This is a genomic window from Streptomyces sp. NBC_00028 (genome assembly GCF_045041065.1).
Taxonomy (GTDB): Bacteria; Actinomycetota; Actinomycetes; order Streptomycetales; family Streptomycetaceae; genus Streptomyces.
Map to the genome: position 1 here is coordinate 8007406 of NZ_CP108293.1, position 56651 is coordinate 8064056.

The 56651-nt window shown below is 71.2% G+C and carries 54 protein-coding genes (2 of these 54 only partly in view); 36 read left to right on the top strand and 18 right to left on the bottom strand.

Annotated elements, in window-relative coordinates; all coding sequences use genetic code 11:
* A protein-coding gene (locus tag OG885_RS36090) for an ATP-binding cassette domain-containing protein (RefSeq protein ID WP_405738914.1) crosses the window boundary here: on the top strand, window positions 1-190 show its end. Its footprint begins 827 nt before the window's first position; the window shows 190 of its 1017 coding nt (coding positions 828-1017); the start codon falls outside the window, past its left edge; it ends in the stop codon at window positions 188-190.
* Window positions 187-963 (top strand): ABC transporter permease, encoded by a 777-nt coding sequence (locus OG885_RS36095; protein ID WP_405738917.1) that lies wholly within the window; start codon window positions 187-189, stop codon window positions 961-963. The genes OG885_RS36090 and OG885_RS36095 overlap by 4 nt, the downstream gene beginning before the upstream one ends.
* Before the next feature lie 58 nt (window positions 964-1021).
* Here OG885_RS36095 and OG885_RS36100 read toward each other — a convergent pair whose 3' ends face one another.
* The 3 genes from OG885_RS36100 to OG885_RS36110 form a co-directional block, all read right to left on the bottom strand.
* A complete protein-coding gene (locus OG885_RS36100) occupies window positions 1022-1864 on the bottom strand; it encodes a siderophore-interacting protein (protein ID WP_405738920.1) in 843 nt (280 codons plus the stop codon).
* 147 nt (window positions 1865-2011) lie between these two features.
* Window positions 2012-2941: a 5'-3' exonuclease H3TH domain-containing protein gene (locus OG885_RS36105; protein WP_405743026.1), complete on the bottom strand. Its 930-nt coding sequence runs from the start codon at window positions 2939-2941 to the stop codon at window positions 2012-2014.
* A gap of 21 nt (window positions 2942-2962) precedes the next feature.
* Window positions 2963-3328: a hypothetical protein gene (locus OG885_RS36110; protein ID WP_405738923.1), complete on the bottom strand. Its 366-nt coding sequence runs from the start codon at window positions 3326-3328 to the stop codon at window positions 2963-2965.
* Between the two features lie 160 nt (window positions 3329-3488).
* Here OG885_RS36110 and OG885_RS36115 point away from each other — a divergent pair, with 160 nt between their 5' ends.
* The 4 genes from OG885_RS36115 to OG885_RS36130 all read left to right on the top strand — a co-directional run bounded on the left by OG885_RS36115 (window position 3489) and on the right by OG885_RS36130 (window position 8753).
* On the top strand, window positions 3489-4580 hold the full coding sequence (locus OG885_RS36115) for a glycine betaine/L-proline ABC transporter ATP-binding protein (RefSeq protein ID WP_405738926.1): 1092 nt from the start codon (window positions 3489-3491) through the stop codon (window positions 4578-4580).
* Entirely contained in the window at window positions 4573-7188 is a 2616-nt protein-coding gene (locus OG885_RS36120) for an ABC transporter permease/substrate binding protein (protein WP_405738929.1), read from the top strand. Before OG885_RS36115 ends, OG885_RS36120 begins: the two co-directional genes overlap by 8 nt.
* Before the next feature lie 282 nt (window positions 7189-7470).
* Complete coding sequence (locus tag OG885_RS36125) at window positions 7471-8040, top strand: helix-turn-helix domain-containing protein (RefSeq protein ID WP_405738932.1); 570 nt, start codon at window positions 7471-7473, stop codon at window positions 8038-8040.
* Complete coding sequence (locus tag OG885_RS36130) at window positions 8037-8753, top strand: helical backbone metal receptor (protein ID WP_405738935.1); 717 nt, start codon at window positions 8037-8039, stop codon at window positions 8751-8753. Before OG885_RS36125 ends, OG885_RS36130 begins: the two co-directional genes overlap by 4 nt.
* Here the strand turns inward: OG885_RS36130 and OG885_RS36135 are convergent.
* The gene (locus OG885_RS36135) at window positions 8680-9843 is read right to left on the bottom strand and encodes a TDT family transporter (protein WP_405738938.1); all 1164 of its coding nucleotides are present in this window, start codon (window positions 9841-9843) and stop codon (window positions 8680-8682) included. The genes OG885_RS36130 and OG885_RS36135 overlap by 74 nt on opposite strands.
* Before the next feature lie 70 nt (window positions 9844-9913).
* On the opposite strand from OG885_RS36135, the gene OG885_RS36140 reads away from it, so the two are divergent.
* The gene (locus OG885_RS36140; RefSeq protein WP_405738941.1) at window positions 9914-10828 is read left to right on the top strand and encodes a LysR family transcriptional regulator; all 915 of its coding nucleotides are present in this window, start codon (window positions 9914-9916) and stop codon (window positions 10826-10828) included.
* Between the two features lie 269 nt (window positions 10829-11097).
* The gene (locus tag OG885_RS36145) at window positions 11098-12045 is read left to right on the top strand and encodes a phosphotransferase family protein (RefSeq protein ID WP_405738944.1); all 948 of its coding nucleotides are present in this window, start codon (window positions 11098-11100) and stop codon (window positions 12043-12045) included.
* Here OG885_RS36145 and OG885_RS36150 read toward each other — a convergent pair.
* Together OG885_RS36150 and OG885_RS36155 are read right to left on the bottom strand one after the other, a co-directional pair.
* On the bottom strand, window positions 12029-12715 hold the full coding sequence (locus tag OG885_RS36150) for a gamma-glutamyl-gamma-aminobutyrate hydrolase family protein (protein WP_405738947.1): 687 nt from the start codon (window positions 12713-12715) through the stop codon (window positions 12029-12031). The genes OG885_RS36145 and OG885_RS36150 overlap by 17 nt on opposite strands.
* Before the next feature lie 87 nt (window positions 12716-12802).
* The gene (locus OG885_RS36155; RefSeq protein WP_405738950.1) at window positions 12803-13555 is read right to left on the bottom strand and encodes a FadR/GntR family transcriptional regulator; all 753 of its coding nucleotides are present in this window, start codon (window positions 13553-13555) and stop codon (window positions 12803-12805) included.
* 95 nt (window positions 13556-13650) lie between these two features.
* Between OG885_RS36155 and OG885_RS36160 the strand changes: the two genes are divergently transcribed.
* From OG885_RS36160 to OG885_RS36175, 4 genes are read left to right on the top strand one after another with little or no spacing between them, the layout of a single operon-like run.
* On the top strand, window positions 13651-15009 hold the full coding sequence (locus tag OG885_RS36160; RefSeq protein WP_405738953.1) for a glutamine synthetase family protein: 1359 nt from the start codon (window positions 13651-13653) through the stop codon (window positions 15007-15009).
* A gap of 17 nt (window positions 15010-15026) precedes the next feature.
* Window positions 15027-16391 (top strand): aldehyde dehydrogenase family protein, encoded by a 1365-nt coding sequence (locus OG885_RS36165; RefSeq protein ID WP_405743028.1) that lies wholly within the window; start codon window positions 15027-15029, stop codon window positions 16389-16391.
* Window positions 16388-17179 (top strand): 3-oxoacyl-ACP reductase, encoded by a 792-nt coding sequence (locus OG885_RS36170; RefSeq protein ID WP_405738956.1) that lies wholly within the window; start codon window positions 16388-16390, stop codon window positions 17177-17179. The genes OG885_RS36165 and OG885_RS36170 overlap by 4 nt, the downstream gene beginning before the upstream one ends.
* 27 nt (window positions 17180-17206) lie before the next feature.
* Window positions 17207-18112 (top strand): DUF2510 domain-containing protein, encoded by a 906-nt coding sequence (locus OG885_RS36175; protein ID WP_405743030.1) that lies wholly within the window; start codon window positions 17207-17209, stop codon window positions 18110-18112.
* A 1-nt stretch (window position 18113) separates the two neighbouring features.
* Here OG885_RS36175 and OG885_RS36180 read toward each other — a convergent pair whose 3' ends face one another.
* Window positions 18114-19316 carry an amino acid deaminase/aldolase gene (locus tag OG885_RS36180; protein WP_405738959.1) on the bottom strand — a complete coding sequence of 401 codons (1203 nt, stop codon included), beginning with the start codon at window positions 19314-19316 and terminating at the stop codon, window positions 18114-18116.
* Window positions 19317-19579: 263 nt separating this feature from the next.
* Between OG885_RS36180 and OG885_RS36185 the strand changes: the two genes are divergently transcribed.
* On the top strand, window positions 19580-21139 hold the full coding sequence (locus OG885_RS36185) for a hypothetical protein (RefSeq protein WP_405738962.1): 1560 nt from the start codon (window positions 19580-19582) through the stop codon (window positions 21137-21139).
* Window positions 21136-22317, top strand: coding sequence for a type VII secretion-associated serine protease mycosin (gene mycP, locus OG885_RS36190; RefSeq protein ID WP_405738965.1), 1182 nt, complete (start codon window positions 21136-21138; stop codon window positions 22315-22317). Before OG885_RS36185 ends, mycP begins: the two co-directional genes overlap by 4 nt.
* Window positions 22318-22404: 87 nt before the next feature.
* Here mycP and OG885_RS36195 read toward each other — a convergent pair whose 3' ends face one another.
* Window positions 22405-23358 (bottom strand): serine hydrolase, encoded by a 954-nt coding sequence (locus OG885_RS36195; RefSeq protein WP_405738968.1) that lies wholly within the window; start codon window positions 23356-23358, stop codon window positions 22405-22407.
* Window positions 23359-23508: 150 nt separating this feature from the next.
* Between OG885_RS36195 and OG885_RS36200 the strand changes: the two genes are divergently transcribed.
* A complete protein-coding gene (locus tag OG885_RS36200) occupies window positions 23509-24240 on the top strand; it encodes an SseB family protein (protein WP_405738971.1) in 732 nt (243 codons plus the stop codon).
* A 1-nt stretch (window position 24241) separates the two neighbouring features.
* On the opposite strand, the gene OG885_RS36205 is transcribed toward OG885_RS36200, so the two are convergent.
* Window positions 24242-24601 carry a DUF1844 domain-containing protein gene (locus tag OG885_RS36205; protein ID WP_059196484.1) on the bottom strand — a complete coding sequence of 120 codons (360 nt, stop codon included), beginning with the start codon at window positions 24599-24601 and terminating at the stop codon, window positions 24242-24244.
* 361 nt (window positions 24602-24962) lie between these two features.
* On the opposite strand from OG885_RS36205, the gene infC reads away from it, so the two are divergent.
* The 10 genes from infC (at window position 24963) to OG885_RS36255 (ending at window position 35746) form a co-directional block, all read left to right on the top strand.
* On the top strand, window positions 24963-25643 hold the full coding sequence (infC, locus tag OG885_RS36210; protein ID WP_405743031.1) for a translation initiation factor IF-3: 681 nt from the start codon (window positions 24963-24965) through the stop codon (window positions 25641-25643).
* 108 nt (window positions 25644-25751) lie between these two features.
* Entirely contained in the window at window positions 25752-25946 is a 195-nt protein-coding gene (gene rpmI, locus OG885_RS36215; protein WP_329341167.1) for a 50S ribosomal protein L35, read from the top strand.
* A gap of 98 nt (window positions 25947-26044) precedes the next feature.
* On the top strand, window positions 26045-26428 hold the full coding sequence (rplT, locus tag OG885_RS36220; RefSeq protein ID WP_007380809.1) for a 50S ribosomal protein L20: 384 nt from the start codon (window positions 26045-26047) through the stop codon (window positions 26426-26428).
* Window positions 26429-26521: 93 nt separating this feature from the next.
* Window positions 26522-27367 carry a TrmH family RNA methyltransferase gene (locus OG885_RS36225; RefSeq protein WP_405738976.1) on the top strand — a complete coding sequence of 282 codons (846 nt, stop codon included), beginning with the start codon at window positions 26522-26524 and terminating at the stop codon, window positions 27365-27367.
* A 51-nt stretch (window positions 27368-27418) separates the two neighbouring features.
* Complete coding sequence (locus tag OG885_RS36230; RefSeq protein ID WP_405738979.1) at window positions 27419-28555, top strand: ATP-binding protein; 1137 nt, start codon at window positions 27419-27421, stop codon at window positions 28553-28555.
* A gap of 128 nt (window positions 28556-28683) precedes the next feature.
* Window positions 28684-29805 carry a phenylalanine--tRNA ligase subunit alpha gene (gene pheS, locus OG885_RS36235; RefSeq protein WP_399958021.1) on the top strand — a complete coding sequence of 374 codons (1122 nt, stop codon included), beginning with the start codon at window positions 28684-28686 and terminating at the stop codon, window positions 29803-29805.
* Window positions 29805-32345 carry a phenylalanine--tRNA ligase subunit beta gene (gene pheT / locus OG885_RS36240; RefSeq protein WP_405738983.1) on the top strand — a complete coding sequence of 847 codons (2541 nt, stop codon included), beginning with the start codon at window positions 29805-29807 and terminating at the stop codon, window positions 32343-32345. Before pheS ends, pheT begins: the two co-directional genes overlap by 1 nt.
* A 136-nt stretch (window positions 32346-32481) precedes the next feature.
* Entirely contained in the window at window positions 32482-33513 is a 1032-nt protein-coding gene (locus OG885_RS36245; RefSeq protein ID WP_405738986.1) for a PP2C family protein-serine/threonine phosphatase, read from the top strand.
* Window positions 33514-33785: 272 nt separating this feature from the next.
* Window positions 33786-35126 carry a transcriptional regulator gene (locus OG885_RS36250; protein WP_399958029.1) on the top strand — a complete coding sequence of 447 codons (1341 nt, stop codon included), beginning with the start codon at window positions 33786-33788 and terminating at the stop codon, window positions 35124-35126.
* Between the two features lie 74 nt (window positions 35127-35200).
* The gene (locus OG885_RS36255) at window positions 35201-35746 is read left to right on the top strand and encodes an NUDIX hydrolase (protein ID WP_405738990.1); all 546 of its coding nucleotides are present in this window, start codon (window positions 35201-35203) and stop codon (window positions 35744-35746) included.
* A 21-nt stretch (window positions 35747-35767) separates the two neighbouring features.
* Here OG885_RS36255 and OG885_RS36260 read toward each other — a convergent pair whose 3' ends face one another.
* Window positions 35768-36025, bottom strand: coding sequence for a hypothetical protein (locus tag OG885_RS36260; RefSeq protein ID WP_194082411.1), 258 nt, complete (start codon window positions 36023-36025; stop codon window positions 35768-35770).
* A 224-nt stretch (window positions 36026-36249) separates the two neighbouring features.
* On the bottom strand, window positions 36250-37110 hold the full coding sequence (locus OG885_RS36265) for a 3-hydroxybutyryl-CoA dehydrogenase (protein WP_405738994.1): 861 nt from the start codon (window positions 37108-37110) through the stop codon (window positions 36250-36252).
* Window positions 37111-37418: 308 nt separating this feature from the next.
* Between OG885_RS36265 and OG885_RS36270 the strand changes: the two genes are divergently transcribed.
* Complete coding sequence (locus OG885_RS36270) at window positions 37419-38675, top strand: glycoside hydrolase family 10 protein (protein WP_405738997.1); 1257 nt, start codon at window positions 37419-37421, stop codon at window positions 38673-38675.
* 38 nt (window positions 38676-38713) lie between these two features.
* Here OG885_RS36270 and OG885_RS36275 read toward each other — a convergent pair whose 3' ends face one another.
* Window positions 38714-38911, bottom strand: a complete 198-nt coding sequence (locus OG885_RS36275; protein WP_405738999.1) for a DUF1918 domain-containing protein — start codon at window positions 38909-38911, stop codon at window positions 38714-38716.
* A 92-nt stretch (window positions 38912-39003) separates the two neighbouring features.
* On the bottom strand, window positions 39004-39918 hold the full coding sequence (locus OG885_RS36280) for a DMT family transporter (RefSeq protein ID WP_405739002.1): 915 nt from the start codon (window positions 39916-39918) through the stop codon (window positions 39004-39006).
* Here OG885_RS36280 and OG885_RS36285 point away from each other — a divergent pair.
* The 3 genes from OG885_RS36285 to OG885_RS36295 all read left to right on the top strand — a co-directional run bounded on the left by OG885_RS36285 (window position 39917) and on the right by OG885_RS36295 (window position 42718).
* Window positions 39917-41383 carry a PLP-dependent aminotransferase family protein gene (locus OG885_RS36285; RefSeq protein ID WP_405739005.1) on the top strand — a complete coding sequence of 489 codons (1467 nt, stop codon included), beginning with the start codon at window positions 39917-39919 and terminating at the stop codon, window positions 41381-41383. The two genes, OG885_RS36280 and OG885_RS36285, sit on opposite strands and share 2 nt — an antisense overlap.
* Before the next feature lie 26 nt (window positions 41384-41409).
* Window positions 41410-41835, top strand: a complete 426-nt coding sequence (locus OG885_RS36290; RefSeq protein ID WP_405739008.1) for a GNAT family N-acetyltransferase — start codon at window positions 41410-41412, stop codon at window positions 41833-41835.
* Between the two features lie 289 nt (window positions 41836-42124).
* Window positions 42125-42718 (top strand): histidine phosphatase family protein, encoded by a 594-nt coding sequence (locus tag OG885_RS36295; protein ID WP_405739011.1) that lies wholly within the window; start codon window positions 42125-42127, stop codon window positions 42716-42718.
* On the opposite strand, the gene OG885_RS36300 is transcribed toward OG885_RS36295, so the two are convergent.
* Complete coding sequence (locus OG885_RS36300; protein WP_405739014.1) at window positions 42700-43143, bottom strand: DUF6314 family protein; 444 nt, start codon at window positions 43141-43143, stop codon at window positions 42700-42702. The genes OG885_RS36295 and OG885_RS36300 overlap by 19 nt on opposite strands.
* Before the next feature lie 126 nt (window positions 43144-43269).
* On the opposite strand from OG885_RS36300, the gene OG885_RS36305 reads away from it, so the two are divergent.
* Entirely contained in the window at window positions 43270-45747 is a 2478-nt protein-coding gene (locus OG885_RS36305; RefSeq protein ID WP_405739017.1) for an alpha-L-arabinofuranosidase C-terminal domain-containing protein, read from the top strand.
* Here the strand turns inward: OG885_RS36305 and OG885_RS36310 are convergent.
* Entirely contained in the window at window positions 45734-46180 is a 447-nt protein-coding gene (locus tag OG885_RS36310; protein ID WP_405739020.1) for a carboxymuconolactone decarboxylase family protein, read from the bottom strand. The genes OG885_RS36305 and OG885_RS36310 overlap by 14 nt on opposite strands.
* Before the next feature lie 165 nt (window positions 46181-46345).
* On the opposite strand from OG885_RS36310, the gene OG885_RS36315 reads away from it, so the two are divergent.
* The 6 genes from OG885_RS36315 to OG885_RS36340 are packed head-to-tail and all read left to right on the top strand — an operon-like array spanning window position 46346 to window position 53901.
* Entirely contained in the window at window positions 46346-49018 is a 2673-nt protein-coding gene (locus OG885_RS36315; RefSeq protein ID WP_405739023.1) for a YfhO family protein, read from the top strand.
* A gap of 45 nt (window positions 49019-49063) precedes the next feature.
* Window positions 49064-50092, top strand: a complete 1029-nt coding sequence (gene argC / locus OG885_RS36320) for an N-acetyl-gamma-glutamyl-phosphate reductase (protein ID WP_405739026.1) — start codon at window positions 49064-49066, stop codon at window positions 50090-50092.
* Entirely contained in the window at window positions 50089-51240 is a 1152-nt protein-coding gene (gene argJ / locus OG885_RS36325) for a bifunctional glutamate N-acetyltransferase/amino-acid acetyltransferase ArgJ (protein WP_405739029.1), read from the top strand. The genes argC and argJ overlap by 4 nt, the downstream gene beginning before the upstream one ends.
* Window positions 51237-52151 (top strand): acetylglutamate kinase, encoded by a 915-nt coding sequence (gene argB, locus OG885_RS36330; RefSeq protein ID WP_405739032.1) that lies wholly within the window; start codon window positions 51237-51239, stop codon window positions 52149-52151. The genes argJ and argB overlap by 4 nt, the downstream gene beginning before the upstream one ends.
* Window positions 52148-53335: an acetylornithine transaminase gene (locus OG885_RS36335; RefSeq protein WP_405739035.1), complete on the top strand. Its 1188-nt coding sequence runs from the start codon at window positions 52148-52150 to the stop codon at window positions 53333-53335. The genes argB and OG885_RS36335 overlap by 4 nt, the downstream gene beginning before the upstream one ends.
* Before the next feature lie 20 nt (window positions 53336-53355).
* On the top strand, window positions 53356-53901 hold the full coding sequence (locus OG885_RS36340) for an arginine repressor (RefSeq protein ID WP_329341213.1): 546 nt from the start codon (window positions 53356-53358) through the stop codon (window positions 53899-53901).
* Window positions 53902-53989: 88 nt separating this feature from the next.
* On the opposite strand, the gene OG885_RS36345 is transcribed toward OG885_RS36340, so the two are convergent.
* The 3 genes from OG885_RS36345 to OG885_RS36355 form a co-directional block, all read right to left on the bottom strand.
* Complete coding sequence (locus OG885_RS36345) at window positions 53990-54778, bottom strand: FAD:protein FMN transferase (protein ID WP_405743033.1); 789 nt, start codon at window positions 54776-54778, stop codon at window positions 53990-53992.
* 4 nt (window positions 54779-54782) lie between these two features.
* Entirely contained in the window at window positions 54783-55568 is a 786-nt protein-coding gene (locus OG885_RS36350) for an FMN-binding protein (RefSeq protein WP_405739038.1), read from the bottom strand.
* A gap of 72 nt (window positions 55569-55640) precedes the next feature.
* Window positions 55641-56651, bottom strand: the 3' portion of a protein-coding gene (locus OG885_RS36355) for a ferric reductase-like transmembrane domain-containing protein (RefSeq protein ID WP_405739041.1). 372 nt of this gene lie beyond the right edge of the window; 1011 of the gene's 1383 nt are visible here — the last part of the coding sequence; the start codon falls outside the window, past its right edge; the stop codon is at window positions 55641-55643.

The following is a 56651-nucleotide window of genomic DNA, read 5'->3' on the forward strand; positions in this document are numbered from 1 at the left end:
CGACGACGGGGCGGCCGCGATGCCCGCCCTGCTCGGCGCCCTGGAGCGGGCCGGTGTCGGCGTCGGCGCCGCGACCGTCGCCCGCCCCTCGCTCGACGACGTGTATCTGCGCTACACGGGGCGGCGCTACACGGAGAGCACGGAAACCGTGGACACCGAAGAGCTGGTTCCCGCGGGAGGCACCCGATGAGCACCGCCGTCTCCCAGACCTGGTACATGACGCAGCGCCAGCTCATGGTGTTCGTACGGCAGCCCGCCTACGCGATCATCACGCTGATCCAGCCTGTGATCTGGCTGTTCCTCTTCGGCAGCCTGTTCCGCGACGTCGTCGAGCTCGGCGGCTTCGGCACCACCTCCTACCTCGACTACCTCGTCCCCGGCGTGGTCGTGATGAGCGCGCTGAGCTCCAACATGTGGGCGGGGATGACCACGCTCGACGAGATCCAGCGCGGCACCCTCGACCGCTTTTTGACCACCCCGGTCAGCCGGGCCGCCCTGATGAACGGCAACGTCGTCAACAACGGCCTGGTCACCGCCCTCCAGTCGGTCGTCATCGTGCTGCTCGGACTGCTGGGCGGCGCGGACTACCCCGGCGGGATCGCGGGCGTCGTCGTACTGGTCCTCGCCTCGGTCCTGCTCGGCACCGTCTTCGGAGCACTGTCCAACGCGCTCGGGATGCTGGTGCGGGAGCGCGAGTCGATCATCGGCATCAACACCTTCCTGCTGCTGCCGCTGACCTTCCTCTCCAGCGCCTTCATGGCACCGAGTCAGATGCCGTCCTGGATGCGGCACATCGCCGACTTCAACCCGCTCAACTGGGCGATGGTGGCCGGTCGTTCCGCACTGTCCGACCACCCTGACTGGGGCGCGGTGCTGGGGCGCGGCGGGGCGCTGCTGGCGCTCGCGGTGGCGGCTGTGTGGCTGTCGATACGGACGTTCAGGTCGTATCAGCGGTCGGTGTAGCGGGAAAGGCGAAGGAGGGCGCTCGGGCGCCCTCCTGAACCGCTCGGCCGCCGTGGCGCTACGCCGCCGGCGTGCCCTCCTGCTCGCTCTCGATCCGGGCGTTCCACTCCCGCTTCGAGGCCTGCCAGCCGTCCTCGTTGTGGCCGAGCCGCCAGTAGCCGGAGATCGACAGGTCCTCGCGCGCGATCTGGCGCTCGACGCGCAGCAGCTGCCGCAACTCCTTCACGAAGTGCGCCTCGCCGTGGACGAACGCGTGCACCCGCCCCTCGGGGAACTCCAGCGCGCGTACGGCCTCGGTCAGCGCCTCGCCGACCGGCCGGTCCCCGCGGTGCACCCAGACGACCTCCACATCGGAGTCGATCTTCTGCTCCTCCTCGGGTCCCGACACCTCGACGAAGGCGTGCGCCGTGACACCGTCGGGCAGGGACTCCAGGGAGCGGGCGATGGCGGGCAGCGCGCTCTCGTCGCCGACGAGCAGATGCCAGTCGGCGGCGGCATCGGGGGCGTAGGCGCCACCGGGGCCCATGAAGCGGACGGTCTCGCCCGGCTGTACACGCACCGCCCAAGGACCCGCGAGGCCTTCATCGCCGTGGATCACGAAGTCCAGGGTCATCTCGCGGTGTTCGGCGTCCCAGTGGCGGATCGTGTAGGTCCGGGTCACCGGCCACTGCTCGCGCGGGAACTCCTCGCGGATCCGTTCCATGTCGAAGGGCTCGGGATAGACGGCACCCCCCGCCGGGAACAACAGCTTCACGTAATGGTCGGTGCAGGTGTCCGCCGCGAAATCGGCGAGCCCCTCGCCACCGAGCACGACCCGCTGCATGTGCGGGGTCAGTCGCTCGGTGCGGACGACCTGCGCGGAATGCGGCTTCCGCGGCTTGCGTCCCGGTCGTTCTGCCATGGCGGCCTCCCTGCTTCCATGCTTAGGCTTACCTAAGTTAGCATCTCCCCTTACTTAACACCCCTTGTCTGAGGGCAAGATTAAGCCAAACGTGAGAGCGCGGTTTCCCTCTGATGAGAGGATAATTCTCTCGACGGAGAAGGTGATTTACGGAGTCAGGGTCGTCAGCAGCCGCTGCAGCGACCCGCCCAGGCCCCAGCGTGCCGCCAGCTCCTCCACCGCGGCCGGGTCCCGCGGGCCGCGCGGCAGCGTCGGGTCGACGTCCGGCAGCGGGACGTCGTCGGCGACCTTCACGACCGTAGGCGCCACCGCGACATACGGCCGCGACTCGTCGAGGCGCTTGCGCTGCGACGGCGTGAGCTTCGCCTTCGGGTCGTCGACCGCCGCCATGATCCCGGCCAGGTCGCCGAACTCGGCCAGCAGCTTGGCCGCCGTCTTCTCCCCGATGCCGGGCACCCCCGGCAGACCGTCGCTCGGGTCGCCGCGCAGCAGCGCAAGGTCCGCGTACCCCCGTCCGTCGACCCCATACTTCTCGCGCAGCCACGCCTCGTCGGTGAGCTGGAGCGTGCCCACGCCCTTGAGGGGGTACAGCACGCGGATGCCGCGGGCGTCGTCCACCAGCTGGTACAGGTCGCGGTCGCCGGTGACGATGTCGACCGGGCCCTTCGCCCGCGCGGTGAACGTGCCGATCACGTCGTCCGCCTCGTAGCCCGCGACGCCCACGCGCGCGATGCCGAGCGCGTCCAGGACGGCCTCGATGACCGGCACCTGGGGCGACAGCGTGTCCGGCACCTCCTCCTCGTCCGGTCCCACCTCGTGCTCCTCGGCGACGCGGTGGGCCTTGTAGGAGGGGATCAGATCGACCCGCCACTGGGGACGCCAGTCGGCGTCCATGCAGGCCACCAGCTCATCGGGGCGATGGTCCCTGACCAGGCGGTCGATGAACTCCAGCAGTCCGCGCACGGCGTTCACCGGCGTGCCGTCCGGGGCCTTCACGGACTCCGGGACGCCGAAGTAGGCGCGGAAGTAGAGCGAGGCGGTGTCGAGAAGCATGAGTCGTCCGGTCACGCCTCGCATCATGCCGTACGGCACCGACACTCACCCGCCGGTGCCGACGCCGGTCAGCAGCCATCGCCACCGCGGCCGCTCGGTGACCAGCGTCGCCGCGGCCAGCACCGACACGACCACCGCCGCCCACACCGGCCAGGCCCACCACGCCGCGACCACCGCCGTGACGAGCTGGAGCAGCACCAGCAGGATCGTGACCGCGCCGGACACCGGGACGATCACCTGCGCCTTGTCGCCCGGTGTGGAGAACACGGTCGGCAGACCGATGAGGACCACCACCGCGAGGACGGCGAGCGCCCAGGAGTACGGGGCCAGAGCCCAGGGCGCGGCGACCCACGCCACCAGCTCCGTCGCGAAGCGCAGCACGGATGCGCGTCTGTCGTCCGGTCGTTCCACAGCCGTCCCCCCAGCACCGATGTGAAGCGTCGACGGTGATCCTACGGACCGGTACGGGGATCCTGCGGACTGGTTGTGAACTGAACCACTTCCCGGTTTGTCCTGGTCGGCGGGGGGCAGGCGCCGCCACTGACCCCCGCCCCCGACGCAAGAGGTACGCGTGTCAGCCAGCCTAGAGGCCGAACATCTCTACAAGGTGTTCGGCAGACGACCGAGTGAGGCAGTCGAGAGACTGCGCGATGGAGCCGACCGGGAGGAGCTGCGCACCGACGGCACGACCGCCGCCGTCATCGACGCCTCCTTCACCGTGGACCCCGGCCAGATCTTCGTCGTCATGGGCCTGTCCGGATCCGGCAAGTCGACGCTGCTGCGCATGCTCAACGGGCTGCTGGAACCGACCGCGGGCACCGTCCGCTTCGACGGCCAGGACCTGACCGCCCTCGGCGACCGGGACCTGCGCGAGGTCCGCGCCCGCAAGATCAGCATGGTCTTCCAGCACTTCGCGCTGTTCCCGCACCGCAGTGTCCTGGAGAACGCCGCCTACGGCCTCGCCGTGCAGGGCGTCGCCAAGGCCGAGCGCATGAAGCGGGCCACCGAGGCGCTGGAGCTGTGCGGCCTCGCCGGCTGGGAGAAGTCCTGGCCCGACGAGCTGTCCGGCGGTATGCAGCAGCGCGTGGGACTGGCCCGCGCCCTGGCCACCGACGCCGACCTGCTGCTGATGGACGAGTCCTTCAGCGCCCTCGACCCGCTGATCCGCCGGGACATGCAGGACCAGCTGCTCCAGCTCCAGCAGACCCTGAAGAAGACGATCGTCTTCATCACCCACGACCTCAACGAGGCCATGCGCCTGGGTGACCGGATCGCCGTCATGCGCGACGGCCGGATCGTCCAGAACGGCACCGCCGAGGACATCCTCGTGCGGCCCGCGAACGACTACGTCGCCTCCTTCATCCAGGACGTCGACCGCTCCCGCGTCCTGACCGCGTCCGCCGTCATGGACACCGACGTGCGGGGCGACGAGGCCGACTGCGGCTGTACGAGCGGCTGCGAGACCGCGACGCCCGACACCCCGTTCACCGAACTCTGTGCGATGAGCGCCCGCTCGACGCACCCCGTGGCGGTGCTGGACGACAGCCGCCGGCTCGTCGGCGTGGTCCCCGGCCGCCGGCTGATCGGTTTCCTCGCCGACGGACAGGCCATCCCCGCGCCCCGGGCGGGCGACGACAAGGCGGAGGCGGTGGCCCGTGCCTAGGATTCCGCTCGGCGACTGGGTCAACGACGCCGTCGACTGGCTGCTCGGCCACATGGCCTGGCTCTTCGACTTCCTCAAGACCGTCTTCACCGGCGCCTACGACGGCATCGACGCCGTCCTCCAGGCGCCCGAACCCCTGCTCCTCGCGGGCATCTTCGCCGTGATCGCCTTCTGGCTGCGCGGCACCACGGCCGGCCTGCTCACCTTCGTGGGCTTCGCCTTCATCGACTCCCTCGAACTGTGGGACGACGCGATGGTGACCCTCTCCCTGGTCCTCGTCGCCACGCTCATCGCCCTGGTGATCGCCGTACCGGTGGGCATCTGGGCGGCCCGCTCCGACCGGGTCAGCGGACTGGTCCGGCCGGTCCTGGACTTCATGCAGACGCTGCCCGCGATGATCTACCTCATCCCGGCGATCCTCTTCTTCGGCACCGGCGCCTCCGCGGGCATGGTCGCCACCCTGATCTTCGCGCTCGCCCCCGGCGTGCGCATGACCGAGCTGGGTATCCGTCAGGTCGACAAGGAACTGGTCGAGGCGGCCGAGGCGTTCGGCACGACTCCCAGGGACACCCTGCTGCGCGTCCAGCTGCCGCTCGCCCTGCCGACCGTCATGGCCGGCGTCAACCAGGTCATCATGCTCGGCCTGTCCATGGCCGCGATCGCCGGCATGGTCGGCACCGGCGGCCTGGGCGGCCGGGTCAACGAGGCCATCGGCCAGCTCGACGTCGGCCTCGGCTCCGAGGCGGGCGTGGCCATCGTGATCCTCGCGATCTACCTCGACCGGATGACCGGCGCCCTCGGCACCCAGGTCTCCCCGCTGGGCCGCCGCGCCGCCGCCCGGGCCCGCGCGGCCCAGGGGCTGAAGATCTGGTCGTACCGCCCCCGCCCCCAGGTCGCCGTGATCGGCATCGTGATCCTCGCCCTGGTCGCGGGCGGCATGGGCATGTTCGGCGGCAGCGGCGACAGCACGGCTCCGGTCGCCGACGGCAAGGACGTAGGCCAGGGCAAGAAGGTCAGCATCGGCTACGTCCCCTGGGACGACGGCGTCGCCTCCACCTTCCTCTGGAAGGAGATCCTGGAGCAGCGCGGCTTCCAGGTGGACGCCAAGCAGCTCGACGCGGGCCCCCTCTACACCTCCGTCGCCTCCGGCAACGCCGACTTCATGACGGGCGCCTGGCTGCCGACGACCCACGAGCAGTACTGGAAGAAGTACGGCAACCAGCTGGACGACCTGGGCGCCTGGTACGACAAGACGTCGCTGGAGCTGAGCGTGCCGTCGTACATGAAGGACGTCGACTCGCTCGACGACCTCAAGGGCAAGGCCTCCGAGTTCGGCGGGAAGATCACCGGCATCGAGTCGAGCGCCGGTGAGATGTCCCTGCTGAAGAGCAAGGTCCTCAAGGCGTACGGCCTCGACAAGGAGTACAAGGTCGTCGACAGCTCCACGCCCGCCATGCTGGCCGAGCTGAAGCGGGCGTACGCCCAGAAGGACCCGATCGTCGTCACGCTCTGGTCGCCGCACTGGGCGTACAACGACTACGACCTGAAGAAGCTCAAGGACCCCAAGGGGGCGTGGGGCTCCGGCGACGGCATTCACACCGTGGCCCGCAAGGGCTTCGCCGCCGACAACCCGGTCGTCGGCAAGTGGCTGAAGGACTTCAAGCTCGACGAGAAGCAGCTCACCAGCCTTGAGGCTGAGATCAACAAGGCCGGCAAGGGCAAGCAGCAGGACGCGGTCCGCGCCTGGCTGAAGGACAACCCCGGCGTGGTCGACAAGCTGGCCCCCGTCGCGAAGACGGCGGCCGCCCCCGCCGAGGCCAAGAACCCGATTGACGTGGCCTGGTTCCCCTGGGACGAGGACATCGCCGTCACCCATCTGTGGAAGAACGTCCTGGAGCGGCGCGGCTACCGGCTCAACCTCAAGCAGATGGACGTCGGCCCGGTCTACACCGGCCTCGCCTCCGGGGACCTCGACCTCAACTTCGACGCCTGGCTGCCGTACGCGCAGGCGAACTACTGGGACAAGAACAAGGACAGACTCGCCGACCTCGGCACCTGGTACCAGCCGACCTCGCTGGAGGTCGCCGTCCCCTCGTACGTCAAGGGGATCAAGTCCTACGAGGACCTCAAGGGCAAGGCCGCCCTCTTCGACGGGAAGATCATCGGCATCGAGCCGGGCACCGGCGAGATGAACCTCCTGAAGAACAAGGTCCTGCCCGGCTACGGCCTGGACAAGGAGTACGACGTCGTCGACGGCTCCACGCCCGCGATGCTCGCCGAGCTCAAGCGCGCGTACGCCAAGAAGCAGCCCGTCGCCGTCGTGCTCTGGTCGCCGCACTGGGCGTACAGCCAGTACGACCTCACCAAGCTGAAGGACGGCAAGAAGCTCTTCGGCGAGGGGAACACGATCCGCACCATCGCCAACGAGAAGTTCCCCGAGCAGTATCCGCAGCTGACCAAGTGGATCAAGGGCTTCCATATGAGCGAGGACGAGCTCGGCACCCTGGAGGCCGCGATCAACACGCACGGCCAGGGGCACGAGGACGAGGCGGTCGAGGACTGGCTGAAGAAGCACCCGGACATGGTGGAGCGGATGACCCCGCAGTAGCCGCGACCAAAAGAAACCGGACAACCACATACAGCTACGTCGTCACCTGAGCCTCATCCGGCCGTCGTGGTCAGGCCGTTCGTCCTGACGGAGGAATTCCCTCACACGGCGGCCGGAGAGCTGATCTACTGGCCGGAGTTGGCGAGAATGCCCGCTCCGGGCTTACGGCAATGTGACGGGCGCATGAAACGGTTTGCCGAACATGCGTAGGGTGCAGACAACTCGACAGAGACATGTTCAGCGACGGGTGCCGAGCGACGAGCGAAGGAGGGAGCCGGAGCGATGGGCGACCACAAAGAACAGCCCCTGCGGGTGGGCGCTGCCGTACGGCGGCGGCGTCGCGCGCTGGAACTCACCCTCGCCGTCGTGGCCGAACGCAGCGGCCTGTCGGTCCCCTTCCTGAGCCAGATCGAGAACGAACGGGCGCGCCCCAGCCGCAGCTCCCTGGAGAAGGTCGCCGACGCCCTGCGCACCACCGCCGTCGAACTCCTCGCCGCCGCGGACCCGGCGTGCAGCGTCGATGTCGTGCGCGCCGACTGCGCGGAGGCGGAACCCCAGCTCCGGGTGCGTTCCCTGGTGCGCGGTCACCATCAGATGCACGCCCAGGAGTTCACCGGCGACCATGACGCACGGCGTGAATTCCAGTACCGCAACGACCAGTTGATGTACGTCGCCGACGGCGCCGTGGAGATCGAGGCGGAGGGCCGGGCCTACCGGCTCGGCCGGGGTGACACCCTCTACCTCACCGGCGGGGTGCGGCACCGCTGGCGGGCGACCGTGTCCGACACCCGGGTGGTCGTCGTCGCGGTGGCCGAACACATCGAGGCGGTCCAGGACCGGCCACGTCCGTGAGGGTCGTGTCCCTGGTCCCGTCCCTCACGGAGGCGGTGGCCGAGACCGTCCCCGGCGCCCTGGTCGGCGCCACCGACTGGTGCACGCATCCGGCGGAGCTGGACGTGACACGGATCGGCGGTACGAAGAACCCCGACCTCGACGGCCTCCTCGCCCTCGCCCCCGACCTGGTGATCGCCAACGAGGAGGAGAACCGAGTCCCCGACCTGGCGGCCCTGCGCTCGGCGGGCGTCGAGGTCCTGGTGACCGAGGTACGCGACCTGCCCCAGGCCTTTCGGGAGCTGGCCCGCGTGCTGACGGCGTGCGGGGCGCGGGGACGGCCGCGCTGGCTGGACGAGGCGGAGGAGGCCTGGTCGGGGCCGCCGCCGACGGTTCGGGCGACGGCGGTCGTGCCGATCTGGCGCCGCCCATGGATGGTGCTGGGCCGGGACACGTTCGCGGGCGACGTACTGGCCCGCCTGGGCGTGGACCACCTGTACGCGACGCACCCCGACCGCTATCCCCGCGTCCCTCTCGACGAGTTGCGGGCGAGGCGACCGGATGTGGTGGTCCTCCCCGACGAGCCGTACCGCTTCACGGCGGACGACGGCCCGGAGGCGTTCGAGGGGATCCCGGCCGCACTGGTCAGCGGCCGTCACCTCACCTGGTACGGCCCGTCCCTCCGGGAAGCGCCACGGGTACTGGCCGAGGCCCTGCGAGCAGCTCACCGCTGACGAGCCCCCGTACGGTGTGCAGGGCGGCCACCCCCCAGGCGGCGACCAGGACCACGTACAGCCCGACCGCGAGCCCGTCGAGGACGACCAGCCCCGTGTGCCGGGCCAGCCCCTCCGCGCCGGTGACACAGGTTCCGACCGGGAACGTGAACGCCCACCAGGTCATCGCGAACCCCATCCCCGCCCGGCGGGCCCGCACGACGTGCGCGACGGCGAGCGCGAACCAGAGCAGGGCGAAGCCCATGACGGGGACGCCGTAGAGCACGGCGAGGACCGAGAAACCACCGCTGTAGGGGTCCGGTACGACACCGAGGGCGACGTCCGCGAACTTGTTGACCGCGGTGGTGGACTGCCCGAGCGGACCCAGGACGAGGAACAGGGTCGGGGTGAGGGCGAGCGGCAGCGGCCCGCTCGTGATCAGCCGGCCGAAGACGAGGGGCAGCATGAGCAGCGTCGCCAGCAGCGACACCCCGAACAGGGCGACGCAGGCGAGCAGCAGGGTCTCCTGCGCCTGACCGGCCGGGAGATGGGGCACGAGGAGCGGGCCGAGCGCCGCGGACACCATGGGCGCGACGAGGGGCAGCAGCCACACGGGGGTGGCCTGTCCCGGCTCGATGCGATGGCGTACGGCCATCAGATAGGGGACGGCGACGGCGGCCGCGAGCCCGACAGCCGTCCCGATGGTGAACAGCACGGCGTCCAGCGCCACCGCCGCCTCGGTGCCGATCCAGTCGACGCCGACGGTGAGGGCACCGCCGCCGACCGCGAGCAGGGCCATGGCAGGACAGCCGTAGAAGGGGGCCACCGCCGGGTCGAGGAGATGGGCGCGGGCCTGGTCGCGGTGGTGGGCCCAGTGCAGGGCGCGGGCGCCGAGGAGGGCGAGGAGCAGGACGAGGGAGAACGCCCAGACGCCGGTGAGGGCGGTGCGCAGGCCGGGAACGGAGACGGGCAGCCCGGCTCCGGCGGTGGCGACGATGGCGGTGCCCATGACGGTGGCGTACCAGTTCGGTCCGAGGTGACGGACGGCTGTGGCGCGCGGGGGACGTGCGGTGGCACGGGTGGGGAGGAGAGGCTGGGCTGCGGTGACCATGCTTCGAGCGTCGCGTGGCCCGGCGCTCCCCACCAGGGACGATGTCTCTATGAGGACATAAACTGGGCTTATGAGCAGCGAGGGAACGGTCACCGGCACGCTGGCACACAGAGTCCCTGACCTGGGGGCGCTGGAGCTGTTGCTGGCGGTGGCGCGGCTCGGCAGCCTCGGTGCGGCGGCCCGCGAGGTCGGCATCACCCAGCCCGCGGCCAGCAGCCGCATCCGCTCCATGGAACGGCAACTGGGCGTGGCGCTCGTGGACCGCTCGCCCCGCGGTTCGCGGCTGACGGACGCCGGGGCGCTGGTCACGGACTGGGCGCGGCGGATCGTGGAGGCGGCGGAGGCGTTCGACGCGGGGGCGCAGGCGCTGCGTGACCGGCGCGACTCCCGGCTGAGGGTGGCGGCGAGCATGACGATCGCCGAGTATCTGCTGCCGGGCTGGCTGCTCGCCCTGCGCGCCCAACGCCCCGACACCGCCGTGTCGTTGTTGGCGGGCAACTCCGCGGCGGTGGCGGAACGCCTCCTGACCGACGAGGCGGACCTGGGCTTCGTGGAGGGGCTGACGGTCCCGACCGGCCTCGACTCGGTCGTCATCGCCCACGACCGCCTCATCGTCGTCACCGCCCCGGCCCACCCCTGGGCCCGTCGCCGACGCCCGCTGGCCGCCGAGGAGTTGGCGTCGACGCCGCTGATCCTGCGGGAGAAGGGGTCGGGGACGCGGCAGGTCCTGGACACCGCGCTGGGTGGCCTGGCGCGGCCGCTGATCGAACTGTCGTCCACTACGGCGGTGAAGGCGGCGGCGGTGAGCGGGGCGGGGCCGGCGGTACTCAGCGAACTGGCGGTGGGGGAGGAACTGGCGATGCGGAGGTTGGTGGCGGTACCGGTGGAGGGCGTCTCCCTGGCCCGTGACCTGCGGGCGGTGTGGCCGACGGGGCATCGGCCGGTAGGGCCGGCACGGGAGTTGTTGTCGTTGACGCGGGGGTAGGGACTTTTTCTCGCCCCCGCCGCCCTTACCCGTCCCATCCCTGGGGGCTGCGCCCCCAGACCCCTGTTTCGGCTCCGAAGGGGCCTCGTCCTCAAACGCCGGACGGGCTGGTTGGTCAGCCGCTCCGGCGTTTGAGGAGCGGGGGCCCAGGGGGCGGAGCCCCCTGGGAGGGGTCGAAGGGGCGGAGCCCCTGGGGATGGGAACGGGTAGGGGCGGCGGGGGCGAAAATCCTTGGTGCGTCACCACCCCCGACCCGCACCATTCCCTCTATGGCACCCACCGCCCCGCCCGCCGCAGGCGTCCGTACCCCCTGGGAACACCTCCCGCGTCACGTCCACGCCGCCGTCGCCGACATCCTCGGCGCCCCCGTCGTCCACGCCACCACCCAACCCGGCGGATTCTCCCCGGGCGCGGCCGCCCGGCTCCGTACCGCCCACGGCCACCGCGCCTTCGTGAAGGCGGTCAGCGCGGAGGTCAACGCGACCAGCCCGGTGTTCCACCGTCGGGAAGCCCGGTACACCGCAGCGCTCCCGTCCGCCGTCCCCGCACCCCGCCTCCTCGGCACCCACGACGACGGCACCTGGATGGTTCTGGTCCTCGAGGACATCGAGGGGCGCCAGCCCCACGTCCCCTGGCGGCAACCGGAGTTGAGGCGCGTCCTGGATGCCGTCGGTGAGCTCTCGCACGCCCTCACCCCGGCCCCCGTACCCGACGCACCCCTCGCCGCCGAGTCCCTCGCCGACCAGTTTGACGGCTGGCGGCGGCTCCTTGATCAGCCAGCGCCCGAGGCACTCGACCCCTGGGTCGCGGCCCGTCTCCCGTACCTCGCCGAACTCGCCGCCCCCTGGCCCGAGGCCGTCGCCGGTGACACCCTCGCCCACGGCGATCTCCGCGCCGACAACATGCTGCTCACCGACGACGACCGCGTCGTCTTCGTCGACTGGCCGCACGTCGTCCGCGGCGCACCCTGGCTCGACCTGCTGCTGATGCTCCCCTGTGTCAGGGCCCAGGGCGGCCCGGACCCCGAGGAGCTGTTCAGTGCGCATCCTCTCGGCCGCGCCGCCTACCCGGACGCCGTCACCGTCGCCCTCGCGGGTCTCACCGGCTACTTCGTCCACCGCGGTCTGCAACCCCCGCCGCCCGGCCTCCCCACCGTCCGCGCCTTCCAACGCGCCCAGGGCGAGGCGGCGTTGGAGTGGCTCAGGAAGCGGCTGTGACCAGCGCCCGCACCACCCGCAGATCCTCACCCATCTCCGGATGCCACTGCACCCCCAGCACCCACCCGGCGGCGGACGGCAGTTCCACCGCCTCCACCGTTCCGTCCGCCGCGTGCGCCGACGCCACCAGACCGGCGCCGAGGCGGTCCACGGCCTGGTGGTGATACGTCGGTACCGACGTCTCCTCCGGCACCACATCGGCGTACAGCGTCCCCGGCACCGGCTTCACCCCGTGCCGCCCGAACACGCCGACCACCTCCGCGTGGCCGTCGATGTGCTGGACGAGGGTGCCGCCGACGGCGACGTTCAGCAGCTGCATGCCACGGCAGATGCCCAGGAGCGGTATCCCCGCCGCCAGGGCCGCGTCGATCAACGCCAGCTCCCACGCGTCCCGTTCCCGCGCGGGCGGGCCGGTGCGGGGCTCACGCTCGGCACCGTAGTGGACCGGCTCCACGTCCGGGCCGCCCGCTATCACCAGGCCGTCCAGGCGGGCCACGGTCGCGGCGGCGTACTCCGGCGCGTCCGGCGGCAGCATCGCCACCAGCCCGCCCGCCCGCTGTACCAGGCGCGGGTACCCGGCGGGCAGCAGCGCCGCCTCCAGCTCCCACACGCCCCAGCGCGCCCCGGCCTCCAGATACGTACTGATGCCGATCAGCGGCCTGCCCGCCATATGTCGTCCTCCAGCTCCCCGCAATGGATTGCCGTCATACCTTTGCCGAGCCGGGCCTGGTGTGGCAAGAGCGTGCCGGGTGCGGCCCTACGCCAGGAACCCCCTCAGCAGCGCTGCCGTCCCCGCGCAGTGCTCCCGCATCATCTCCCGCGCCCCGTCCGCGTCCCCGTCGAGGACCGCCTCCACCAGCGCGCCGTGCTGGCGCTGCGAGTGCTCCAGGTTCCGCACCAGGAGCGGGATGCAGTCCAGCAGGTCGTTCACCGTGGCCCGTACCGCCGCGTACTGCGCCGTCAGCGTCGGCGAACCGCACAGCTCGGCCAGTGTGAGGTGCAGCAGGGTGTCCAGGCGCCGGTAGTCCGGCAGCGGTGCGTCCTGGGTTCTGGCGAGGGCCTCGCGCAGGCGGTCCGTCTGCTCGTCCGTCAGACCGTGTGCCGCGCACAGGCCCGCCGCCCCGACCTCCAGCACCTCCCGGAAGCGGAGCACGTCCTCGATGTCGACCTCGGCGATCCGTCGCCGCAGCTCACGCTCGCCGAGGTCGCCCGCGTCCGCGCGAGGCAGCACGAACGTGCCGCCGTACCGCCCGCGCCGCGACTCGACCAGCCCCTGGTCCTGAAGCACCTTCAGCACCTCGCGCAGCGTCACCCGGCTGATCCCGAGCCGCTCCGCCAGCTCCCGCTCGGCCGGCAGCCGCCCGCCCCCCGGCACCAGACCGAGCCGTACGACCTGGAGGATCTGCTCCAGCGCCTCCTCGAACCCGTTGCCCGCCCGCACCGGCCGCAGCACCGGCGTCAGACGGTCCTCCAGCCGGCCCTCCAGACCGCCCTCCGGATCCAGCGACATCCCGCCGTACCCCCTTCCCAAGCAATGGTTCTCCGCAATACCTTATGGCTTCCGGCCCGGCCGAAAAAGCGCGAAGAAGCCGAAGGAGCGTTCCCGTGGCAGACCGCACAGCCCCGCTGAGCGTCGAGGAGCTGCACGCCCTCGTCGCGAGCGGTGAGATCGACACCGTCGTCCTGGCCTTCCCCGACATGCAGGGAAGACTCCAGGGCAAGCGGTTCGCCGCCCGCTTCTTCCTCGACGAGGTACTCCACCACGGCACCGAGGGCTGCAACTACCTCCTGGCCGTGGACACCGAGATGAACACGGTCGACGGCTACGCCATGTCGTCCTGGGACCGGGGGTACGGCGACTTCGCCATGCACCCGGATCTCAGCACGCTTCGCCGCGTCCCGTGGAACGCCGGCACCGCCATGCTCATCGCCGACCTCGCCTGGGAGGACGGCTCCCCGGTCGTCGCCGCGCCCCGGCAGATCCTCCGCCGCCAGCTGGAGCGGCTCGCCGAGCACGGGTACACCGCCCAGGTCGGCACCGAGCTGGAGTTCATCGTCTTCAAGGACACCTACGAACAGGCCTGGGACAGCAACTACCGGGGCCTCACACCGGCGAACCAGTACAACATCGACTACTCGGTGCTGGGGACCGGCCGGATCGAACCGCTGCTCCGCCGGATCCGCAACGAGATGGCGGGCGCCGGGCTGACCGTCGAGTCCGCCAAGGGCGAGTGCAACCCCGGGCAGCACGAGATCGCCTTCCGCTACGACGACGCGGTGGTCACCTGCGACCAGCACGCCATCTACAAGACCGGCACCAAGGAGATCGCCGCCCAGGAAGGCGTCTCGATCACCTTCATGGCCAAGTACAACGAGCGCGAGGGCAACTCCTGCCACATCCACCTCTCCCTCGCGGACGCCGCCGGCAACAACGCCATGGCCGACAACGGCGGCATGTCGGAGGTCATGCGGCACTTCCTCGCCGGGCAGTTGGCCGCCCTCAGGGACTTCTCCCTGCTCTACGCGCCCAACATCAACTCGTACAAGCGCTTCCAGCCCGGCTCCTTCGCCCCGACCGCCGTCGCCTGGGGCCACGACAACCGCACCTGCGCGCTGCGGGTCGTCGGCCACGGCCGCTCGATGCGCTTCGAGAACCGGCTCCCGGGCGGTGACGTCAACCCGTACCTGGCGGTCGCGGGCCTGGTCGCCGCCGGGCTGTACGGCATCGAGCAGAAACTGGAGCTGCCCGACGCCTGTGCGGGCAACGCCTACACCGCCGAGTACGCCCACGTCCCCACCACCCTTCGCGAGGCCGCCGAGCTGTGGGAGAACAGCCCCATCGCCAAGGCCGCCTTCGGCGACGAGGTCGTGGCCCACTACCGCAACATGGCACGCGTCGAGCTGGACGCCTTCGACGCCGCGGTGACCGACTGGGAGCTGCGCCGCTCCTTCGAACGTCTGTGAGGCATCTCTTGTCACAACTGTACGAACTGGACATCCTCAACCCCGCGACGGAAGAGGTGATCGCGACCGTCCCGGGCGCCGTCGAGCAGGACGTGAACGCCGCCGTGCACCGCGCCGGCCTGGCGCAGCGCACGTGGGCGGCCGTCGCACCCGCCGACCGGGCCAGACTGCTGCGCCGTTTCGCCGTCGTCGTCGACGAACACCTCGAGGAACTCGCCCGGTTGGAGGTCCGGGAAGCAGGCCACACCATCGGCAACGCCCGCTGGGAAGCGGGCAATGTGCGCGACCTCCTCGACTACGCGGCCGGGGGAGTGGAGCGGCTCACGGGCCGGCAGATCCCCGTGCCCGGCGGCCTCGACGTCACCCTCCTCGAACCCCTGGGTGTCGTCGGCGTCATCGCGCCCTGGAACTTCCCCATGCCGATCGCGGCCTGGGCCACCGCTCCGGCCCTCGCGGCAGGCAACGCGGTCGTCCTCAAGCCCGCCGAGACGACGCCGTTGACCGCCCTCCGGCTCGCCGAACTCGCCCTGGAGGCAGGGCTCCCGGAGAACCTCTTCCAGGTGGTGCCGGGACTCGGGCACATCGCGGGTGAGTCCCTCGTCCAGCAGCCCGGCATCGCCAAGGTCGTCTTCACCGGCTCCACCCGGACCGGCAAGCGCGTCATGGCCCTCTGCGCCGACCAGGTCAAGCCGGTCACCCTCGAACTCGGCGGCAAGAGCCCCAACATCGTCTTCGCCGACGCCGACCTCAAGACCGCCGTCGACCCCTTCTCCTTCCTCGACAACGCCGGCCAGGACTGCTGCGCCCGTACCCGCATCCTGGTGCAGGAGTCCGTGTACGACGAGGTCCGTGAGCTGCTGGCCGATGTGCTGGCCGCCGTGGTCGTGGGTGACCCGGCCGACGAGAAGACCCAGATGGGCCCGCTGATCTCCCGTCAGCAGCTCGACCGCGTACGGTCGTTCGTGCCGGACGACGCCCCCGCCCTGCGCGGCAGCGCCCCCGAGGGGCCCGGCTTCTGGTTCCCACCGACCGTCCTCACGGGGGAGCGGCACGACTCCGAGGCGGCCCGCGAGGAGATCTTCGGCCCGGTAGCCGTGCTCCTGCCCTTCACCGACGAGGAGGACGCGATCCGCCTCGCCAACGACACCCCGTACGGCCTCTCCGGCTCCATCTGGACCCGGGACGTGGGCCGCGCGCTCCGCGTCTCCCAGGGGGTCAGGGCCGGGAACCTGTCCGTCAACTCCCACTCCAGCGTCCGCTACTGGACCCCCTTCGGCGGCTACAAGCAGTCCGGCGTCGGCCGTGAGCTCGGCCCGGACGCCCTCGCCGCCTTCACCGAAACCAAGAACGTCTTCATCAGCACGGAGGGCCCCGCACAGTGACCTCATCCACCGAGGAAATCGTCTGCCGCCGCCTGGTCGGCCGCACCGCCGTCATCACCGGCGCCGGCAGCGGCATCGGCCTCGCCACCGCCCGCCGCCTCGCCTCCGAGGGCGCCAACGTCGTCTGCGCGGACGTCGACGAGGCCCGCGGCAAGGCCGCCGCGGACGAGGTCGGCGGCCTCTTCGTGAAGGTCGACGTCACCGACGCCGAGCAGGTCGAGGCGCTGTTCAAGACGGCGTACGACACCTACGGCAGCGTCGACGTCGCCTTCAACAACGCGGGCATCTCCCCGCCCGACGACGACTCCATCCTGGAGACGGGGCTGGAGGCGTGGAAGCGCGTCCAGGAGGTCAACCTCACCTCCGTCTACCTGTGCTGCAAGGCGGCCATCCCCTATATGCGGCAGCAGGGCAAGGGCTCCATCATCAACACGGCGTCGTTCGTGGCGAGGATGGGCGCGGCCACCTCGCAGATCTCGTACACCGCCTCCAAGGGCGGCGTCCTGGCCATGTCCCGTGAGCTGGGCGTGCAGTTCGCCCGGGAGGGCATCCGCGTGAACGCCCTGTGCCCGGGCCCGGTCAACACCCCGCTCCTCCAGGAGCTGTTCGCCAAGGACCCCGAGCGGGCCGCCCGCCGCCTCGTCCACATCCCCGTCGGCCGGTTCGCCGAGGCCGAGGAGATCGCCGCCGCCGTCGCCTTCCTGGCCAGCGACGACTCCTCCTTCGTCAACGCCAGCGACTTCCTGGTCGACGGCGGAATCTCCGGGGCTTACGTCACGCCGCTGTAGACCGCGGCCTACAGTGCCGGGATGAGCATGACGCCCCCGCCCGGCTGGTTCCGCGACCCCCACGCCCCGCACCTGGAGCGCTGGTGGGACGGCACCGCGTGGACCGAGCACCGGCGTGAGCCCGCACTCCCGGGCCCGCCGGTGCCGGCTCCCACCGACGGCGCCTCGGGGCGGGCCAAGGCGATCGCCCTCACGACCGCCGGGGTGGTCCTGGTCGCCGCGATCGTCACGGGCGCCTTCGTCCTGCGCGAGGACGACGGCGCGGACTCCGGCGTCGACGTGGCCGTCACCGAGTCCATCACCCCCACCTACGCACCGACCGGCGAGACGCCCTCCCAGTCCGCCACCGAGCCCTCGGCCGACGACCCGGCCGTGGTCGAGGACCAGCTCAACGGCATCACGGTGCCGCTTCTCGACGGCTGGGTGCGGCCCCAGTACGTGGTCGACGACGACATCCTCATGACCACCGACGGCACCTACGACTGCCCCGGCGACCCCGGCACCTGCCGGCACGGCCTCGTCATCTCCCGCACGGTCACCGACAACGACGAGACGTCCCCCGAGGCCCTCGCCAAGGCCGACATCTCCGAAGCCGCCGACGCCGCCTACGACCGCGACCTCGTCGGCCAACGGCCCTTCGGCGGCATCGAGTCCCACCAGCTGGTGAAGTCGGGGCCGGTCGCGGTGGCGGGCCGCGCGGGGTATTACGTGCGCTGGCGCGTCAAGACCGCCGAGGGGCCCGGCGGTTACGTGCAGTCCCTCGCCTTCCAGTCCAGCGTCGGCACCGAGTCGCCCGTCGTCGTGCGCTATGTCTTCGACGCGGGCGAGGACGGGCCGCCGCTCGCCGACATGGACCGGATCACCAAGGGCATCCGGTCCACGGCCGACGCGGCGGGCGGCGGGGTGGGCAGCAGCATCGGCCCCACGGGATGACTTACAGGAAGGTCAGACCTTCCCCGCGATACGTCGGTACGGTCGCCGTCACCGCGTCCCCCTCGACGAGATGCAGCGTGTCGAACCGCTCGCACAGCTCACCGGCCTTGGCGTGCCGGAACCACACCTTGTCGCCGATGAGCAGGTCGTCGGCGGGCGAGCCCAGCAGCGGGGTCTGCACCTCGCCGGGACCCTCCTGGGGGTCGTACTTCAGCCCCTCCGGGAGGTACGGCACCGGGAGCCGGTCGGGCCCCGGCGCACCGGAGGCCGGATACCCGCCGCCGAGGACCGTCACGACGCCCACACCGGGCCGCCGTACGACGGGCTGCGCGAAGAGCGCGGCCGGGCGCCCGGCGAAGGACGTGTAGTTGTCGAACAGGCGCGGGACGTACAGCCCGGACCCGGCACCGATCTCGGTGACCGCGTCCTCGGCCGCCGTGGTCTGCACACTGCCCGTGCCACCACCGTTGACGAACTCCAGGTCCGGCACCACGGCCCGCACCGCCCGCACCACCGCGGCCCGCCGCTCGGCGAGCTCCTTGCGCGCGGTGGCCTGCATCAGCCGTACGGCACGGGACCGGAACGGCCGCCCGGCGACGGAGTCGCCCACACCGGCGATATGACCCTCGTACGCCATGATCCCGACGACCTTGAACCCGGGCCGCCGGGCCACCGCCCGTGCCAGGTCGGCGACTTGGGCGGGGGAGTGCAGCGGGGAGCGGAGCGCGCCGACGCGCACCCGGCCGCCGAGGAGCCTGAGCGAGGTGTCCAACTCCAGGCAGACCCGCACGACTTCACGTCCGCCGTCCCGCGCGCGGTCGATGAGATCGAGCTGGGCGACGTCGTCGACCATGACGGCGACGGCGGAGGCGAGCTTGGGGTCGGAGGTCAGTTCGGCGTATCCGGAGCTGTCCGCGGACGGGTAGGCGAGCAGGACGTCGTCGAACCCGGACCGGGCCAGCCACAGCGACTCGGCGAGGGTGAACGACATGATCCCGGCGAAGCCGTCCCTGGCGAGGACGCGTTCGAGCAGCGCCCGGCACCGCACGGACTTGCTGGCGACCCGGATCGGCTTCCCGTTCGCCCGGCGGACGAGATCGTCCGCGTTGGCGTCGAAGGCGTCCAGATCCACGATCGCGAGAGGGGCGGCGAGAGGGGCGGTGGCCCGGTCGTAACGGGCCCGGTCGGCGGCGCGCGCAGTCATGAACGAAGCCTGCCAGACAGGATTACCGCAGGGTAGGGGGACGTTCCGGGCAGATGCCCCGGGCTCGTGGACTGGTTCCCGTTCGCCCAGGGACAAGCCGTAGAGTGACGCGCACGTACGAAGGGTGCGCCGGGATGCCGGGCCATCCGCGCGGGTATGCGTGCCCGAGGGCGGGGAACCACGGCACACTCCGCACGGGTCCGTCCGGGCGACCGACGCCCCCGTACGACGACAGGCCCGGGCACGAGGGAAACGGGGGGCGCATGAGCACGGAAGCGCGGCACGCCTCCATCCCCCCACGTCCCACGGCGCCGCCCCGCCCCACGGAGCCCCCGACGACCTCCGAGCCCCCCGCCGACGACGCCACCCCGCCCGCCGCGCAGAACAGGGGAGCAGCGGAAGCCACCGGCACGACCGGAGACGGTCGACCGGGCACACGCGCGTCCGCCCCGGACACCCCGCCCCGCTTCCCGAACCTGCGCGCCCCCTCCACCGAGGACACGTCGGCCACCCGTACGCCCCCGCCGTCCGCAGGAGGCGTCTCGGCCGGCCGTACCACCCCGGCTCCGCCTCCGCCCCGCGCCTCGGCGCGGTTCCCGGACACCCCGCCGAAGGCCGGGCACGAGTCGCGGACCCGGGACGCGGGGAGCGAGGGCCCGGCGACCGAGAGCAGCGAGAGCAGCGCGACGGTCGTGCCGCCGCGTCCCGCGCAGCGGCCCCCGGCGCCCCGGCCCGCGACGCCGCCACGCCGTACCGGCGAACCCCCCGAGGGCCCCTCGGAGACGACGTTCCGCCTGCGCCCGATCCCCGCGGAGCGGGCACCCCGGCGAGAACCCGAGCCGGACACGCGGTGGAGCCCGCTCACCCCCGCGCCGCCCGCGGCCGGGACCTCGTCCTCCGTCCACCCCGACCCCGCCCTCTCGTGGAGCGCCCCCCTGACCTCAGGCCCGGCATCCGGTACGACGCCCGGCGGCAGCACCGGATCCGCGCGGCCCGTCGTGTCGTTCGGGGAGCCTGAGGGGTACGACGAGAATGCCCGGCCGCGATCACTGGCGGTGCGGGCCGGCGTGCGCACCGCCGCCGTGGCCGTCTGCCTGGTGCTCGGCCTCGGGCTCATCGGCGGTGCGGTGACGGGGAGTTGGCTCGTCGGGGACTCCGCCGCGGCGGGCGAGAAGGACTCCTTCGCCGCTGCCGCCGAGCTGTGGCACAGCGTCCCCGTGGACCAGCTGTTCCCGCCCACCGTGCAGGGCCAGGGCGCCGGCCCCGGCGGCGCCGACCGGACCTGGACGCGGATCGCGGTCGCCCCGGACACCGGCTGCAAGGACGCCTTCGACCCGCTGCTGAAGAAGGCCCTCGCCCCCGTCGGATGCAGCCGTCTCCTGCGAGCGACCTACACCGACGCCACCCAGAGCTATGTCACCACCGTCGGTCTCCTCTTCACCAAGGCCGACGTCGCCGGCATGACCGCCCTCGACACCCGCTTCACCAAGGAGGGCCTCGGCACCCGGGCCGACCTGATGCCCCGCGGGTACGCCGCGAAGGACACGGCCGCCGCCGACTTCGGCGCCAAGCAGCGCGCCTCCTGGGCGATCTCCGTCCTCACCGACGCTCCCGTCGTCGTCTACGCCGTCTCCGGCTGGGCCGACGGCCGAACCGTCGACGAGCCGCAGTCCGCCGCCGCGGCCATGCAGTCCGGCGCCACCACCGCCGTCGCCCAGGCCGGCCTCGGTCACGAGGCACAGGGCCTCGCCGACCGCGTCGAACGCGGCCTGCGCAGAACCGTCGGCTCCCCGGCCCCGGAGGGGACGGAAAAGACCTCGTGAGCGCCGCCACCCACACCCGCCGGGCCGGCGTCGTCAGCGCCCTCCTCGCCGCCTCCCTCGCCCTCGTGCCGGCCACCACCGCGCACGCCGACGGCATACGCGCCAAGCAGTGGGCCCTGGAAGCCATGCACACCCAGGAGGCCTGGCAGACCACCAAGGGCAAGGGCGTCACCGTCGCCGTCCTCGACACCGGCGTCGAGGACGACCACCCCGACCTCGTCGGCAACGTCCTCGAAGGCAAGGACATGGTCGGCTTCGGAGCCGACCGCGGCGACCGCGCCTGGGCCCGCCACGGCACCGCGATGGCCGGCATCATCGCAGGCCACGGACACGGCTACGCCAACGGCGACGGCGTCATGGGCATCGCCCCGGAGGCCAGGATCCTCCCCGTCCGCGTGATCCTGGAGGACGGCGACTCCTCCCGCGGCAAGGCCCGCAACACCCGCGGCAACGCCCTCGCCGAGGGCATCCGCTGGGCCGCCGACCACGGCGCCGACGTCATCAACCTCTCCCTGGGCGACGACTCCAAGTCCGCCCACCCCGAACCCGCCGAGGACGAGGCCGTCCAGTACGCCCTGAAGAAGGGCGTCACCGTCGTCGCCTCGGCCGGCAACGGCGGCGAGAAGGGCGACCACATCTCCTACCCGGCCGCCTACCCGGGCGTCATCGCCGCGACCGCCGTCGACCGCTACGGCACCCGCGCCTCCTTCTCCACCCGCCGTTGGTACGCCACGGTCGCCGCCCCCGGCGACGACGTCGTGATCGCCGACCCGGACCACAAGTACTACGAGGGCTGGGGTACGAGCGCTGCGGCGGCCTTCGTCTCCGGCGCCGTCGCCCTCGTCAAGGCGGCCCACCCGGGCCTGACCCCGGCGCAGGTCAAGAAGCTCCTGGAGGACACGGCCCGCGACGCCCCCGTCGGCGGCCGCGACGACTCCCGCGGCTACGGCTTCGTCGACCCCGCCGCCGCCCTCAAGGCCGCCGACCGCCTAGACCCGCAGGGCCTGAAGTCCACGGCCTACGGGGACCGCTACTTCGGCTCGGGCCCCGACGCCCCCGAGACGGCCGACGACACGTCAGACTGGGCAGCCCCGCTGGCGGGCAGTGTCGGAGGAGTCCTGCTGGTAGCAGCGGTGGTGCTGTGGCGTGGCCGCCGGGGACGGTACGAAGAATTCTGACGGCGTGGGCAACGCCCCAGGGGCGCGGGGAACGGCGCGACCAGCCACAACGCACCCGCACCCCGCTGACTACCCGACGAGGCACTCTCAACCCGCAAACACCGACACCGCAGCCTCCGCCGCCGACTCCACCAACGAGATCCCCTTCTCCTTCGTCGCGTTGCCGTTCGACAAAACGACGACGAGATACTCGTCCCCGTCCGACGCGGTCACCCGCCCGATGCTGTTGATGTCCCACAACCCGGTCGCACTACGCGGCAGCCACCCGTTCTTCAGCGCCCACGAGGAGCCGTCCGCCGCCGCCGACACCCCCCAGTGCTGATCGGTGGCTATCTCCCCCATCAGGCCCTGGAGATACTCCTGCGAGGCCGAGCTCAGCTTCGAGTCGTCCCCGAACACCTGCTGGAGCAGGGTGAGTTGATCGGCGGCGGTGGTCTGGGTCAACCCCCACAACATGCCGTCACCACCCTCCGTGCCCGTGAGCCCGAAGCGCTCGTTGGCCGCGTCCAGCCCGTCCGCCTTGCCGATGATCCGCCACAGCGCCGACGCGGCGGTGTTGTCGCTGTTCTCGATCATCGCGGTGGCGTACGTCTTCTCCGCCGACGTGAGATGACGGTCCTCGTCCTGCGCCTGGAGCAGCAGCGTCGCCAGGATGTCGACCTTGACGATGCTCGCCGTGTCGAAGGCGCCGTCGCCGTACGTGGCGCTGTCCCCGGAGTCCAGGTCGAGCACGGCCACCGACGTGTCCGCGTCGTCCGGCACGGTCACCGCGTCCATCGCGTCGGCGAGCAGCGCGTCGTAGTCCACGGCCGGTACCGCCACGGGCTCCACGGACGCCTCCTCGCTCGGCGTGTTCGCCGCCGGGCTCGACGACGCCGCCGACGATACGGGCGCGGCACCGGAGTGCGCCTGCGCCTTCACATACACCGTCCCGGCGGCCGTACCGCCGACGACGGCCACGGAGGCGAGGGCGGTGTAGAGGAAGGGGCGGCGTCGGGACGGACGGCCGCGGCGGCTCCGGCGGGCTCTGGAGGACTCCATACCCGTGATGCTCGGGCCGCCGACTGTGCGCACCGTTAGACGGACGTTAGATGTGCGTCAGGGAAATCTGAGATTCCGGTGAAGACGGTCACGCGCGCGTTTCAGGGCCCGCACAAGGGCAGCAGCATCCCCCCTATAGGGTCGGTGACCGTGGCGAACAAGAACATTCCCGACTCCGGCTTCTCCGACGACGACGGCTCCGCCGACCCCCGGCTGAGCGCGGCGCTCGCCGACTGGGCCGAGGACCGCAGCGCCGTGGGACCCGTGCTGGAGGCGCTGAAGGGCGCCCGGCTGCTCGTCCCCGTCGTGGCCGTGCTCGGCGAGGTCGAGGAGGACGAGAACGGGCTGCGCCGCGAGAAGACCAGCGACATGGCGGTGCCGACCCTGAAGGCCGGGCCCCGCACCGCGCTGCCGGCCTTCACCTCCACGGACTCGCTGGCCCGCTGGGACCCGGCGGCCCGCCCCGTCGCCGTACCCCTGCACCAGGCGCTCCAGGCCGCCGCGCACGAGAAGGCGGACACCGTGGTGCTGGACATGGCCGGACCGGTGCCGTTTGAACTGACGGGCCCGGCGCTGCTCGCCCTGGCCGAGGGTCGTACGACGGCCGACCCGCTCGCCGATCCGGCGGTCGTGGCGGCGGTACGGGAAGCGGTGGCCGCCGAGCCGTCCGTGCTCCGCGCCCATCTCGGTCCCGGACAGGCCGACGGCACCCTGGCCCTCGTACTCGACCCGGCGGCGCCCCCGGCCGAGGCCGCCCGGGCCGTCGCCGAGCGGATCGCCGCCGACGCAACACTGAGGGCCCGCCTGGTGCACGGCCTCGACCTGGCACTGCTGCCGGTCGGGGCGACGCCTCCGGGCGAGCCCTTGTACGTACGCGGGTGAACTAGCCGTAGATCGGACCGGTGTACTTCTCGCCCGGGCCCTGGCCCGGCTCGTCCGGGACGATCGAGGCCTCGCGGAACGCCAGCTGGAGCGACTTCAGGCCGTCGCGGAGCGGGGCCGCGTGGAAGGAGCTGATCTCGGTCGCGCTGCCGTCGAGGAGACCGGCGAGGGCGTGGATCAGCTTGCGGGCCTCGTCCAGGTCCTTGTACTTGTCGCCCTCCTCGGTCAGACCGAGCTTCACCGCGGCGGCGCTCATCAGGTTCACGGCGACCGTCACGATCACCTCGACGGCGGGGACCTCGGCGATGTCGCGGGTCATCTCGTCGAAGTCGGGGGAGTCAGCGGGAGGGGTGTCACTCATGCCCCACACGATAGGCCCCGGTGCACATCGGTTCGCACCACCCCCGGGTTGCTGCTAACCTTGTGTGACGACCGGCTGGACATTCACGTGTCCGGCCCACAAGTGGAGGCTCCGATCTCCCACCTGATCGCCCCCAGGGCGGCGGGTCACCCGGTCAGGCGGCCGCCATCGTTCCGTACGGACGATGGAGTCGCCCGAGTTTGCGCCCCGCGGTCATCGTGGCGGTGCTCCGGTAGTGCTTTGGAGCCCCCTCATGTGATCGTCCGGGGCATTTTTTGTGCTTCGGTGCGGTTAGGTCCTACGCAAAGAGACGTACGCGGCTGTCCGCCAGACCGCCGTATGGTGCTACCAAGGAGGATCCATCAGCACCGAGCCCCGCATCAACGACCGGATTCGCGTTCCCGAGGTGCGACTTGTCGGTCCCAGCGGCGAGCAGGTCGGGATTGTCCCGCTTGCCAAGGCCCTGGAGCTTGCGCAGGAGTACGACCTCGACCTGGTCGAGGTGGCGGCGAACGCCCGACCGCCGGTCTGCAAGCTCATGGACTACGGGAAGTTCAAGTACGAGTCGGCCATGAAGGCCCGTGAGGCGCGCAAGAACCAGGCGCACACGGTCATCAAGGAGATGAAGCTCCGGCCGAAGATCGACCCGCACGACTATGACACCAAGAAGGGTCACGTCGTCCGGTTCCTCAAGCAGGGCGACAAGGTCAAGATCACGATCATGTTCCGTGGTCGCGAGCAGTCCCGGCCGGAACTCGGCTACCGACTGCTGCAGCGTCTCGCGACGGACGTCGAGGACCTCGGTTTCGTTGAGTCGAACCCGAAGCAGGACGGCCGAAACATGATCATGGTTCTCGGTCCGCACAAGAAGAAGACCGAGGCGATGGCCGAGGCCCGGCAGGCGCAGGAGGCCCGCAAGGCCGACGCGAAGGCCAACCCCGGCAAGTCTCAGAACGTCGCGGAGACGCACGTCGACGAGGTCGACGACGCTGCTGAGGTCGCCGAGGCTCCTGAGGCCGCCGAGGCGCAGGCCGAGGCGTGATCCCGGGGACGCGAGTCCCCAGGACATAACCGATACAAGAGCGACGCTCCACCGTGCCCGGTTTCACGACCGGGCACCGGGGCGCCACCCAGAGGAGAGAACGGCGCTATGCCGAAGAACAAGTCGCACAGCGGTGCCAGCAAGCGCTTCAAGATCACCGGCTCCGGCAAGGTGCTCCGTGAGCGTGCCGGCAAGCGCCACTACCTCGAGCACAAGTCGTCCCGCTTGACGCGTCGCCTCACCGGCAACGCCGAGATGGCCCCGGGCGACGCCGCGAAGATCAAGAAGCTTCTCGGCAAGTGAGGTCGGGCGCCGAGCGCCTGACCCCCCTACAGACCGGGACCCAATCGATTTCCGGGTCGTGTGAGTCCAACCACGGCCCCGCTACAAGGAGTTAACAAGTGGCACGCGTCAAGCGGGCAGTCAACGCCCACAAGAAGCGCCGGGCGATCCTCGAAGCCGCCTCCGGCTACCGCGGTCAGCGTTCGCGCCTGTACCGCAAGGCCAAGGAGCAGGTCACCCACTCGCTGGTCTACAACTACAACGACCGCAAGAAGCGCAAGGGCGACTTCCGTCAGCTGTGGATCCAGCGCATCAACGCCGCTGCCCGCGCCAACGGCATCACGTACAACCGCTTCATCCAGGGTCTGAAGGCCGCGAACATCGAGGTCGACCGCAAGATCCTGGCCGAGCTGGCCGTGAACGACGCCACCGCGTTCGCCGCGCTGGTCGAGGTCGCGCAGAAGGCCCTGCCGGCCGACGTCAACGCCCCCAAGGCCGCCTGACGTAAGCACTGGCTTCGAGCCGACGTGACATGAGGGACCCGCAGGCTTTCGGGCTTGCGGGTCCTGTTGTGTAGTTCTCCGAAAGTGAGCCCCATGCCCGCCGATGCCGGCCCCGAGCTGATCTCCCCCCGTTCCCCCCGCGTCTCCGCCGCCAGGCGGCTCGCCAAGCGGAACTTCCGGGGCAAGGAGCGGCTGTTCCTGGCCGAGGGGCCGCAGGCCGTGCGGGAGGCCGCCGGACACGGTCTGGTGGAGCTGTTCGCCACCGTCGAGGCCGCCGAGCGGTACGGCGACATCATCGGCGAGGCCCGTGCCGTCGGAGCGCGGGTGCACCTCGCCTCCGAGGACGTCATCGCCGACATCTCCACCACCGTCACCCCGCAGGGGCTCGTCGGGGTGTGCCGGTTCCTGGACACGCCCTTCGCGGAGATCCTCGCCGCCCGCCCCAAGCTCGTCGCGGTGCTCGCCAACGTGCGCGACCCCGGGAACGCCGGCACCGTGCTGCGGTGCGCGGACGCCGCCGGCGCCGAGGCCGTCGTCCTGACCGACGCCTCCGTGGACCTCTACAACCCCAAGGCCGTACGGGCCTCCGTGGGATCGCTCTTCCATCTGCCGGTCGCCGTCGGGGTGCCCGTCGAGGAAGCGGTCGCCGGACTCAAGGACGCCGGGGTGCGCATCCTCGCCGCGGACGGGGCCGGGACCGACGATCTCGACGACGAACTCGACCAGGGCACCATGGGCGGGCCGACCGCCTGGGTGTTCGGCAACGAGGCGTGGGGGCTCCCGGAGGAGACCCGCGCCCTCGCCGACGCCGTGGTGCGCGTCCCGATCCACGGGAAGGCCGAGAGCCTGAACCTCGCGACCGCCGCCGCCGTATGTCTCTACGCGTCGGCCCGTGCACAGCGCGCCTCCGGAGGGTGCCGCTCCGTCACCGAGAGCTAGTAGGGTGACCAGCTCGGGGCCCCTCAGCGTCATGAGAGGTGGGGTACGGGGATGAGTGTCGGCACGAGCAGCGCACCGGGTGACCGGGACGTGCGGCAGGGTCCCGCGTCCGGCCCCGGTGATCTCGCCGGACTCGGCATCGACCCCGACATGCTGCCCGACGGACTGGTCGTGGCCGACGAACAGGGCCGGGTCCTCTGCTTCAACGCCGCCGCCGAGCGCATCACCGCCGTCCCCGCCGCCGAGGCCCTCGGCCGCCGCCTCGACAAGGCCCTGCCGCTGGAGGACCTGGAGGGGCGACGCTGGTGGCAGCTGACCGACCCGTACGGCGGCCTCGCCATCCGGAGCAGGCAGCCGGAGCGGAACCTGCTGCTGCCGGGCGGACGCGAGGTGCTGGTCACCGTCCAGTACGTCCGCGCCGAGCCCACCGGACCCGTCTCCCGGGTGGTCGTCTGTCTGCGCGACACCGAGGCCCGGCGCCGCACCGAGCGCAGCCACGCCGAGCTCATCGCCACCGTCGCCCACGAGCTGCGCTCCCCGCTCACCTCCGTCAAGGGCTTCACCGCGACCCTGCTCGCCAAATGGGAACGGTTCACCGACGACCAGAAACGGCTGATGCTGGAGACCGTCGACGCGGACGCCGACCGGGTCACCCGGCTCATCGCCGAGCTGCTCGACATCTCCCGGATCGACTCGGGGCGCCTCGAAGTACGCCGCCAGCCCGTCGACATCGGGGCGGCCGTCGGACGGCACATCCAGGCGTACGTCGCCGCCGGGCAGACCGCCGACCGGTTCCTGCTCCGCATCCAGCAGCCGCTGCCGCAGCTCTGGGCCGACCCCGACAAGATCGACCAGGTGCTCAGCAACCTGCTGGAAAATGCCGTGCGCCACGGCGAGGGAACCGTCACGATTGACGTCACGCCCGCCGCGTCCCCCCGGGAAGGGGAGGACATCGGCACATCGGTCACCGTGAGCGACGAGGGGCCCGGCATCCCGGAGGAGTCCATGAACCGCGTCTTCACCCGCTTCTGGCGGGGCAGCAAGCGCGGTGGCACGGGCCTTGGGCTGTACATCGTCAAGGGCATCGTGGAGGCCCACGGCGGTGCCATCACGGTCGGCCGCGGCCCCGGCGGCGGCGCCGAGTTCCGATTTACGTTGCCCGTGAGCACTCCGGCCTATCTGACCTGAGTGCCCGCGGGCGCATCCGTATACCTCCACCCCGTTAGACTCGGCCTTTGGCACCTTTGTGTCCTGCACACGGCCACCAGCGCCGGTCTAGGGGACCTTCAGCCAGCCAATCGGAAGCACGGGAAGAGATGTCGGCACCGAATAAGTCGTACGACCCTGTAGAGGTCGAGGCGTTGAAACCGGAAGAGATCGAGCGCATGCGGGACGAGGCGCTCGCCGCCTTCGCCGCCGCGGGCTCCCTCGACGCGCTCCAGGAGGCCAAGGTCGCCCACACCGGCGGCGCCTCGCCGCTGGCCCTCGCCAACCGCGAGATCGGCGCGCTGCCCCCGCAGGCCAAGGCCGCCGCCGGAAAGCTCGTCGGACAGGCACGCGGCGCCGTGAACAAGGCGCTCGCCGGCCGCCAGGCCGAGTTGGAGGAGGAGCGCGACGCCCGCGTTCTGGTCGAGGAGGCGGTGGACGTCACGCTGCCGTACGACCGTGTACCGGCCGGCGCCCGCCACCCGCTCACCACCCTGTCCGAGCGCATCGAGGACGTCTTCGTGGCCATGGGCTACGAGGTCGCCGAGGGCCCGCAGGTCGAGGCCGAGTGGTTCAACTTCGACGCCCTCAACATCGGCCCGGACCACCCGGCCCGCGGCGAGGCCGACACCTTCTTCGTGCAGGGCCCCCAGGGCGGCACCGAGTCCGGCGTCGTCCTGCGCACCCACACCTCGCCGGTCCAGATCCGCTCACTGCTCAGCCGTGAGCTGCCGGTGTACGTGATCTGCCCCGGCGTCGTGTACCGCACCGACGAGCTGGACGCCACGCACACCCCGGTCTTCCGCCAGGTCGAGCTGCTCGCCGTGGACGAGGGCCTCACCATGGCCGACCTCAAGGGCACCATGGACCACATGGTCCAGGCCCTGTTCGGCGAGGGCATGAAGACCCGGCTGCGGCCGAACTTCTTCCCCTTCACCGAGCCGTCCGCCGAGATGGACATGGTCTGCTACGTATGCCGCGGCGAGTCCGTCGGCAACCCCGACCGCCCCTGCCGCACCTGCTCCTCCGAGGGCTGGATCGAGCTCGGCGGCTGCGGCATGGTCAACCCGAAGGTCCTCAAGGCCTGCGGCGTCGACCCCGAGAAGTACAGCGGATTCGCCTTCGGGTTCGGCATCGAGCGGATGCTGATGTTCCGCCACAACGTCGAAGACATGCGAGACATGGTCGAGGGTGACGTCCGGTTCACCCGGCCGTTCGGGATGGAGATCTGATGCGGGTCCCGCTTTCTTGGCTGCGGGAGTACGTCGACCTGCCGGCGACGGAGACCGGGCGTGACGTCCAGGCCAAGCTCATTTCGGCAGGCCTAGAGGTGGAGACCGTCGAGCAGCTCGGCGACGGCCTCAAGGGCCCCCTGGTCGTCGGCCAGGTGCTGACCATCGAGGAGCTGGAGGGCTTCAAGAAGCCGATCCGCTTCTGCACGGTCGACGTCGGCACCGCTGGGGGCACCTCCCAGGCTTTCGGCACTGGGGGAGGCACCGGTGAGCCTCAGGAGATCGTCTGCGGCGCCCGCAACTTCGCCGTCGGCGACAAGGTCGTCGTCGTCCTCCCGGGCGCCGAACTGCCCGGCGGCTTCGCGATCGCCGCCCGCAAGACCTACGGCAAGACGTCCCACGGCATGATCTGCTCCAGCGACGAGCTGGGCATGGGCGACGACGGCACCAAGGGCATCATCGTGCTGCCCCCGGAGACCGAGGTCGGCAAGGACGCCATCGAGCTCCTGGAGCTGGTCGACGAGGTCCTGGACATCGCCGTCACCGCCAACCGCGGCGACTGCCTCTCCATCCGCGGTGTCGCCCGCGAGACCGCCATCGCCTACGGCCTGCCGCTGCGCGACCCGGCCCTCCTCGACGTCCCGGGCCCCAACGCCTACGGCTACCCGGTCCAGGTCTCCGAGCCGCTCGGCTGCGACCGCTTCACGGCCCGTACGGTCAGCGGCCTCAGCCCCGAGGCGCGCTCCCCGATCTGGCTGAAGCGCCGGTTGCAGAAGGTCGGCATGCGCCCGATCTCGCTCGCCGTAGACATCACCAACTACGTGATGATGGAGCTCGGCCAGCCGCTGCACGCCTACGACCGCACGCTGGTCCAGGGCACCATCGGGGTGCGCCGGGCCGCCGAGGGCGAGGAGATCGTCACCCTCGACGGCGCCAAGCGGAAGCTGCACGCCGAGGACCTCGTCATCACCGACGACCGCGGCCCCATCGGCCTCGCCGGTGTCATGGGCGGCGCCAACACGGAGATCGCGGACCACGAGGAGGGCGAGGGCACCACCGACGTCGTCATCGAGGCCGCGCACTTCGACGCGGTGTCGATCGCGCGTACGGCCCGCCGCCACAAGCTGTCCTCCGAGGCGTCCCGACGCTTCGAGCGCGGCGTCGACCCGGCCGCCGCCGCGGCAGCGGCCCAGCGCACGGTCGACCTCCTCGTGCTCCTCGCGGGCGGCACCGCCGACGCCGGGGTCACCGAGGTCGCCACGCCGTCCGCGCCGCACACGATCGCGGTGCCGGCCGACCACCCGGACAAGGTCGCGGGCGTGGAGTACGGCCGCGAGACCGTCGTACGCCGTCTCCAGCAGGTCGGCTGTGACGTGTACGGGCAGGACGAGCTGATCGTCACTGTCCCGTCCTGGCGCCCCGACCTCACCGAGGTCAACGACCTGGCCGAAGAGGTCATCCGCCTGGAGGGCTACGAGAACCTGCCCTCCACGCTGCCCAAGCCCCCGTCGGGCCGCGGCCTGACCCACCGCCAGCGGCTGCACCGCCGCGTCGGCCGGGCACTGGCCGGTGCCGGGTACGTCGAGGCGCCGAACTACCCCTTCATCGGCGAGCAGGTCTTCGACCAGCTGCTGCTGGAGGCCGACGACCCGGCCCGCCGTGTCGTCAAGCTGACCAACCCGCTCAACGACGAGGAGCCCGCGCTCCGTACGTCGCTGCTGCCGGGCCTGCTGGGTGCTCTGCGGCGCAACGACGGCCGGGGCTCGCACGACCTGGCCCTCTTCGAGACGGGTCTGGTGTTCCTGCCGCGCGCGGAGCAGAAGGTCGCCGTCTCCCTGCCGGTGGACCGGCGTCCCACCGACGAGGAGATCGCCGACCTCAACGCCGCGCTGCCCGAGCAGCCGCGCCATGTCGCCGCGGTCCTCGCCGGGGCGCGCGAGCAGGCCGGCTGGTGGGGCAAGGGCCGTCCGGCCGACTACGCCGACGCGATCGAGGCGGCGCGGGCGGTGGCCCGTGAGGCCGGGGTCGAGCTGCTCGTCCGTGGCGGTCAGTACGGGCCGTGGCATCCGGGACGGTGCGCCGAGCTGGTGGTCGTCGCCGAGGGTGCCGAGAAGGTCGTCGGTCATGCCGGTGAGCTGCACCCGCGCGTGGTGAAGGCCTTCGGTCTGCCCGCGCGTACGTCCGCGATGGAGCTGGACCTGGACGCGCTGGAGGCCGTCGGCGACGACACGCCCCAGGCGCCGAGCATCTCCACGTTCCCGGTCGCTACGCAGGATGTGGCACTGGTGGTGGACAAGTTCGTACCGCATGCGGACGTCGAGGCGGCGCTGCGGGACGGGGCGGGTTCCCTGCTGGAGGCTATTCGGCTGTTCGATGTGTATGAGAACGCCGAGCAGTTGGGGGACGGGAAGAAGTCGCTGGCGTATGCGCTGCGGTTCCGTGCCGGGGATCGGACGCTGACGGTTGATGAGGCGTCGGCTGCGCGGGATGCGGCGGTGGCGTTGGCGGGGGAGCGGACCGGAGCCGTCCTGCGCGGCTGAGAAATCCGTTACCTCACTCGTTTGAGTGAGAACTCCCAGTGATCTGGCCCATCCGGGCCATGGCTCGACAGAATCGGACCGGCCTCTCGGGGTCGGTCCGATTCTGCTGTCTGGGCCTATATGGGGGGCCATCGGCATGATCCGTATCAGGGGTCGGGTTCCCCGCAGGGTGCTGGCGTTGGGGTTGCCCACCGCCTGGGGCGCCGTGGCGATCACCTACAAGATGGCCTGCCCGCTCGCCCAGCAGACCGGGTTCGAGGCGCGGCTGGCTACCAGTGCCGTCTTCTTCGCCGTCGGCACCGGGCTGATACTCCACGTCCGCAAGGCGCTGGTGCGTGAGCTGCGGCAGATCCGGCAGGTCGCCGGGGCCGCCCAGAGCGCGCTGCTGCGGCCGCTGCCCCCGCGGATCGACGGCTTGGACATCGCCGCGGCCCAGCTGTCCGCGGACCGGGGCGCTTCCGTGGGCGGCGATCTCTACGAGGTCGTCGCCACCGAGCACGGCGTCCGCGCGGTCATGGGTGATGTGCGGGGCCATGGACTCGCGGCCATCGGCACGGCCGCGGCCGTCCTGGGCAGCTTCCGTGAGGCCGTGCACGACGAGGCCGAACTCGGCTGTGTCCTACGACGCCTTGAGCGGGCGCACGCCCGGCATCTGCGCGAACGGGCCCGCACCGAGCCGGCCGTCGCCGAGGAGTTCGTCACCGTACTCCTGCTGGAGATCCGCGAGGACGGAGCGCTCTACGCGCTCAACTGCGGTCATCCCTGGCCGTACCTCCTCAGCGGCCCCCGGGTGGACCCCCTCACCCGAGCGGATCCCCTCCCTCCGCTCGGGCCGTTCCCACTGCCGCCCCACCTGCCCGCGCTGCCCTGCGGCCACCTCCTCCCCGGCGAGACCCTCGTCCTCCACACGGACGGGGCCGAGGACGCGAGGGACGCACATGGCCGGTTCTTCTCCCTGCCGGCCGCGCTGGAGAAGGCTGCGGACCAGACCCCTCAGTCACTGCTGGGCTCGGTCTTCACGGCCCTGCTACGCCACGTGACAGGAACCCCGGCGGACGACATCGCATTACTCGTACTTCGCAACGACCGCCCGCTGAAGCGCACCTCAGGGGCGCGGGGAACTGCGCGACCAGCCACATCGCACCCGCAGCCGACAACGCACCTTTAGTCAGCCGGCGTTGGCCGGCGCAGCGAGCCGGCGGCCGTCCGCCCCGCCACGGAGTGTCGGGCAGGCAGCTGGGCGGACGGCGCGGAATCGGGCCGCCGCACTGTACGAGGGGGAGCCGGCGGCCCGGCCGGCCTCTTGCGAGGCATTTCAGTCAACCGGCTGGAAACTCTCCGCGACAGTGCGCGCACGCTACGGATTCGAGCACTCCGTTCACACCCCGTGTGAAGACACACCCACTACTCTGACGGCACCGAGCCACCCGGGGGGCATATATGCAGCCCAATACTCTGCTCGACGCGATCCTGGACGAGGCGGGGATCTCGCACGCGGGGTTGGCCGCACACGTGAACCAGGCGGGGCGGGCGCGCGGGCTCGCGCTCCGCTACGAACACACCGCCGTGGCCCGCTGGTTGAAGGGCCAGCGGCCCCGCGGCCAGGTGCCGGACCTGATGTGCGAGGTGCTCGCCGCCCGGCTGCATCGCACCGTGACCCTCGACGACATCGGCCTCGGTGTCCCCGGTGAGCCCTCCACCCCGCACACCACCTCGCTGTCCGGTTTCGTGGAGCGGGCCACCGCCCTGTGGCGCTCCGACGAGCAGCAGCGCCCGCACATCCTGGGCGCCCCCGCGGTCACCGGCACGCCCGCCGTCATGCCGGTGTGGGAGTGGGAGAACCCGCCCGAGGACGTCGATGTGTCGCGCGGTGGGCGGCATCGGGTGACCGCCGGCGACCTGGAGATGCTGCGGGCCGCCCGGACGCACTACGAGCAGATGTACCGCAAGGCGGGTGGGATAGCGACCCGTACCCGGATCGTCGGGTTCCTGAACGCCGAGGCGGCGCCGTTACTGCGCGGCAGCTACACCGACGCCACTGGGCGCCAACTGCACCGGGCCACCGGCGGGTTGGTGGCGATCGCGGGGATCTGCGCGTACGACTCCGACGCGCACGGACTCGCCCAGCGGTACTTCCACCAGGCGCTGCGGCTGGCGAAGGCCAGTGGGGACCGGGGACTTGGCGCCTACGTGATAGCGCTGCTCGTCAACCAGGCGCTGTTCATGCGGGAGCACCGGCAGGCCGTGGCCTTCGCGGAGGCCGCGCTGCGGGCCGCGGGCAAGCACATCACCCCGGCCCTCGCCTCCGACCTGTACGCGATGCAGGCGAAGGCGTACGCGCACCTCGGCGACGGTACGAGCGCGTTGTCCTGCATCCGGCGTGCCGAGCAGGCCGCCGAACGCATCCGGCGCGGATACGAACCTGACGAAACGGGCTATGTCCAGCCGGGCCTGGTCAACGTCCAGGTGGCGGAGGCGCTGCTCAGTCTCGGCGAACTGGTGGCGGCGGGGGAGCATGCCGCTGCGGCCGTGGACAATCCCGCGCACGACCGCGGCCGGGTGCACCGGCTCGCGATGCTCAGCACGATCGAGCTGCGCCGGGGCAACGCCGACAAGGCGGTGGCCACCGCGGTGCAGATGGCCGAGCAGGCCCGCGGAATGGAGTCGCAGCGACTGCGCGACAGACTCAGGGCGGTGCGCGAACACCTGGTCCGCAGCGGCTGCGCGGGCACGACCGAGGCAGCCGAACTCATCGACGGAGCACTGCGCGTACCGCTGTAGGCAGGTTCCTGAGCACCTACACCCACCGTCCCTGCTGCGATATTGCCACTTACTCGACGGAAGGTGGCAGAACCGTGCAGTGGACGAAACAGAACGAACAAACTGTGTATGCAAACCGCTGGTTCACCGTCAACCTGGCAGATGTGGAACTGCCGGACGGGCGGCACCTGGACCACTTCCTGATACGGCTGCGGCCCGTCGCCGTGGCCACGGTGGTGAACGAGGCCAACGAGGTACTCCTCCTGTGGCGCCACCGCTTCATCACCGACAGCTGGGGGTGGGAACTGGCCGCGGGTGTCGTCGAGGACGGCGAGGACATCGCGAGCGCGGCCGCCAGGGAACTCGAGGAAGAGACCGGCTGGCGGCCGGGCCCGCTGCACCACCTCATGAGCGTGGAACCGTCCAACGGGCTCACCGACGCCCGGCACCACATCTACTGGGCCGAGGAGGGCGAGTACGTCGGGCACCCCGTGGACGACTTCGAGTCGGACCGCCGGGAATGGGTCCCCCTCAAGCTCGTCCCCGACATGGTCGCCCGCGGGGAGGTCCCGGCCGCCAACATGGCGGCCGCGTTACTCCTGCTGCACCATCTCAGGCTCGGGCAGGACGTCTTGCCCTGATCCCCCACCACGTCCCGGTGCCTAGTGCCCGAGGGCCTGCCAGACCGCGACGATGAGCGCGCCCACGGCCGTGACGGCCGCGACCGCGGGCAGCGGCCAACGGGCGTGCTCCAGCGCGACGATCCGTGAACTGAGGTCGTCGACTTCCTTGTCCGTCTCCTCCGTGCGATGGCTGAGCAGCGCGAGCCCTCCCTCGACACGCGCGTACGCGACATCGAGGCGGCGGCGTAACTCTGCGAGTTCTCCATGGACCACGGGATGCTCCGGGTCGGCGGTCACGTGTCCGCTCCTTTCCGTAGTCGTCACATCCCTTGCATGCGCATGAGGAGTCAACTCCCCTGGTGGACGCGTGGGGAGCGTGTGCGACAGGCATATGCGTGCCCGGCGCGCACACGGTGTGTGAATACGGCGGGCCCGGCGCTCCGAGGAGTGCCGGGCCCGTGTCCGTCGCACTGTGTGACCAGCACCCTGGAACGGGCACTGTGCAATCGGCTGCGAGTCGTTCAGCTGTAGGTGTAGAAGCCGGAACCGGTCTTGCGGCCCAGGCGGCCGGCGTCCACCATGCGCTGGAGCAGCGGGGGAGCGGCGTACAGGGGCTCCTTGTACTCGTCGTACATCGAGTTGGCGATGGAGACGATGGTGTCCAGCCCGATGAGGTCGGACAGCTTCAGCGGGCCCATCGGGTGGGCGCAGCCCATCTCCATGCCGTTGTCGATGTCCTCGCGGCCGGCGATGCCCGACTCGAACATCCGGATGGCGGACAGGAGGTACGGCACGAGCAGGGCGTTCACCACGAAGCCGGAGCGGTCCTGGGCCCGGATCGCGTGCTTGCCGAGCAGCTTCTCGGCGAAGCCCTGGGCGCGGCTGATGGTGCCCTCGGAGGTGGTGAGGGCCGGGATCAGCTCCACGAGCTTCTGCACCGGGGCGGGGTTGAAGAAGTGGATGCCGATGACCTGGTCGGGCCGTGAGGTGGCGACCGCCAGCTTCACCAGGGGGATGGAGGAGGTGTTGGAGGCGAGGATCGCGTCCGGGCGGGTCACCACCTGGTCGAGCACCTGGAAGATCTCGGTCTTCACCTGCTCGTTCTCCACGACCGCCTCGATCACCAGGTCGCGGTCGGCGAACTCGCCGAGGTCGGTGGTGAAGGAGAGCCGCGCCAGGGCGGAGTCCCGCTCCTCCTCGCTGATCTTGCCGCGCTCGGCGGCCTTGGTCAGGGAGTTCAGCAGCCGGGTCCGGCCGATCTCCAGGGCCTCACCCGTGGTCTCGGCGACCTTCACGTCCAGTCCGGAACGGGCGCACACCTCGGCGATGCCCGCTCCCATCTGGCCGCAGCCCACCACTCCGACGCGCTCGATGTCGGTCACATCGTCCCCTTCGCAGATCTACGAATCCGGCAGGACCCGCGTGGTTCGCAGCCTGCTCCGTTCGTGCACGTTACTGGAAAGTATCGATGATCGATCGCGCGGGTCGGGCATGCTCGACGGCGGATCCGCCGGAGGTCGAGCGGATCCGTGGTCCGTGGGGCGTGCGGGGCGGCTCGCCGCCGGACCGCCCGCCTCACTCGACGCCTGCCCCAAACCTGCACGTTCCCTTCGGCGGTCGTTGATCGAATGCCGGGGGGCCGGATGGCAGGCTGACCGCGAGCAGACGGCGCACGGAGGTTCGGTTGAGGATGCATCGGAAGTCACGGCTGTCGCGGCGGGCGTTCGCGGTGACGGCCCTGTCGGCTCTCACGGCGGGCGGCGGCGCGCTGGCGGCGAACGCGGCGATGGCGGGCGGAGCGGAGTCCCCCCGGCGCCGGGGGCCGGGGGAGATGCGCGGGGTGTGGGTGGCGAGCGTGGCCAACCGCGACTGGCCCTCGAGGACGGGGCTGACCGCCGCACAGCAGCGGGCCGAGCTGGTCAAACTGCTCGACCGGGCCGTGCAGCGCCGGCTGAACACGGTGATGCTCCAGGTGCGGCCGACGGCGGACGCGCTGTGGCCCTCGTCGTACGAGCCCTGGTCGCAGGTGCTCACCGGCACCCAGGGCAGGGCCCCCGGCTGGGACCCGCTCGGCACGGCGGTCGAGGAGGCCCACGCCCGCGGTCTGGAGCTGCACGCCTGGTTCAACCCGTACCGGATCGCCAACCACGCCGACCCGACGAAGCTCATCGCCTCCCACCCGGCCCGGGTGCACCCGGACTGGGTGGTGCCGTACGGCGGCAGGCTGTACTACAACCCCGGGCTGCCGAAGGTCCGCGCCTTCGTCGAGAACGCGATCCTGGACGCGGTGCACAAGTACCCGGTGGACGCGGTCCACTTCGACGACTACTTCTACCCGTATCCGGTCGCGGGCCAGACCTTCGACGACGACGCGGCCTTCGACAAGTACGGCGGCGGCTTCGACACCCGCGGGGACTGGCGGCGCTCCAACATCGACAAGCTGGTCCTGGAGACGGCCGCGCGGATCAAGCAGATCCGGCCCACCACCCAGTTCGGGATCAGCCCCTTCGGTGTGTGGCGCAACGCCTCGACGGACCCGCTCGGCTCGGATACCAAGGCGATGCAGGCGTACGACGACGTCTTCGCCGACACCCGTAAATGGGTCCGGGAGGGCTGGATCGACTACATCGTCCCGCAGATCTACTGGAACATCGGCTTCACCGTCGCCGACTACGCCAAGCTCGTGCCCTGGTGGGCGAAGCAGGCGCGGGGGAGCAGGACGAAGCTGTACGTGGGCGAGGCCCTCTACAAGGCCGGTGACCCGGCGCAGCCCGCCGCCTGGCAGGACCCCGCCGAACTGTCGAGGCACCTGGCGCTCGCGTCCGATCAGGTTCAGGTGCGCGGGCATGTCTTCTTCGCCGCCCGCGAGGTCGCGGCGGACCCGGCCGGGGCCATGGCGCGGGTGGTCGCCGACCACTACCAGGAGCCCTCGGAGCCCCCGCGCTGAGCCGTCGGCCGCTTCTGCCGGCCCAGGCCGTGTCCGACCTAGCGGCCGGTCTGCTGCCGGTGTCGGATCTCGGTGTCGGGGCCGGGTGAGCACACGCCCTCGTGCCCGTCCTCGAAACGGACGCGGTACGGGGGGTTGCCACTCTGTCCCATGACCTCGACGATCTCGCCGACCTTGTCGTGCTGTCCGACCACCCTGCCGTGCTGGACAAGCTGGTCGCCCACGGTTGCACGCATCTGGAGGGCCTCCTCACCACGTACGGGAGCAGCGGTCCGTGGCCTTGAGTTTACGGCGCGGGGCCCGGAGGGGACCCGTGCGTGCACGCCGCTCAGCCTCGGGCCCGCTGGGTCACCGCGATGCAGACCAGCACCGCCGCGGCCGTCAGCGGGGCGGCCACCGTCAGGTGCTCGCCGAGCAGCAGCACCGACCACACCAGTGTGAGCAGCGGCTGGGCCAACTGCAACTGGCTGGCCTTCGGGATGCCGATCGCCGCCATGCCCCGGTACCAGACGACCAGTCCGAGGAACTGCGAGCCCGCCGAGACCCAGAGCAGACCGCTCACGCTGTGGAACGTCAGCTCGACGGGCTCGTACGACAACGCCGTGATGGCGGCGGGCACGCTGAACGGCAGACACATGACCAGCGCCCAGCCGATGACCTGCCAGCCCGGCATGACCCGGGCCAGCCGGCCGCCCTCGGTGTAGCCGGCCGCGCACACCAGCAGCGCGCCGAAGAGATAGAGGTCGGCGGTGGTGAGGGCGCCGCCGCTCTGCTGCACGGTGAAGGCGACGACCGCCGCGGCACCGGCGCCGGCGGCCGTCCAGAAGGTGCGGGACGGGCGGGTGCCCATGCGCAGGGCGGACAGCAGCGCGGTGGTGAGCGGGAGCAGCCCGACCACGACGGCGGCGTGCGCGGTGGTGGAGGTCTGCAGCGCGAGGGTGGTGAGCAGCGGGAAGCCGACGACGACCCCGGCGGCGACGACCGCGAGCCCGGCCCAGTGCCGCCGGTCGGGCACGGGGACGCGCAGGGCGAGCAGACAGACCCCGGCGATCAGCGCGGCGAGGACGGACCGCACGGCGACCAGCGACCACGGTCCGAAGCCCTCCAGGCCCCACGCGGTCGAGGGGAAGGTGAGGGAGAAGGCGACGACACCGAGCGCGGCGAGGAGGGTCCCGGTCGCCCGGGACGGCTGGGTGTCGACCGCTATCGTGATCGGGGCAGTAGCGCTACTCTGTACTCTCATGCAAGAGCGTAGCAGCGTCGGTGACCTGGCGGAACGGCTGCGACAGGAGCTGAACCGCTACTCACCTGGTGGAAAGCTCCCGTCGAGCCGGGCCCTCGTCGAGCAGTACCGGGTGAGCCCGGTGACCGTCTCCCGCGCCCTGGCCCAGCTGGCCGCCGAGGGCCTGGTGGTGACCCGTCCCGGCGCCGGAGCGTTCCGGACCCACCCGCGGACGACGACGCCCGCCCCGGCCGGCGACACCTCCTGGCAGGAGGTGGCCCTGAGCGCGGACGCCGCCACCGACCTCGTGCCCCGCTCGGTGGACGCGTCCGGAGTCGTGGTCTCGCTGGCCGCGCCGCCGCCCGGCGTCATCGAGTTCACCGGCGGCTATCTGCACCCCTCGCTCCAGCCCGAGCAGGCCCTCGCGGCCGCGCTCTCCCGGGCCGCCCGCCGCCCCGGCGCCTGGGGGCGCCCGCCACTGGAGGGGCTGGTGGAGCTGCGCGAGTGGTTCGCGCGGGGCATCGGCGGGGCCGTGAGCGCGGCCGAGGTGCTGATCGCCGCGGGCGGCCAGTCGGCGCTGACGATCGCCCTGCGCGCGCTCGCGACCCCCGGGGCGCCGGTGCTCGTCGAATCGCCCACCTATCCGGGCATGCTGGCGATCGCGCGGGCGGCGGGACTGCGCCCGGTGCCCGTTCCGGTGGACGCGGACGGGGTGCGCCCCGAACTGCTCGCCGACGCCTTCCGGGCCACCGGCGCCCGCGTCTTCATCTGCCAGCCCCTCTTCCAGAACCCGACCGGCGCCGTCCTCGCCCCCGAGCGCCGCGGCGAGGTGCTGCGGATCGCGCGGGAGGCCGGCGCGTTCGTCGTCGAGGACGACTTCGTACGACGGCTCGTGCACGAGGACGCGGGCGCACTCCCGCGCCCGCTCGCCGCGGAGGACGCGGACGGGGTCGTCGTGCACGTCGGCTCGCTGACGAAGGCGACCTCGCCGAGCTTCCGCGTGTGCGCGCTCGCCGCCCGCGGACCGGTCCTGGAACGGCTGCGCGCCATCCAGGTCGTCGACACCTTCTTCGTGCCGAGGCCCCTCCAGGAGGCGGCACTGGAACTGGTCGGCTCCCCGGCCTGGCCCCGCCACCTCCGTTCGATCTCCGCCGCCCTGCGGAGCCGCCGCGACACCATGACCTCGGCCCTGCGCCTGAACCTCCCCGAACTCGCCCTGCCCCACATCCCGTCCGGCGGATACCACCTGTGGCTGCGCCTGCCCGAGGGCATGTCCGAACCCGCCCTCACGGCCGCCGCCCTGCGCGCGGGCGTCGCCATCACCCCGGGCCGCCCGTACTTCAGCGCCGAACCCCCGGCCGGCCACCTCCGGTTGAGCTTCGCGGCGGTCGCGGGCGCAGGGGAGATCGCGGAAGGGGTACGACGGCTTCGTACGGCGTATGACGAGGTGCTCCGGGGGGCCGGGGCGGAAACCGTTCGCCCCTGACCGCCGTCCCCTGCGAGGATCCCGCCATGAGCGACCTCGCCACCGGCTACGAGATCTCCACCGACCCCGACCGCATCGACGCCGGGCGGGTGCACCGGTGGCTGTCCACCGACGCGTACTGGGCGCTCGGGCGCACCCGCGAGAAGCAGGACCGGGCGATCGCCGGGTCGCTCAACTTCGGGGTGTACGACACGGCTTCGGGGGAGCAGGTGGCGTATGCCCGGGTGATCACCGACCGGGCGACCTTCGGGTGGCTGTGCGATGTGTACGTCGATCCGGCCGTGCGGGGCAAGAAGATCGGCACCTCACTGGTCGAGGCGGTGCGCGAGCATCTGCGCGAGGACGGCTTGCGGCGCATCCTGCTGGCCACGCACGACGCGCACGGGGTGTACGAGAAGGCCGGGTTCGCGCCGCTCGCCCAGCCGGACCGGTGGATGGCGTACCTCTACTAGGGCCTGTCCGGCGGATCAAGTCGCAGGAAAGCCGCGGCGCCTCATCGACGCAGGTGAGCGGGGGCTGGCGCGTTGGACTGCAAGGCGGAGGAGGGCGGCGACGCGGAGCGTCGTCAACCGACGACAACGCCGCAGGCCGGCGTGCCAGCCCCCGCGTCTGCGGCATGATCCGCCGGACAGGTCCTAGGCCCCCTCGTTTCAGGTGACTTGTCCGGCCCCGTCCCGACCTTGGCGTAACTCCCGGGTAACACCCCTTGACCTGCGTACTTTCTCCACTCACCATCACCGCATGGCACTCCGGGTCACATTCGTCGCCGCCGCCCGCAGCTCCCCGCTGCTCGCGGAACGCTTCGAGGACGACCGGCCCCTCGATCAGGCCGGCTGGGACGAGGTGCAGCGCGCCGCACAGGAGCTGCTGCCCCTGGCCGCCGCCGAGCTGCGCTACTGCTCGCCGACCCCGCGCAGCCGCGCCACCGGCGACGCCCTCGGTTACGCCCCGCTCGTGCAACTCGCCCTGCGGGACTGCGACATGGGCCGCTGGCGTGGGCTGACGCTGGGCGAGGCGATGGCGCGCGAGCCGGAGGCGGTGGACGCCTGGCTCGCCGATCCACGCGGCGTTCCGCACGGCGGTGAGTCGCTGCTGGCGTTCATCACCCGGGTCGGCGGCTGGCTCGACACCCGCCCCGTGGGCGACGGCGGCCGGATCGTCGCCGTGGCCGAACCCTCGGTGGTCCGGGCGGCCCTGGTGTACGCCCTCAAGGCACCCCCCTCGACCTACTGGAACATCGACGTGCGTCCCCTGTCGACGACCACCCTCACCGGCCACGCGGGCCGCTGGAACCTGCGCTTCGACGGGGCGTCGACTCAGTCGTCCCGGGCGTAGTCGGTCGTGAGCACCAGGTCCTTGGCGGGGCCGCCCACCCGCCAGGCGGTCCGCCAGTGGTCGGCGTCCAGGACGCTGAACTCGCCGCGGTAAAGGTCCGCCGAGCACGGATGGTCGGTGACATGCCGACCGGTCGTCAGGTCCAGGTTGTGAAAGGGGCGGCCGTCGGCGAAGCGTACGTCCGCCGTCCCTGAGCGTGGACCCGGTAGGAAGCGCAGCGTCCGTTCGGCGGGGCGCGGGACACCCTGCCAGGTGAAGGTGCCGGACTCGTGGTGCAGAAGGCCGCCGCCCTCCAGAGGGCTGAAAACCGTCGTGCCGGAGAACTCCCCTTCCGCTCCGCTCGCCAGGTCGCGTACGGAGCGCGCCACCCTCCAGCTTCCGGCCAGATATGCCAGTACATCCGGCACTGGCCAGAAATCTTCCATTCCTGCTTCCCTTCCGACACTTTCGAAACCCCGCGACCCATTGACGCTCCCGAACCCCCTCCCTATCTTGCCGTTCGAAGTGCTGATCAGCGTCTGGGATTTCGAACATCGAGCCGCGGAGTATTCATGTCACGCACCCGCTGGAGATACGGCATAGCCGCCACCGCCCTCCTGGCGGCGGCCGGCCTCATCCCCGCCCCCGCCCACGCCGAGGACGTCACCGACTACGCCATCACCGTCGACCCCACCGCCAAGGGCGCGAAGATCGACGACACGATGTACGGCGTCTTCTTCGAGGACATCAACCGGGCCGCCGACGGCGGTCTGTACGCCGAGCTCGTGCAGAACCGGTCCTTCGAGTACTCCACCGACGACAACAAGTCGTACACGCCCCTGACCTCCTGGACGGTCGACGGCACCGGCCAGGTCGTGAACGACGACGGGCGCCTGAACGCCCGCAACCGCAACTACCTCTCCCTGGGCGCCGGTTCGTCCGTCACGAACGCGGGCTACAACACCGGCGTCAGCGTCGAGGAGGGCAAGCGGTACGACTTCTCGGTATGGGCCCGCGCCGCGGCCGGCACGACCCTCACGGTCACCCTTCAGGACGCCGACGGCGGCCTGGCCGCCGCCCGCCAGGTGGCCGTGACGAAGAGCGGCTGGGCCAAGTACAAGGCGACCTTCACCGCCACCCGCACCAGCAATGCGGGGCGCCTCACCGTCGGCTCCTCCGCCGCGACCGCGCTCGACATGGTGTCCCTCTTCCCGCGTGACACCTACCGGAACGAGTCCAACGGCCTGCGCAAGGACCTCGCCGAGAAGATCGAGGCCCTGCACCCCGGCTTCGTCCGCTTCCCCGGCGGCTGCCTGGTCAACACCGGCTCCATGGAGGACTACAGCGAGGCCTCCGGCTACCAGCGCAAGCGGTCGTACCAGTGGAAGGACACCATCGGGCCGGTCGAGGAGCGCGCCACCAACTCCAACTTCTGGGGCTACAACCAGAGTTACGGCCTCGGCTACTACGAGTACTTCCGCCTCTCCGAGGACATCGGCGCCATGCCGCTGCCCGTCGTCCCGGCCCTGGTGACCGGCTGCGGCCAGAACAAGGCCGTCGACGACGAGGCGCTCCTCAAGCGGCACATCCAGGACACCCTGGACCTCATCGAGTTCGCCAACGGCCCGGTGACCAGCGAATGGGGCAAGAAGCGCGCCCAGATGGGCCACCCCAAGCCCTTCCACCTCACCCACATCGAGGTCGGCAACGAGGAGAACCTGCCCGAGGCGTTCTTCGCCCGGTTCCAGGAGTTCCGCGCCGCCATCGCGGCGAAGTACCCCGACATCCAGGTCATCTCCAACTCCGGCCCGGACGACTCCGGTACGACCTTCGACACGGCGTGGCAGCTCAACAAGGACGCCAAGGTCGACATGGTCGACGAGCACTACTACAACAGCACCCAGTGGTTTCTGCAGAACAACGACCGCTACGACACCTACGACCGGAGCGGCCCGAAGGTCTTCCTCGGCGAGTACGCCTCCTTGGGCAACGCGTTCAAGAACGGCCTCGCCGAGGCGGCGTACATGACCGGCCTGGAGCGCAACGCGGACGTCGTCAAACTCGCCTCGTACGCACCGCTGTTCGCCAACGAGGATTATGTCCAGTGGCGGCCGGACCTAATCTGGTTCAACAACCACGCCGCCTGGAACTCGGCCAACTACGAGGTCCAGAAGCTGTTCATGAACAACGTCGGCGACCGGGTCGTTCCCTCGACCGCCACCGGCACCCCCTCGCTCACCGGCCCCCTCACCGGTGCCGTGGGCCTGTCCACCTGGGCGACCACCGCCGCCTACGACGACGTCCAGGTCACGGACGCCGACGGCAACTCCCTGCTCAGCGACGACTTCTCCGGTGACGCCTCGAAGTGGACGCACACCGGCGGCGGCAGCTGGAGCGTCCAGGACGGGCAGTACGTGCAGACCGACGTCGCCGCCGAGAACACCATGGTGTCGGCCGGTGACACCAACTGGCACGACTACGACCTGAAGGTGAAGGCCACCAAGAAGTCCGGCAAGGAGGGCTTCCTCGTCGCCTTCGGCGTCAAGGACACCGGCAACTACTACTGGTGGAACCTGGGCGGCTGGAACAACACCCAGTCCGCCGTCGAACAGGCCGTGGACGGCGGCAAGTCCACGCTGATCTCCAAGGCCGGCACCATCGAGACGGGCCGCACCTACGACATCGACGTGAAGGTGCGCGGCCGCCAGGTCACCCTGTACCTCGACGGTCAGGAGTGGGGCAGCTTCACCGACGACAAGCCGGCCGAGCCGTTCCGCCAAGTCGCCACCTTGGACAAGAAGTCCGGTGACCTGATCGTCAAGGTCGTCAACGCGCAGGCCACCGCGGCCCGTACGGCGATCGACCTCGGCGGTGCGAAGGTCGCGTCCAAGGCGCGGGTCACCACCCTGGCGGCCGACGCGAACGCGGTGAACACCGAGACGGAGACTCCGGTCGCTCCGGTGAGGTCCACGTTCGACGGGGTCGCCGACAAGTTCACGTACACCTTCCCGGCGAACTCCGTCACCTTCCTGCGGATCAGGCAGAAGTAGGCGGGTTGTCAGGGGGCGTGGGCTGCTGCCGGTCGACCGGCAACAGCCCACGCTCGTCGAACACCTTCTTCGCGACGAACGTGGCGTTCAGGGCCCGCGGGAAACCGCAGTAGCCGGCGGAGTGCAGCAGCGCCTCGACGATCTGCTGGGGCGTCAGACCCACGTTCAGCGCCGCGTTGATGTGCACCTCCAGCTGGGGCTCGCAGCCGCCGAGCGCGGTGAGCATCCCCAGCGTCACCAACTGGCGGTCCCGCGGCGCGAGTTCCGGCCGGGAGTAGATCTCGCCGAAGCCCCAGGCGACGATCTGGTGGCCCATCTCGGGGCTGATGTCGGCGAGCGAGTCGATGACCCGCTGCCCGACCTCGCCGTCGACACGCCGCAGCACCTCAAGGCCCTGGGCGAAACGCTCTTCACGGGTGGCGCCGTCCGTCATGTCATACCCTCCATTAACCTTTGAATAAGCTGGAATTCATTCCACCACTTTCGGCGACCGCACAACCGGTCGTATTCCCCCTCTGTCTAAAAGGGCGCAGTGAATTGCTGCGAATGGACGCACGGGGATGAACCCCCGGACGGGGGGCCCGAATTGCACAGCGGTATGCCAAGACCTCGACGGGCCGCGGCCGGACTCGCGGCGCTGATCACCGCCGTCGTCTTCTGCGCCGCCGACGCCGTCGCCCGCAGCTACCCCTTCGGCCCCCGCACCCGCACCGTCAACGACCTGGGCAACCAGTACGTGCCCTTCCACGCCCACCTGTGGGACCTGCTGCACGGCAGGGCCGACGGCGGGCTCCTGGTCAACTGGCAGTCCGGGTACGGCAGCAGCTTCCTGCCCGACCTCGGCACCTACCTCACCAGCCCCTTCGCCCCGCTCGTGGCGCTGTTCCCGCGCGACGAGATCGACCTCGCGGTGTACGTGATCACCGTGCTGAAGGTCGCGTGCGCCGCGGCCGCCATGGCCTGGCTGCTGCTCGCGCTGCGCCCCGGCCGCTGGTGGGCGGCGGGGCTCCTGGGGGCGTCGTACGCCCTGTGCGGATGGACCGTGGCCGCGGCCGTCTACAACCTCATGTGGCTCGACGGCCTCATCGCGCTGCCGCTGCTGTGCCTGGTCGGCGAATGGATTCTGCAGCGGCGCCGGCCACTTCTCGGGGTGCTGGTCGTGACGGCGGCCTGGATCGCCAACTTCTACACCGCGTACATGGCCACCCTCGCCGCCGCTCTCGTCCTGCTGCTGCGCCTCGCCCTCTCCGGCCACCCGCCTCGCCGCAAGGCCGCGGTGGCGGGCCGCGCCGGGCTGACCGTGGCGCTCGGGGTGGGCCTGGCCGCACCGGTCGTCTCGGTGATCTACTTCGGCACCACCCACGCCTCCCCCGGCAGGTTCACGCGGTTCAAGCCGGTGGGGACCGAGGACCTGCTGGCCCGGCTGCTGCCGACGACGTACAGCTTCGGTTCACCGGCGCTCTACGTCGGCACCACCGCCCTGCTCCTCGCCCTCGCCCTGCCCTTCCACCGGGCGGCTCCCCGGCAGGTGCGCGCCGGGTGGAGCCTGCTGGTGACCGCGGTGATCCTGTCGATGCAGTGGGACCCGACCCATCTGCTCTGGCACGCCTTCGCCGCCCCGCAGGGCAGTCCGTACCGGCAGGCCTTCGTGGTGTGCGCGCTGCTGGTGATGGCGGCCTGGCACGCGCTCTCGTACGGCGTGCCCGCCCCGCGCGCCCTGGGCGCGGCCGCCGGCCTGCTCGCCCTGCTCGTGGCCGTCGCGAGCCGGAGCGGGCTCGTGCGTCAGATCGCGTGGCCGGTCCTGCTGCTCGCCGTCGCGGGCACGGTCGTCGGGCTGGTGCTGCTGGGCGTGGCGAGCGGGACGGGCGGATGGCGGCCCCTCGGTGAGCGTGCCCGGCGTCTTCTCCGCGTTGGCGACCGGCGTCCGGTCGGTGAGCGTGCCCGGCGTCTTCTCCGTGTCGGCGACCGGCGTCCGGTCGGTGAGCGTGCCCGGCGTCTCCTCCGTGTCGGCGACCGGCGTCCGGTCGGTGAGCGTGCCCGGCGTCTTCTCCGCGTCGGCGACCGGCGTGGGCTCGGCAAGGGCGCTCGTCGCCGCGTGCTGGTCGCGTGCGCCGCCCTCCTGCTCCTCGGTACCCAGTTCGGCGAGACCGTCGCCACGTCGGCCGTGGCGTCCCGGCTGCGGCTCGCGCATCTGGACGACTACGCGCCCTGGGGTGACCGGCAGCGGCGGCAGGAGGAGGCGGTCGCGGGGGCCGACGGCTGGCCGCGCTACCGCACCGACCCCGGCCGGGAGCAGACCGTCGCCAACGATCCGATGCTCGTGGGCGGCCAGGGCGCCCAGTACTACAGCAGCCACACCTCCGACGTGCTCCTGCGCACCCTCACCGCGCTCGGCGGCGGCTGGACCTCGGGCGGCCGCAGTCTGCAGAGCCTGGACAACTCCGTCACTGACGTGATCTTCTCCGTCGGCGCCCGGGTGCACTCCCCGCCGGACCCGCACCAGAGCCGACACCCGGAGGCGGGCGGCCGGGTGACCGTCAGCCGCCAGGACGTGCCGCCTCTGGTGACCGTACGACCCACGACCACCACCGGCCCCGCCTTCGGACCCTCGCCCTACCGCAACCAGGAACTGCTCCTCGGCGCCCGCGTCTACACCCTGCCCGACCTCACCGTGCGCCCCGAGACCCTCACGGCCCGGTGCCCGGCCGGCAGCGAGGTCTATCTCTGGGCCCCGCGCTTCTGGGGCACGGCCCGGCTCACCGGTGCCCCGGGGCCGACCGGCCGCTTCAGGGCGGACGCGAGCAGGCGCGCCGCCATGCAGCGCCTCGGTACGGTCCCGCCGTCCGGCCGGCTGACGATCGGGCTGTCCGCGCACCGCCCCGGTGTGATCCCGGACGGCGCGGTCGGCTGTCTGGACACCGGCGCGCTGCATGACGTCGTCCAGCGGCTCAGGACCACCGGCGCCACGGTGGTCACCGTCTCCGACGGCACGATCCGGGCGGAACTCCCCGCCGGGAGCACCGGGACCGCGGTCGTCGCGGCTCCCAGGATCGCCGGCTGGCGCTGTGCGGCCGGCGACGCGGCGGTGGAACCCGCGGGGGACTACCACGGGCTGGTGTCCGTGCCCTTGGGCGGCGGGTCGGACTCCGTCACCTGTACGTTCCGTCCACCGGGGTTGAGGCTGGGGCTCGCGGTCGGGGGAGCGGCGCTCCTGTCGCTGCTGCTGCTCGCCGCCCTGGGCGTCGTCCGACGATCACCCAAGATTGCATAAACGTGCATCGCTGCGTATAGTCATGCCATCCAAGAGGAGGGTGACATGGCGGTACGTGCGGCAGTGGCCGGAGCGAGCGGTTATGCGGGCGGCGAGGCCCTGAGGCTGCTCCTGGCCCACCCCGAGGTCGAGATCGGTGCCCTGACCGGCAACTCCAACGCCGGCCAGAAGCTGGGCGCCCTGCAGCCGCATCTGCTGCCGCTGGCCGACCGAGTGCTCCAGGAGACCACCCCCGAGGTGCTCGCCGGGCACGACGTCGTGTTCCTCGCGCTGCCCCACGGCCAGTCCGCCGCGGTCGCCGAGCAGCTCGGCCCGGACGTCCTGGTCGTCGACATGGGCGCCGACTTCCGGCTCAAGGACGCGGCCGACTGGGAGCGGTTCTACGGCTCCCCGCACGCCGGGACCTGGCCCTACGGCCTCCCCGAACTGCCGGGTGCCCGTGCCGCGCTGGAGGGGTCCAAGCGCATCGCGGTGCCCGGTTGCTACCCGACCGCCGCCACGCTGGCCCTCTTCCCGGCGTACGCCGCCGGGATCGCCGAGGCCGAGGCCGTGATCGTCGCCGCCTCCGGCACCTCCGGCGCGGGCAAGGCACCCAAGGCGCATCTGCTGGGCAGCGAGGTCATGGGGTCCATGACGCCGTACGGCGTCGGTGGCGGCCACCGGCACACGCCCGAGATGATCCAGAACTTCAGCGGGGTCGCCGGGGAGCGGATCACCGTCTCCTTCACCCCGACCCTCGCCCCGATGCCCCGCGGCATCCTCGCCACATGCAGCGCCAAGGCCCGTGCCGGGGTCACCGCCGAGTCCGTCCGCGCCGCCTACGAGAAGGCCTACGCCGACGAGCCCTTCGTCCACCTCCTCCCCGAGGGACAGTGGCCCGCCACCGCGTCCGTCTACGGTTCCAACGCCGTTCAGGTGCAGGTCGCGTACGACGAGACCGCAGGCCGCATCATCGCGATCAGCGCCATCGACAACCTCACCAAGGGCACCGCGGGCGGTGCCGTACAGAGCATGAACATCGCCCTCGGTCTCGACGAGACCACCGGGCTTTCCACGATCGGAGTCGCACCGTGAGCGTCACGGCAGCCAAGGGATTCCGGGCGGCGGGCATCGCCGCCGGAATCAAGGAGAACGGCAACCCCGACCTGGCCCTCGTGGTCAACGACGGGCCCCGCCGCGCCGCCGCCGGTGTCTTCACCTCCAACCGTGTGAAGGCCGCCCCCGTCGTGTGGTCCGAACAGGTCCTCAAGGACGGGCAGTTGACGGCCGTCGTCCTCAACTCCGGTGGCGCCAACGCCTGCACGGGCCCCAAGGGCTTCCAGGACACCCACGCCACCGCCGAGAAGGTCGCCGACGCGCTCGGCATCGGCGCCATCGAGGTCGCCGTCGCCTCCACCGGCCTCATCGGCGTCCTGCTCCCGATGGACAAGCTGCTGCCCGGAGTCGAGACGGCCGCGGCCCAGCTCTCCGAGCACGGCGGCGAGAAGGCCGCCATCGCCATCAAGACCACCGACACCGTCCACAAGACGTCCGTCGTCACCAAGGACGGCTGGACGGTCGGCGGGATGGCGAAGGGCGCGGGCATGCTCGCCCCCGGCCTCGCCACCATGCTGGTCGTCCTGACCACGGACGCCGATCTCCCGAGTGACGTGCTGGACAAGGCTCTTCGCGCCGCCACCCGCACCACCTTCGACCGCGTCGACTCCGACGGCTGCATGTCCACCAACGACACCGTCCTGCTGCTCGCCTCGGGCGCCGCCGAAGTCACCCCGGCCCACGACGAGTTCGCCGAGGCCGTACGCCAGGTCTGCGACGACCTCGGTCAGCAGCTCATCCGGGATGCCGAGGGCGCCAGCAAGGACATCAAGGTCGAGGTGGTGGGCGCCGCGACCGAGGAGGACGCCGTCGAGGTGGGCCGCTCCATCGCCCGCAACAACCTCCTCAAGTGCGCCATCCACGGCGAGGACCCCAACTGGGGCCGCGTGCTCTCCGCGATCGGCACCACCAAGGCCGCCTTCGAGCCGGACCAGCTCAACGTCGCCATCAACGGCGTCTGGGTCTGCAAGAACGGCGGCGTCGGCGAGGACCGCGACAACGTCGACATGCGCTACCGCGAGGTGCACATCGTCGCCGACCTCGCCGCCGGCACCGAGACCGCCACGATCTGGACCAACGACCTCACCGCCGACTACGTCCACGAGAACAGCGCGTACTCGTCATGAGCAACCCACCCGCGCGGAAGCACACCGCCCTCCCCAAGGCCCAGATCCTCATCGAGGCGCTGCCCTGGCTGGTCCGGCACAACGGCAGGACCGTCGTCATCAAGTTCGGCGGCAACGCCATGATCGACGAGGACCTGAAGCGCGCGTTCGCCCAGGACGTCGTCTTCCTGCACCACGCCGGCCTCAAGCCGGTCGTCGTGCACGGCGGCGGCCCGCAGATCAGCGCCGCCCTCGACCGGCACGGCATCGTCAGCGAGTTCAAGGCCGGCCTCCGCGTCACCACCGAGGACGCCATGGACGTCGTACGGATGGTGCTGGCCGGACAGGTCCAGCGTGAGCTGGTCGGGCTCCTCAACCAGCACGGGCCGCTGGCCGTCGGGCTGACCGGCGAGGACGCGCACACCATCACCGCCACCAAGCACCAGCCCGAGATCGACGGCGAGTTGGTCGACATCGGGCGGGTGGGCGAGATCACCGCGATCGACACGGGCGCGATCGAGGCACTCCTCGCCGACGGCCGCATCCCGGTCGTCTCGTCGATCGCCCGTAGCCAGGACGACGGACATGTCTACAACGTCAATGCTGATACGGCGGCTGCGGCACTCGCGGCTGCTCTGGGAGCGGAAACTCTCATGGTCCTCACGGACGTCGAGGGCCTGTACGAGGACTGGCCCCACTCCGACGAGGTGATCAGCCGCCTCACCGCCTCCCAACTGGAGAAGCTGTTGCCGGAGTTGAGCTCCGGCATGGTCCCCAAGATGGAGGGCTGCCTGCACGCCGTGCGCAACGGCGTCAACACCGCCCGGGTCATCGACGGACGGGTCCAGCACTCGATCCTGCTGGAGATCTTCACCGACGAAGGCATCGGCACGATGGTCGTGCCGGACGCGCAAGAGGGGGATGGGGAATGACCGGCAATCAGGAGCTCACCCAGCGGTGGCAGGGCTCGCTCATGAACAACTACGGCACCCCCCGCCTCCCCCTCGTCCGCGGCGAGGGCCTCAAGGTCTGGGACTCCGCGGGCACGCAGTACTACGACTGGGTCGGCGGCATCGCCACCAACGCGCTCGGCCACGCCCACCCGGCCATCGTCGACGCCGTGAGCAGGCAGATCGCGTCCCTCGGGCACATCTCCAACTTCTTCATGGCCGAGCCGACGATCGCCCTCGCCGAACGGCTGCTCCAGCTCTTCGGCCGGGACGGCAGGGTCTTCTTCTGCAACTCCGGCGCCGAGGCCAACGAGGCCGCCTTCAAGATCGGCCGGCTGACCGGGCGCGGCCACATGGTGGCCACGCAGGGCGGCTTCCACGGCCGCACCATGGGCTCCCTCGCCCTCACCGGCCAGCCCGCCAAGCAGACCCCGTTCCTGCCGCTGCCGGGTGACGTCACCCACGTGCCCTACGGCGACGCGCAGGCGCTGGCCGCCGCGGTCACCGAGGACACCGCGTTCGTCGTCATCGAGCCCGTCCAGGGCGAGAACGGCGTCGTGGTCCCGCCCGCCGGCTACCTCAAGGCGGCCCGGGCGATCACCGCGGCGAAGGGCGCGCTGCTCGTCCTCGACGAGGTGCAGACCGGCATCGGCCGGACCGGGCACTGGTTCGAGTACCAGGCCCACGAGGGAGTACTGCCGGATGTCGTGACCCTCGCCAAGCAGCTCGGCGGCGGACTGCCGCTCGGCGCGACCGTCGCCTTCGGCCGGGCCGCGGAACTGCTCCAGCCGGGCCACCACGGCACGACCTTCGGCGGCAACCCGGTCGCCTGCGCCGCGGGACTCGCCGTGCTCGACACCATCGCCGGTGAGGGCCTGCTGGAGAACGTGAAGCGGCAGAGCGCCGCGCTGACCGACGGAATCGAGTCGCTGGGGCACCCGCTGGTCGACCATGTCCGGGGCTCCGGGCTCCTCCTGGGTATCGTGCTCACCGAGCCGCTCGCGCCCCGTGTGCAGCAGGCGGCTCAGGACGCCGGTTTCCTGGTGAACGCGCCCGCCCCCGATGTCGTACGGCTGATGCCGCCGCTGAACCTCGGCGACGACGAGGTGGCTGCGCTGCTCCAGGCGCTGCCCGGCGTTCTTGACGCGGCACACGGGGACGGATGATCCGGAGAAATGAGACGTCGATGAGCCAGGCGCAGGAGCATGAGCAGAACGGGGCGGGCGGGCCTGCGGTGCCGCAGACCCGCACGGCGCGGCACCGCCGGATCGTGGACATCCTCAACCGGCAACCGGTGCGGTCGCAGAGCCAGTTGGCGAAGCTGCTGTCCGACGACGGGCTGAGCGTCACCCAGGCGACGCTCTCCCGGGACCTCGACGAGCTCAACGCGGTGAAGATCCGCAACAACGACGGTGACCTGATCTACGCGGTGCCCAGTGAGGGCGGGTTCCGTACGCCTCGGGCGCCGCTCGGGGAGTCCGCGAAGGAAGAGCGGATGCGGCGGTTGTCGCAGGAGCTGCTGATCTCCGCGGAGGCTTCGGCGAATCTGGTGGTGTTGCGGACGCCGCCCGGTGCTGCGCAGTTCCTTGCCTCGGCCATTGATCAGGCTGAGCTGCATGACATCTTGGGGACCATCGCGGGTGACGACACGTTGTTGTTGATCAGTCGGGACCCGGTGGGTGGGCAGGCTTTGGCTGAGCACTTGTTGCGGTTGGCTCAGAACGGGCATTGAGCGTTGTCGGGTGCGGGTAGGTGGGGGCTGGTCGCGCCCACGCGGCGGAGCCGCAAATCGATACAGCCCCGCGCCCCTCAAAAGCCTTTCACCCGAGCCTTGCTGCCAAGCCGCCCGTACATCTCACCTCGTCGCCCGCTGTGATCAAGAGTGCCTCTACGTCCGGTAGGCCCTCCAGCCAGCGCAAGCCCTCTCGCGAACCCATCGCGAACGCCGCTGTTGCCCAGCAGTCCGCCCAGGTCACGCTCGGGGTCACCACCGTCACCGCCACCAAGTCGGTGACCGCCGAGCGGCCCGTGCGCGGGTCGACTATGTGGGCGCCGCGTTCCGCCGTACCGGATGTCGCCACGGCCAGTTCGCTCGCGCCCGCCGCCGACACCACCGCCGCCAAGCCCCCCGGCCGCAAGGGATCTGCCACGCCCACCCGCCACGGGCGCTGCGGTCCCGGCGTTCCCAGCAGCTGTACATCCCCGCCGCCGTTGAGGCTGACCCCGGTCGCGCCCGCCTTCATGAGGCGTCTGGCCGCGCGCTCCACCGCCCAGCCCTTGACGATGCCCGTCGGGTCGAGCCGGCCCTCGTAGCGGAGGCTGAACCAGCCGTCGCTCAACCGTTCGGCCTCCGCGCCCAGTTCGAGGACCTCGGCGACCTCCGGATCGCACTCCTCGACGGTCAGTTCGCCCTGCGCCAGCCGGGAGATCTGGCTGTCGTCCCGGTAGGTGCTGAACACCGCGTCCACCCGGTGCAGCCCGGCGACCGCCTCCGCGAGTGCCGCCCTGACGGTGTCAGGGTCCCCGCCGCGGACGTCGAAGGAGAAGACGGTCCCCATGACCTCCTCCGCATGACGTACCGCGGCGGGAGCTTCTGCCGGTTCGGCCACGGTGTCAGCCACCGGCCTGGTCCAGCGCCGACTGGAGGGACTTCTTGTAGCCCGCGCTGGTGTAGGTGGCGCCGGACACCGAGTCGATGTCCGCGCTGCCGGCCGCGACCGCCGCCGCGTTGAGCTTCGGCACGGCCAGCTCGGTCTTCTGGGTGCTCTGGCCCCCGCTCGGCGCCTGCACCGCCTCCGCCTTGGTGATCTTCCCGTTGCTGACGGTGATGCGGACCTGGACCGGGCCGTACTGCGTCTGCGCGACCGTGCCGGTCAGCGTCTTGGAGGCGGCGCTCTGGGCCGGGGCGGACGCGCTCTGGGAAGGCTGGGAGGGCTGCGCGGACTGCGGCGGCGCCGCGGCGTTCGCCTTGTCGATCGCCGACTGGAGGGACTTCTTGTAGCCCTCGCTCGTGTACGTCGCCCCCGACACCGTGTCGATGTCGGGACTCTGCTGGGCGACCACCGCCGCGTTGAGCTTCGGCACCGCCAGGTTGGTCTTCTCGGTGCTGGTCCCGCCCTGCGGCGCCTTCACCGCCTCCGACTTGGTGATCTTGGTGCCGTCGACGGTGATCCGGACCTGGACGGCGCCGTACTGGGTCTGCGTGGCGTCCCCGGTGAACGTGCTGGTCCCCGCCTGCTGCGCACCGCCCTGCGCCGACTCCTGAGCGGCGGCGGGCGGGGCCGCGCCGGCCGCCGAGGCCGGGTCGGACGACGGTTTCAGCGACAGCAGCAGCACGATCCCGGAGACGGTGGCGGCGCCGGCCAGGACGACACGCCGGATCGGATGACTCTTCCTCATGACTGAATGAACTCCTGAAGTCTGGTGCGGCCGGGCAGAGTTGGGGGCGTGACGTCCGTGCGGGACCGTCGCTCACATCTCGAACGACTCGTGGTGGATACGGCGGGCCGGCACCCCGGCGTCGCGCAGCGAGTCGTACACGGACTGCGCGAAGCCGGGCGGTCCGCACAGGAACACGTCGTGGTCGTCGATGTCCGGCAGCTTCTGCTGCAACCGCTCCGCCGAGATGTCGGGCCGCTCGCCGTCCGGACTGTTGACCGCGTACATCAGCCGGGCGCCCCGCTCGTCCGCGATGGCGGCCAGCTCGTCCCACAGCGCCAGATCCTGGGTGCTGTTGGCCCGGTAGAGCAGGGTGATGTCACCGGACGCGCCGGGCAGCGTCTCGAACAGCGCCCGCATCGGCGTGATGCCGACGCCGCCCGCGACCAGCAGCACCTTGCCGCGGCTTCGACGCTGGGCGGTCAGGGCGCCGTAGGGACCCTCGGCCCACACCTTCGTGCCGGGCCGCAGCTCGCGCAGCCGGGCCGTGTGGTCGCCGATCGCCTTGACCGTGATCCGCAGCATGTCCGGGCGGGGCGCCGCCGACAGCGAGTACGGGTGGGAGCTGAACCGCATGCCGGGTGCCATGAACCGCCAGCGGAAGAACTGCCCGGCCTCCGCGCCCATCCGGTGCAGCTTCTTCCCGCCGATCAGCACGGACACGATGCCCGGCGTCTCCTCGATGACCGCCTCGACGTACATCCGGTGGCGCAGGTTGAGGCGGAGCGGGGTGAGGATCCGGTACCAGACCACCAGCGCGGTGACGATGCCGTACAGCCCGTACCAGAAGGTCTTCGCGGTCGGCTGGACGGCGAACTCGTTGCCGGTGGTGATCTGGTGCCAGAACGTCAGGAACACCACGGCGTAGGTGAGCAGATGCACGTGGTACCAGGTGTCGTACGGCAGCCTGCGCCGGACGCCGCCGACCGACAGGAGGGCGATGACCACCAGCAGTCCGGTGCCGATGGCCGCCTTGCCCATGTCCGGCAGGGTCGTGACGATGTCCGTGAACTGCTGCACGACATCGCCGAGCGTCTTGCCGGC

Excerpts from the sequence above, each read along its gene's own strand:
- argC (WP_405739026.1), top strand. The coding sequence starts at position 49,064 with ATGGCGGTACGTGCGGCAGTGGCCGGAGCGAGCGGTTATGCGGGCGGC.
- OG885_RS36285 (WP_405739005.1), top strand. The coding sequence starts at position 39,917 with ATGCAAGAGCGTAGCAGCGTCGGTGACCTGGCGGAACGGCTGCGACAG.
- OG885_RS36175 (WP_405743030.1), top strand. The coding sequence starts at position 17,207 with ATGACGCCCCCGCCCGGCTGGTTCCGCGACCCCCACGCCCCGCACCTG.
- OG885_RS36305 (WP_405739017.1), top strand. The coding sequence starts at position 43,270 with ATGTCACGCACCCGCTGGAGATACGGCATAGCCGCCACCGCCCTCCTG.
- OG885_RS36340 (WP_329341213.1), top strand. The coding sequence starts at position 53,356 with ATGAGCCAGGCGCAGGAGCATGAGCAGAACGGGGCGGGCGGGCCTGCG.
- OG885_RS36140 (WP_405738941.1), top strand. The coding sequence starts at position 9,914 with ATGAGCAGCGAGGGAACGGTCACCGGCACGCTGGCACACAGAGTCCCT.
- OG885_RS36270 (WP_405738997.1), top strand. The coding sequence starts at position 37,419 with ATGCATCGGAAGTCACGGCTGTCGCGGCGGGCGTTCGCGGTGACGGCC.
- OG885_RS36180 (WP_405738959.1), bottom strand. The coding sequence starts at position 19,316 with ATGACTGCGCGCGCCGCCGACCGGGCCCGTTACGACCGGGCCACCGCC.
- OG885_RS36145 (WP_405738944.1), top strand. The coding sequence starts at position 11,098 with ATGGCACCCACCGCCCCGCCCGCCGCAGGCGTCCGTACCCCCTGGGAA.
- OG885_RS36185 (WP_405738962.1), top strand. The coding sequence starts at position 19,580 with ATGAGCACGGAAGCGCGGCACGCCTCCATCCCCCCACGTCCCACGGCG.
- argB (WP_405739032.1), top strand. The coding sequence starts at position 51,237 with ATGAGCAACCCACCCGCGCGGAAGCACACCGCCCTCCCCAAGGCCCAG.
- OG885_RS36230 (WP_405738979.1), top strand. The coding sequence starts at position 27,419 with ATGAGTGTCGGCACGAGCAGCGCACCGGGTGACCGGGACGTGCGGCAG.
- OG885_RS36310 (WP_405739020.1), bottom strand. The coding sequence starts at position 46,180 with ATGACGGACGGCGCCACCCGTGAAGAGCGTTTCGCCCAGGGCCTTGAG.
- OG885_RS36150 (WP_405738947.1), bottom strand. The coding sequence starts at position 12,715 with ATGGCGGGCAGGCCGCTGATCGGCATCAGTACGTATCTGGAGGCCGGG.
- OG885_RS36245 (WP_405738986.1), top strand. The coding sequence starts at position 32,482 with ATGATCCGTATCAGGGGTCGGGTTCCCCGCAGGGTGCTGGCGTTGGGG.
- OG885_RS36335 (WP_405739035.1), top strand. The coding sequence starts at position 52,148 with ATGACCGGCAATCAGGAGCTCACCCAGCGGTGGCAGGGCTCGCTCATG.
- OG885_RS36300 (WP_405739014.1), bottom strand. The coding sequence starts at position 43,143 with ATGGAAGATTTCTGGCCAGTGCCGGATGTACTGGCATATCTGGCCGGA.
- OG885_RS36155 (WP_405738950.1), bottom strand. The coding sequence starts at position 13,555 with ATGTCGCTGGATCCGGAGGGCGGTCTGGAGGGCCGGCTGGAGGACCGT.
- OG885_RS36350 (WP_405739038.1), bottom strand. The coding sequence starts at position 55,568 with ATGAGGAAGAGTCATCCGATCCGGCGTGTCGTCCTGGCCGGCGCCGCC.
- OG885_RS36205 (WP_059196484.1), bottom strand. The coding sequence starts at position 24,601 with ATGAGTGACACCCCTCCCGCTGACTCCCCCGACTTCGACGAGATGACC.
- OG885_RS36290 (WP_405739008.1), top strand. The coding sequence starts at position 41,410 with ATGAGCGACCTCGCCACCGGCTACGAGATCTCCACCGACCCCGACCGC.
- OG885_RS36195 (WP_405738968.1), bottom strand. The coding sequence starts at position 23,358 with ATGGAGTCCTCCAGAGCCCGCCGGAGCCGCCGCGGCCGTCCGTCCCGA.
- OG885_RS36100 (WP_405738920.1), bottom strand. The coding sequence starts at position 1,864 with ATGGCAGAACGACCGGGACGCAAGCCGCGGAAGCCGCATTCCGCGCAG.
- OG885_RS36315 (WP_405739023.1), top strand. The coding sequence starts at position 46,346 with ATGCCAAGACCTCGACGGGCCGCGGCCGGACTCGCGGCGCTGATCACC.
- rpmI (WP_329341167.1), top strand. The coding sequence starts at position 25,752 with ATGCCGAAGAACAAGTCGCACAGCGGTGCCAGCAAGCGCTTCAAGATC.
- OG885_RS36105 (WP_405743026.1), bottom strand. The coding sequence starts at position 2,941 with ATGCGAGGCGTGACCGGACGACTCATGCTTCTCGACACCGCCTCGCTC.
- OG885_RS36225 (WP_405738976.1), top strand. The coding sequence starts at position 26,522 with ATGCCCGCCGATGCCGGCCCCGAGCTGATCTCCCCCCGTTCCCCCCGC.
- OG885_RS36095 (WP_405738917.1), top strand. The coding sequence starts at position 187 with ATGAGCACCGCCGTCTCCCAGACCTGGTACATGACGCAGCGCCAGCTC.
- pheT (WP_405738983.1), top strand. The coding sequence starts at position 29,805 with ATGCGGGTCCCGCTTTCTTGGCTGCGGGAGTACGTCGACCTGCCGGCG.
- OG885_RS36275 (WP_405738999.1), bottom strand. The coding sequence starts at position 38,911 with ATGCGTGCAACCGTGGGCGACCAGCTTGTCCAGCACGGCAGGGTGGTC.
- OG885_RS36125 (WP_405738932.1), top strand. The coding sequence starts at position 7,471 with ATGGGCGACCACAAAGAACAGCCCCTGCGGGTGGGCGCTGCCGTACGG.
- OG885_RS36135 (WP_405738938.1), bottom strand. The coding sequence starts at position 9,843 with ATGGTCACCGCAGCCCAGCCTCTCCTCCCCACCCGTGCCACCGCACGT.
- OG885_RS36250 (WP_399958029.1), top strand. The coding sequence starts at position 33,786 with ATGCAGCCCAATACTCTGCTCGACGCGATCCTGGACGAGGCGGGGATC.
- OG885_RS36295 (WP_405739011.1), top strand. The coding sequence starts at position 42,125 with ATGGCACTCCGGGTCACATTCGTCGCCGCCGCCCGCAGCTCCCCGCTG.
- pheS (WP_399958021.1), top strand. The coding sequence starts at position 28,684 with ATGTCGGCACCGAATAAGTCGTACGACCCTGTAGAGGTCGAGGCGTTG.
- OG885_RS36280 (WP_405739002.1), bottom strand. The coding sequence starts at position 39,918 with ATGAGAGTACAGAGTAGCGCTACTGCCCCGATCACGATAGCGGTCGAC.